The sequence below is a fragment of the Bradyrhizobium sp. Leo114 genome (assembly GCF_055229415.2).
In genome coordinates this window covers 1-57671 of the sequence record NZ_JBUYEN020000013.1, presented here as the reverse complement: position 1 = coordinate 57671, position 57671 = coordinate 1, and the positions used below count along the sequence as shown (strand labels likewise).

50 protein-coding genes and 1 pseudogene (1 of these 51 running past the window's edge) are annotated in these 57671 nt (G+C 62.5%); 22 read left to right on the top strand and 29 right to left on the bottom strand.

The window, feature by feature from the left end:
- The 3 genes from ACZIRK_RS17685 to ACZIRK_RS17675 all read left to right on the top strand — a co-directional run.
- Positions 1-1529, top strand: partial view of a TonB-dependent siderophore receptor gene (locus tag ACZIRK_RS17685; RefSeq protein ID WP_463327875.1) — the 3' portion only. 781 nt of this gene lie to the left of the window's left edge; 1529 of the gene's 2310 nt are visible here — the last part of the coding sequence; its start codon lies beyond the left edge, outside the window; the stop codon is at positions 1527-1529.
- A 2-nt stretch (positions 1530-1531) separates the two neighbouring features.
- Positions 1532-2560, top strand: coding sequence for an extracellular solute-binding protein (locus ACZIRK_RS17680; RefSeq protein WP_463327827.1), 1029 nt, complete (start codon positions 1532-1534; stop codon positions 2558-2560).
- 280 nt (positions 2561-2840) lie between these two features.
- Positions 2841-4010 (top strand): PepSY-associated TM helix domain-containing protein, encoded by a 1170-nt coding sequence (locus ACZIRK_RS17675; protein ID WP_463327826.1) that lies wholly within the window; start codon positions 2841-2843, stop codon positions 4008-4010.
- Between the two features lie 16 nt (positions 4011-4026).
- Here the strand turns inward: ACZIRK_RS17675 and ACZIRK_RS17670 are convergent, their stop codons facing one another.
- The 9 genes from ACZIRK_RS17670 to ACZIRK_RS17630 form a co-directional block, all read right to left on the bottom strand.
- Positions 4027-4518 (bottom strand): RidA family protein, encoded by a 492-nt coding sequence (locus ACZIRK_RS17670; protein ID WP_463327825.1) that lies wholly within the window; start codon positions 4516-4518, stop codon positions 4027-4029.
- A 23-nt stretch (positions 4519-4541) separates the two neighbouring features.
- Positions 4542-4967, bottom strand: coding sequence for a c-type cytochrome (locus tag ACZIRK_RS17665; RefSeq protein ID WP_463327824.1), 426 nt, complete (start codon positions 4965-4967; stop codon positions 4542-4544).
- Positions 4964-6559, bottom strand: a complete 1596-nt coding sequence (locus tag ACZIRK_RS17660; RefSeq protein ID WP_463327823.1) for a flavin monoamine oxidase family protein — start codon at positions 6557-6559, stop codon at positions 4964-4966. The genes ACZIRK_RS17665 and ACZIRK_RS17660 overlap by 4 nt, the downstream gene beginning before the upstream one ends.
- 325 nt (positions 6560-6884) lie before the next feature.
- Positions 6885-7640, bottom strand: coding sequence for a 2-amino-5-chloromuconate deaminase CnbZ (gene cnbZ / locus ACZIRK_RS17655; RefSeq protein ID WP_463327822.1), 756 nt, complete (start codon positions 7638-7640; stop codon positions 6885-6887).
- Between the two features lie 45 nt (positions 7641-7685).
- Positions 7686-8426 carry an ABC transporter ATP-binding protein gene (locus ACZIRK_RS17650; protein ID WP_463327821.1) on the bottom strand — a complete coding sequence of 247 codons (741 nt, stop codon included), beginning with the start codon at positions 8424-8426 and terminating at the stop codon, positions 7686-7688.
- A complete protein-coding gene (locus ACZIRK_RS17645) occupies positions 8410-9159 on the bottom strand; it encodes an ABC transporter ATP-binding protein (protein ID WP_463327820.1) in 750 nt (249 codons plus the stop codon). The genes ACZIRK_RS17650 and ACZIRK_RS17645 overlap by 17 nt, the downstream gene beginning before the upstream one ends.
- A complete protein-coding gene (locus tag ACZIRK_RS17640) occupies positions 9152-10087 on the bottom strand; it encodes a branched-chain amino acid ABC transporter permease (RefSeq protein WP_028165279.1) in 936 nt (311 codons plus the stop codon). The genes ACZIRK_RS17645 and ACZIRK_RS17640 overlap by 8 nt, the downstream gene beginning before the upstream one ends.
- On the bottom strand, positions 10084-10950 hold the full coding sequence (locus ACZIRK_RS17635) for a branched-chain amino acid ABC transporter permease (protein ID WP_463327819.1): 867 nt from the start codon (positions 10948-10950) through the stop codon (positions 10084-10086). Before ACZIRK_RS17635 ends, ACZIRK_RS17640 begins: the two co-directional genes overlap by 4 nt.
- A gap of 35 nt (positions 10951-10985) precedes the next feature.
- On the bottom strand, positions 10986-12206 hold the full coding sequence (locus tag ACZIRK_RS17630) for an amino acid ABC transporter substrate-binding protein (protein WP_463327818.1): 1221 nt from the start codon (positions 12204-12206) through the stop codon (positions 10986-10988).
- A gap of 158 nt (positions 12207-12364) precedes the next feature.
- On the opposite strand from ACZIRK_RS17630, the gene ACZIRK_RS17625 reads away from it, so the two are divergent.
- On the top strand, positions 12365-13267 hold the full coding sequence (locus ACZIRK_RS17625; RefSeq protein ID WP_130229945.1) for a LysR family transcriptional regulator: 903 nt from the start codon (positions 12365-12367) through the stop codon (positions 13265-13267).
- 11 nt (positions 13268-13278) lie between these two features.
- Here the strand turns inward: ACZIRK_RS17625 and ACZIRK_RS17620 are convergent, their stop codons facing one another.
- The 3 genes from ACZIRK_RS17620 to ACZIRK_RS17610 all read right to left on the bottom strand — a co-directional run bounded on the left by ACZIRK_RS17620 (position 13279) and on the right by ACZIRK_RS17610 (position 16367).
- Positions 13279-14922 (bottom strand): benzoate-CoA ligase family protein, encoded by a 1644-nt coding sequence (locus tag ACZIRK_RS17620; RefSeq protein ID WP_130229947.1) that lies wholly within the window; start codon positions 14920-14922, stop codon positions 13279-13281.
- Between the two features lie 132 nt (positions 14923-15054).
- Positions 15055-15876, bottom strand: coding sequence for an alpha/beta hydrolase (locus ACZIRK_RS17615; protein WP_463327817.1), 822 nt, complete (start codon positions 15874-15876; stop codon positions 15055-15057).
- Positions 15873-16367 carry a MarR family winged helix-turn-helix transcriptional regulator gene (locus ACZIRK_RS17610; protein ID WP_028165273.1) on the bottom strand — a complete coding sequence of 165 codons (495 nt, stop codon included), beginning with the start codon at positions 16365-16367 and terminating at the stop codon, positions 15873-15875. The genes ACZIRK_RS17615 and ACZIRK_RS17610 overlap by 4 nt, the downstream gene beginning before the upstream one ends.
- 267 nt (positions 16368-16634) lie before the next feature.
- On the opposite strand from ACZIRK_RS17610, the gene ACZIRK_RS17605 reads away from it, so the two are divergent.
- Positions 16635-17801, top strand: a complete 1167-nt coding sequence (locus ACZIRK_RS17605; protein WP_463327816.1) for an ABC transporter substrate-binding protein — start codon at positions 16635-16637, stop codon at positions 17799-17801.
- A 16-nt stretch (positions 17802-17817) separates the two neighbouring features.
- Positions 17818-18270: a cupin domain-containing protein gene (locus ACZIRK_RS17600; RefSeq protein ID WP_463327815.1), complete on the top strand. Its 453-nt coding sequence runs from the start codon at positions 17818-17820 to the stop codon at positions 18268-18270.
- A 180-nt stretch (positions 18271-18450) separates the two neighbouring features.
- Here ACZIRK_RS17600 and ACZIRK_RS17595 read toward each other — a convergent pair whose 3' ends face one another.
- The 9 genes from ACZIRK_RS17595 to ACZIRK_RS17555 all read right to left on the bottom strand — a co-directional run bounded on the left by ACZIRK_RS17595 (position 18451) and on the right by ACZIRK_RS17555 (position 29179).
- Positions 18451-19692: a flavin-dependent oxidoreductase gene (locus ACZIRK_RS17595; RefSeq protein WP_463327814.1), complete on the bottom strand. Its 1242-nt coding sequence runs from the start codon at positions 19690-19692 to the stop codon at positions 18451-18453.
- A 205-nt stretch (positions 19693-19897) separates the two neighbouring features.
- A complete protein-coding gene (locus ACZIRK_RS17590) occupies positions 19898-20293 on the bottom strand; it encodes a RidA family protein (protein WP_463327813.1) in 396 nt (131 codons plus the stop codon).
- A gap of 21 nt (positions 20294-20314) precedes the next feature.
- Complete coding sequence (locus tag ACZIRK_RS17585; protein WP_463327812.1) at positions 20315-21154, bottom strand: enoyl-CoA hydratase family protein; 840 nt, start codon at positions 21152-21154, stop codon at positions 20315-20317.
- Positions 21155-21177: 23 nt separating this feature from the next.
- A complete protein-coding gene (locus tag ACZIRK_RS17580; protein WP_463327811.1) occupies positions 21178-21960 on the bottom strand; it encodes an SDR family NAD(P)-dependent oxidoreductase in 783 nt (260 codons plus the stop codon).
- Positions 21957-24272, bottom strand: a complete 2316-nt coding sequence (locus ACZIRK_RS17575; RefSeq protein WP_463327810.1) for a bifunctional salicylyl-CoA 5-hydroxylase/oxidoreductase — start codon at positions 24270-24272, stop codon at positions 21957-21959. Before ACZIRK_RS17575 ends, ACZIRK_RS17580 begins: the two co-directional genes overlap by 4 nt.
- 435 nt (positions 24273-24707) lie before the next feature.
- The gene (locus tag ACZIRK_RS17570; protein WP_463327809.1) at positions 24708-26027 is read right to left on the bottom strand and encodes a UDP-glucose dehydrogenase family protein; all 1320 of its coding nucleotides are present in this window, start codon (positions 26025-26027) and stop codon (positions 24708-24710) included.
- Positions 26028-26072: 45 nt separating this feature from the next.
- The gene (locus ACZIRK_RS17565) at positions 26073-26864 is read right to left on the bottom strand and encodes an FkbM family methyltransferase (protein ID WP_463327808.1); all 792 of its coding nucleotides are present in this window, start codon (positions 26862-26864) and stop codon (positions 26073-26075) included.
- Positions 26865-26943: 79 nt separating this feature from the next.
- Positions 26944-28377 carry a mannose-1-phosphate guanylyltransferase/mannose-6-phosphate isomerase gene (locus ACZIRK_RS17560; RefSeq protein ID WP_463327807.1) on the bottom strand — a complete coding sequence of 478 codons (1434 nt, stop codon included), beginning with the start codon at positions 28375-28377 and terminating at the stop codon, positions 26944-26946.
- Positions 28378-28417: 40 nt separating this feature from the next.
- Positions 28418-29179: a sugar transferase gene (locus tag ACZIRK_RS17555; protein ID WP_028165262.1), complete on the bottom strand. Its 762-nt coding sequence runs from the start codon at positions 29177-29179 to the stop codon at positions 28418-28420.
- 560 nt (positions 29180-29739) lie between these two features.
- Here ACZIRK_RS17555 and ACZIRK_RS17550 point away from each other — a divergent pair.
- The 10 genes from ACZIRK_RS17550 (at position 29740) to ACZIRK_RS17505 (ending at position 41528) form a co-directional block, all read left to right on the top strand.
- On the top strand, positions 29740-29877 hold the full coding sequence (locus tag ACZIRK_RS17550) for a hypothetical protein (protein ID WP_155255278.1): 138 nt from the start codon (positions 29740-29742) through the stop codon (positions 29875-29877).
- A gap of 89 nt (positions 29878-29966) precedes the next feature.
- The gene (locus tag ACZIRK_RS17545) at positions 29967-30701 is read left to right on the top strand and encodes a metallophosphoesterase family protein (protein ID WP_463327806.1); all 735 of its coding nucleotides are present in this window, start codon (positions 29967-29969) and stop codon (positions 30699-30701) included.
- A gap of 136 nt (positions 30702-30837) precedes the next feature.
- Positions 30838-31431 (top strand): polysaccharide biosynthesis/export family protein, encoded by a 594-nt coding sequence (locus ACZIRK_RS17540; RefSeq protein ID WP_051396847.1) that lies wholly within the window; start codon positions 30838-30840, stop codon positions 31429-31431.
- A gap of 457 nt (positions 31432-31888) precedes the next feature.
- Positions 31889-33160 carry an outer membrane beta-barrel protein gene (locus tag ACZIRK_RS17535; protein ID WP_463327804.1) on the top strand — a complete coding sequence of 424 codons (1272 nt, stop codon included), beginning with the start codon at positions 31889-31891 and terminating at the stop codon, positions 33158-33160.
- The gene (locus ACZIRK_RS17530; RefSeq protein ID WP_130227816.1) at positions 33141-35459 is read left to right on the top strand and encodes a polysaccharide biosynthesis tyrosine autokinase; all 2319 of its coding nucleotides are present in this window, start codon (positions 33141-33143) and stop codon (positions 35457-35459) included. Before ACZIRK_RS17535 ends, ACZIRK_RS17530 begins: the two co-directional genes overlap by 20 nt.
- Positions 35460-35539: 80 nt before the next feature.
- Positions 35540-36832, top strand: coding sequence for a VpsF family polysaccharide biosynthesis protein (locus ACZIRK_RS17525; RefSeq protein ID WP_463327803.1), 1293 nt, complete (start codon positions 35540-35542; stop codon positions 36830-36832).
- Positions 36833-36852: 20 nt separating this feature from the next.
- Entirely contained in the window at positions 36853-37926 is a 1074-nt protein-coding gene (locus tag ACZIRK_RS17520; protein ID WP_456645328.1) for a glycosyltransferase, read from the top strand.
- 4 nt (positions 37927-37930) lie between these two features.
- Positions 37931-39040: an acyltransferase family protein gene (locus tag ACZIRK_RS17515; protein WP_463327802.1), complete on the top strand. Its 1110-nt coding sequence runs from the start codon at positions 37931-37933 to the stop codon at positions 39038-39040.
- The gene (locus tag ACZIRK_RS17510) at positions 39040-40089 is read left to right on the top strand and encodes an acyltransferase family protein (protein ID WP_463327801.1); all 1050 of its coding nucleotides are present in this window, start codon (positions 39040-39042) and stop codon (positions 40087-40089) included. The genes ACZIRK_RS17515 and ACZIRK_RS17510 overlap by 1 nt, the downstream gene beginning before the upstream one ends.
- A gap of 2 nt (positions 40090-40091) precedes the next feature.
- Positions 40092-41528: a lipopolysaccharide biosynthesis protein gene (locus ACZIRK_RS17505; protein WP_463327800.1), complete on the top strand. Its 1437-nt coding sequence runs from the start codon at positions 40092-40094 to the stop codon at positions 41526-41528.
- Between the two features lie 8 nt (positions 41529-41536).
- Here the strand turns inward: ACZIRK_RS17505 and ACZIRK_RS17500 are convergent, their stop codons facing one another.
- Entirely contained in the window at positions 41537-42640 is a 1104-nt protein-coding gene (locus ACZIRK_RS17500) for an endo-1,4-beta-xylanase (protein ID WP_028165255.1), read from the bottom strand.
- A 206-nt stretch (positions 42641-42846) separates the two neighbouring features.
- Here ACZIRK_RS17500 and ACZIRK_RS17495 point away from each other — a divergent pair, with 206 nt between their 5' ends.
- Genes ACZIRK_RS17495 through ACZIRK_RS17480 form a run of 4 tightly spaced genes read left to right on the top strand, consistent with a single transcriptional unit; the run spans position 42847 to position 46510 of the window.
- Positions 42847-43644: a WecB/TagA/CpsF family glycosyltransferase gene (locus tag ACZIRK_RS17495; RefSeq protein WP_028165254.1), complete on the top strand. Its 798-nt coding sequence runs from the start codon at positions 42847-42849 to the stop codon at positions 43642-43644.
- Complete coding sequence (locus ACZIRK_RS17490) at positions 43641-44915, top strand: glycosyltransferase (protein WP_463327799.1); 1275 nt, start codon at positions 43641-43643, stop codon at positions 44913-44915. The genes ACZIRK_RS17495 and ACZIRK_RS17490 overlap by 4 nt, the downstream gene beginning before the upstream one ends.
- 9 nt (positions 44916-44924) lie before the next feature.
- Positions 44925-46100 (top strand): glycosyltransferase family 4 protein, encoded by a 1176-nt coding sequence (locus ACZIRK_RS17485; RefSeq protein WP_463327798.1) that lies wholly within the window; start codon positions 44925-44927, stop codon positions 46098-46100.
- Positions 46097-46510, top strand: a complete 414-nt coding sequence (locus ACZIRK_RS17480; protein ID WP_207231077.1) for a hypothetical protein — start codon at positions 46097-46099, stop codon at positions 46508-46510. The genes ACZIRK_RS17485 and ACZIRK_RS17480 overlap by 4 nt, the downstream gene beginning before the upstream one ends.
- Positions 46511-46514: 4 nt before the next feature.
- Here the strand turns inward: ACZIRK_RS17480 and ACZIRK_RS17475 are convergent, their stop codons facing one another.
- Together ACZIRK_RS17475 and ACZIRK_RS17470 are read right to left on the bottom strand one after the other, a co-directional pair.
- Complete coding sequence (locus tag ACZIRK_RS17475; RefSeq protein ID WP_463327797.1) at positions 46515-47336, bottom strand: class I SAM-dependent methyltransferase; 822 nt, start codon at positions 47334-47336, stop codon at positions 46515-46517.
- A 504-nt stretch (positions 47337-47840) separates the two neighbouring features.
- Complete coding sequence (locus ACZIRK_RS17470) at positions 47841-48269, bottom strand: DUF983 domain-containing protein (RefSeq protein ID WP_463327796.1); 429 nt, start codon at positions 48267-48269, stop codon at positions 47841-47843.
- A gap of 46 nt (positions 48270-48315) precedes the next feature.
- On the opposite strand from ACZIRK_RS17470, the gene ACZIRK_RS17465 reads away from it, so the two are divergent.
- On the top strand, positions 48316-49725 hold the full coding sequence (locus ACZIRK_RS17465; protein WP_463327795.1) for an aminotransferase-like domain-containing protein: 1410 nt from the start codon (positions 48316-48318) through the stop codon (positions 49723-49725).
- A 12-nt stretch (positions 49726-49737) separates the two neighbouring features.
- On the opposite strand, the gene ACZIRK_RS17460 is transcribed toward ACZIRK_RS17465, so the two are convergent.
- The 4 genes from ACZIRK_RS17460 to ACZIRK_RS17445 form a co-directional block, all read right to left on the bottom strand.
- Entirely contained in the window at positions 49738-49932 is a 195-nt protein-coding gene (locus ACZIRK_RS17460; RefSeq protein WP_028165250.1) for a hypothetical protein, read from the bottom strand.
- A complete protein-coding gene (locus ACZIRK_RS17455) occupies positions 49932-51095 on the bottom strand; it encodes a PepSY-associated TM helix domain-containing protein (RefSeq protein ID WP_463327794.1) in 1164 nt (387 codons plus the stop codon). The genes ACZIRK_RS17460 and ACZIRK_RS17455 overlap by 1 nt, the downstream gene beginning before the upstream one ends.
- A 9-nt stretch (positions 51096-51104) precedes the next feature.
- Positions 51105-53441 (bottom strand): TonB-dependent siderophore receptor, encoded by a 2337-nt coding sequence (locus tag ACZIRK_RS17450; RefSeq protein ID WP_463327793.1) that lies wholly within the window; start codon positions 53439-53441, stop codon positions 51105-51107.
- Between the two features lie 205 nt (positions 53442-53646).
- The gene (locus ACZIRK_RS17445) at positions 53647-54567 is read right to left on the bottom strand and encodes a helix-turn-helix domain-containing protein (RefSeq protein ID WP_463327792.1); all 921 of its coding nucleotides are present in this window, start codon (positions 54565-54567) and stop codon (positions 53647-53649) included.
- A 1123-nt stretch (positions 54568-55690) separates the two neighbouring features.
- On the opposite strand from ACZIRK_RS17445, the gene ACZIRK_RS17440 reads away from it, so the two are divergent.
- Positions 55691-57427 (top strand): ABC transporter permease, encoded by a 1737-nt coding sequence (locus ACZIRK_RS17440; protein WP_463327791.1) that lies wholly within the window; start codon positions 55691-55693, stop codon positions 57425-57427.
- A gap of 136 nt (positions 57428-57563) precedes the next feature.
- Here ACZIRK_RS17440 and ACZIRK_RS17435 read toward each other — a convergent pair.
- A pseudogene (locus tag ACZIRK_RS17435) lies at positions 57564-57671 on the bottom strand (IS110 family transposase); the annotation flags it as partial.

Sequence of the window (57671 nt, the reverse complement as noted above, 5' to 3'; positions counted from 1 at the left end):
TCGCCTATCGCTTCATCGGCTATGGCGTCAATGAGGACTATTGGCGCAATTTCGGGCGGCACCGCGAAACGCTGCTTGCGCCGTCACTGGCGTGGTACGGCGACACGACCACGGTCCAGCTCAATTACGAGCATCGCGATTTCATCTACCCGTTCGACCGCGGCACGGCATTCGATCCGATCACCAAGGCGCCATTGGCCATTCCCGCGACGCGCCGGCTCGATGAGCCCTTCAACAACATGTGGGGAACATCCGACCTGATGCAGGCCTCGGTCGAGCAACGGCTGAACGAGGACTGGAAGCTCTACGCGGCCTACAGCTACAACACCGAGACATTCAGCGCCAACCAGCTCCGCATCACCGGCGTCAATGCCAGAACCGGCATCGAGACGCGCAGCAATGACGGCACGCAGGGTTCGCTCAGCAATGTGAGCTACGGAACGTCCTACCTGCAGGGCGGCTTCTGGATCGGCGGCATGCGCAACGATGTGCTGTTCGGCGGCGACGGCCAGTATCGCACGATCTACCGCAAGAACCTGATCCGGCAGGCGACCCCCTCGTTCAATTTCTACGATCCCGCCTATGGGCTGGTCTTCCCGGGCACGACGGTCTCCCCCAGCGATAGCGACCAGACCGACAAGGTTGGCCAATACTCCCTGTTCTTCCAGGACACGTTGCATGTCACGGATCGGGTCGCAGTGGTCGCCGGCGTGCGCTACATGGATTTCGACCAGTTGGCGGGGCGCGGACGCCCGTTCAAAGCCAATACCGATCTGTCCGGAGACAAGGTGCTCCCGCTCGGCGGTGCCATCCTCAAGCTCACCGACGAGCTGTCCCTTTACGCAAGCTATACGCAATCGCTGAAGCCGACCTCGACCATCGCGCCGCTCACCGGCGGCGTGGTGATTGGCTCCAATATCGCGCCCGAAGAGGGCGTCTCGTGGGAAACCGGCGCCAAGTTCGACATCAACAAGCGGCTCTCGGGAACGGTGGCGTTCTACGATATCGACAAGAAGAACGTGCTGGTATCGCAGCTCAACAGCGCCACGGGAATCGTCGAATTTCGTACCGCCGGAAAGGTCCGCTCACGCGGCATCGAGATCGACGTCACCGGAAGGCTGACCGACAATTGGAGCATGATCGGGAGCTATGGCTACACCGACGCGCGGGTGATCGAAGATCCCACGCTGGCCGGCATGGCGCTGCAGAACGTCGCCCTGAACACGGCCTCGCTTTACCTGGTCTACGATTTCGGCACCGCGTTGCCGGGCCGGCTCCGGCTGGGCGGCGGAGCGCATTATGTCGGCGACCGGCCTGGCGATGCAGCGAACACGTTCGTGCTGCCGTCCTATGTGGTCGCGGACGTGTTTGCGAGCTATGAGACCAAATACGACAACCTGCCGGTGATCTACCAACTGAACGTCAAGAACCTGTTCGACACCGTTTACTATCCCTCGGCCGTGAGCAATCTGGCCGTCGCTCTCGGCGACGCGCGCCGTGTCTCGCTCTCGGCGACGGTGAAGTTCTAGCCATGAGCATGCCGCGGGTAGCCACCGGATTGCTGGTCGCGCTGGCCTCCGCCTTCGTTGCTGGCATGGCGGCAGGCCGCGCCGATGAGATCACGCTTTACTCGACCAGAGAGATAAATCTGATCGAGCCGGTGATATCAGCTTTCACGGAAACCAGCGGCATCAAGGTCAATCCTGTCTTTGTTGAAGACAGCCTGTTCAAGCGCCTGACGTTGGAAGGTGATGCGTCGCCGGCGGACGTACTGATCACGATCGGACTGGACAAGACCACCCAGCTCTCAAACCAGGGGTTGACGCAGACTTTTGCATCGCCGCTGCTCGAGCGAGCCGCGCCGCCGAACCTGCGTGGCGGGTCCTCGCAATGGATCGGCCTCTCCATCCGGCCCCGCGTCGTAATGGTGCACGGGGACAGCCCGCTCGCCGCAATCGCCTATGAAGACCTCGCCGATCCGAAATGGCGCGGCAAACTATGCATGCGCTCGCCGCTGCATCAGAACAACATCGCACTGATCGCGGCCTTCCTCGTTCATCACGGAGAAGGACCGACAGAGGCCTGGCTCAAGGGCCTGAAGAATAATTTGGTCCACAAGCCGGCTGGCAAGGACAATGACGTGATCCGAGAGATCGCACAAGGAACGTGCGAGATCGGCATCGCCAATACCGTGGCACTGGCGCAATTGCGGGACGGGCGGGAAGGCGACGACTGGCGCGGGTGGGCCCGAACCGTCAAGGCCGTCCCGACGACGTTCAAGGGCGGCGACAGCCATGTCAATCTGACGGGCGCAGCCATTGCGAAGCATGCGCCCCACATGGCCGCCGCGCTGAAATTTATCGAGTTCCTTGTGACGCCGGCGGCACAAGGAATCTATGCGGCGGCCGAACTGGAATATCCCGTGCTCGCCTCGGCGGACCGCGATCCGATCCTCGAGGAAATCGGATCGTTCAGCCCCGATGCGGTGCCGATCGATCGCATTGCTGCGCATCAGCAGGCTGCGGTTGCTCTGGTCAAGAAAGTCGGCTTCGACGAGTGAGCGCCCTGGCCGAAAACGCCGCGACCGCCGGATCGGAAGGTGAAAACAAAATTGTCATATAGCGCGCGAACACGACATTATTCTTCGCGGCAAACATTGTCGTGCGTGCTCAATCGCGCGTCGGCACACAACATAGAACTATTACAAACTGTGTAAGCCTTGCTTGGGTGGCGGGATGAATATCTTTTCGGTATCGTTACGCTAACGCTGTTGAGTGGGCGGTGATCACCAGGCCTTCGCCGATTTCGACGCTCATCCCGCCACCAGTTCCTTCCAATTTATGAGCAAGTACTCGATCAAGACCGCCCTGTTGCAGGTCCACTCCGTCATTGGCCTTGCGCTTTCGCTGGTGCTGGCCATGGTCGGGATGTCAGGCGCGATCATGAGCTTCGAGGATGAAATCCAGGCCAGCCTGAATACGGCGATCACGCGGGTCGAGGCTCGCGCGGTCCCGACGCTGACGCCGGACCAGTTGATCGCGCGACTGCAGGCCAATCCCGACTCTGGCAAAGTTGCGTCCGTGACGATGGCCAGTGACCCGTCCGCGGCGGTGCGGATCCGGTTTGCCCGCAGCGCGGATGGCTCGCGGCCCTCCTCGATCTATGTCGATCCCTATGATGGGCGTGTGCTCGGCTCGCCGCGCGGAGAGGAGTTTTTCGTCACCGTCCGCAAGCTGCATCGCTGGCTGCTGTTGCCCGGCGATGCCAAGGGCTATGGCCGGCCGATCACGGGCGTGGCTGCCATCGGCCTGATCGCGATGCTGATCTCCGGGATCGTGCTGCGATGGCCCCATCGCGCCCGCAGCGTGAAGATGTGGCTGAAGCCGAATCTGGCGTTGCGCGGTCGCGGCTTCCACAGGTCGCTCCATGCCGTCGCTGGAACCTGGGTGCTGCCGATCTACCTCGTGATGGTGCTCACCGGCCTGTGGTATTCGTTCGACTGGTACAAGAGCGGCGCCACCTGGCTGCTGTCGCGTCCTTCGACTGCTGCCGCACCGATGAAGCCCAAGCCGGCGCGAGATGTCAGCGCAGCAGAGACCAAACCGGTTGCGCTCGATCGCGTATGGTCGACATTTCTGCACGAACAGGGCGGCCGCTTCGCGACGGCGCTACTCGCGCCGCCTGATGCAGGCACGGTCGTGCGGGTGCGGTCCTGGGCGCGCGATGCGTCGCATCCGGGCGCGCGCGACGAATTCCGCATCGACGCCATCACTGGCCGGCTAATGTCATCGGAGATCTACGCGGACAAGCCCGTCGGCGAGCGGATGCTTTCGAGCGTCTTGGATATTCATCGCGGCAGCATCTTTGGCTGGCCGGGCAAGCTGCTATTCATGCTCGCCGCCGCGCTGATGCCGCTGTTCGTGGTCACCGGCTTTTTGCTGTATCTTTCGCGGCGAAGGCACCGGCGTCTCTCGCGGCCGCCGCTCGGGAGCCTGGTTCCGGGCGAGTGAATCGCCCAGCCGTGAATTACTTAGTGTCCTTCGCCGCAACCACCTCGATCTCGACCAGGAAGCCAGGATTGGCAAGCGAGGCAACGCCGACCACCGAGCGCGCCGGCAGGTTCGGCTGGCTGCCGCCGAAGAACTGGGTATAGCCTTCCATGAAGGCCTTGAAGTCCATCGGCGCGTTCGGGCTGTGCACCAGGAACACCTGCATCTTGATGACATCGCCCATGCCGAGGCCGAGCCCGTCAAGGATGCCCTTGATCCGGTTGAGCACGCCGACGGTCTGGGTCTTGGTGTCGCCATAGGCGTCCCGGCTCGAAGGATCGGCGTCCTTGTTGATCACCGGCGGCACCTGGCCACTGATATAATAGATCGTGGCGTTGCCGGTGACCTGCACCGATTGCGCGATCGGAAAATTCGAGTTGGGAATTGGATGCCGGACGATCTCGGCCTCCGCGGGCGCGGAAGCCATCGCCGAGAGCAAGGCTATTAGCGGCATCGTGCGAAATTTCATCTGATCCCCCGTTTAACAGCGCTTCAGCGGCGCGCTTCTGCGACTTCCCTGGCCGTCACCGTATCCGTATAGCTGTTGCCGAAATGCGTCCTGAGATAATTCACAACCGCGGCGACTTGACCATCGGTCATCATGTCGCCGAAGGCCGGCATGCCGCGCCGGCCGTTGACGACGAGATGGACGGCATAGCTGGAGGTCGCAAGATTCCGGTTGGCGATCAGCGAGGGATAGGCCCCGGCGCCGGCGGCGCCAGAGGCATCGCGCATGTGGCAGCCCTGGCAGACATTGGCGAACAGTTCCTCGCCGGTCATTTCGACGAAGCGGTAGCCCGAGCTGAAGGTCGGGCGCGTGGCGGGGTTGTCCTGCGCGAAGTCCGCGGCCGCAGGGAGGAACGCGAGCAGTACGGCGCCTGCCCCTGGCGCAACGAAATGGGCTTTCGTCGGCCTCATGTTTTCACCACCCGCTCGTGCAATCGCGCAATGGCGTCGAGCGAAGACAGGATCGCCCCCTCCTGCCAGGCCGGTAAATCGGATGCATGCTCGCCGGCCAGCACGATCCGACCGTCGATCTGGCACAGGTCCTTGTAGTGCTTCACCCTGCCCTCGTCGGTCCATTCGCCGCTGCAGCCGAGAGTGAAGGGCACGCGGTGCCAGGCGACCGCAACGCCGTTCTCGAACTCCTGTTTGTATTGCGGATGGATCATGGAACCGAACTCGACGGCGCTTGCGATCCGTTCTGCCGGCGTCATCGCGGTGAACTCATAGGCATTCGCACCCTCGAACAGATAGGCGCCGAGCAGCACGCCGCGTCCGGCGCGATTGAAGCCTTCATTGGGATAGGCGATCTGCCGGATCGGCAGGTCGGTATAGGTGATGCCGCCATAGATCGCCTCGTCTTCCTCCCAGAAGCGGCGCTTGAACTGCAGGCCGATCTTGACCGCGCCGGCATAGGAAACGGCGTCGATCGCGGCCTCCATGCGGCTGCCGACGTCGATCGGGATCTGGCTCAGGATCGACAACGGGATCGTGCAGATGCACCAGTCCGCTTTTGCGTGCAGCACCGTCGACGGATTTGTCGTGTCGACATAGCTCACCGTGACGCCGCGGTCGTTCTGCTGGATCTGCGTCACCTTGGCGTTATAGCGGATGAGGTCGCCGACCTCTTTTGCAAAGGCCTTGCCGATCATGTCCATGCCGCCGACCGGCTGGAACATCGTGGTCTGGAAATTGTAGCGCGCAAAACTCTGCAAGTAGCGCCAGACGCGTGATCGCAAGAGATCCGACAAGGTGACGGGATCGCTCGGCAGCGGCGCGGAACTCAAGCCCCCGCCGGGCTCGCGCGCATAGCCGCGAAACTCGGCCGAGAGGAGATTGGCATTGTACCTGTAGTCGGAATCGAGTGCGCCCCAGGAGCGCAGCGCCTGCAGCAGGATCTCCTGATCTTCCTTGGACACCGCTTCGTCGAGCTTGCCCTGCTGGGTCACTTTCGCGAGCAGTTCGGAAACCTGGCCCTGGAAATCCGCCTTGATCGCGCGGATTTTTTGCGGCTCGCCGCCAAACGCTCGCGAGGCGTGGAGATAAGCATTGTGGTTCAACTGAATGAAGGGTTCGAGCGCAACCCCGAGCCGCCTGCAATAATCGAGCAATGCACGGTGGTGGTAGGGAATCCGCCACGGGCCCGGATTGACATAGAGACCGTGATCGAATTCGCAGGTCTGCTTGTAGCCGCCGAGTTCGACGAACGTGTCGCCGCCGCGCAACGTCCAGTTGCGGCCGCCCGCCCTGTTGTTGAATTCGAGGATCTGGACCTTGTAGCCCGCCTTGCGCAACTCCAGCGCCGCGCTCATGCCGGCAAGTCCCGCGCCGAGGATCAGGACGGATGCGCCCTTCGGGTCGCCTTCGAGCCTCATCGGCCCCTTGTAAGTCGACTCGGAGGCAAAGCCCAGGCTGGTCATCGCGTGATACATCGCCGCGCTGCCGGCCATCGCGCCGATCAACGAGAAAAGATCACGCCGCCTGATGACTGCCGCTTCGCTTTGCATTGACGTCCCAGCCGGGCCAGATCGAGAGTAGCAAAGAAACGGTTTGGCTCCTGACCTGTCAAGGAAGCGGCTCGGTTGAACGCGCGCCAACACGCGCTTTTGATGCGAGTTGGCGCGGTGATGCGAGATCGGGCGGGGAGCTCCGCTGTACCTCGCCCCGCGTGCGGGGAGAGGTCGAAATTCAAGCGAAGCTTGAATTTCGGGTGAGGGGGAGCTTCCGCGAGTCCGTCTGTCACTACATTTGCGGAGAGAGCCCCTCACCCCAACCCTCTCCCCGTAAGAACGGGGAGAGGGAGAAGAACCTCAATCGGTTCGACCTAAGCCATCACACCGCGATCACCTTTTCGATGTGAACGCAGCGGCAATCCATCTCGTAGTCGAGACCGACCACCGGCGGGCGGTTGAAATGCCAGGTCAGGCCGTTCCTGAACACGCCACGGCGGCCGAGCTCGCTTTCCAGGATCGAATAGACGTCCTCCACGGTGTAAAGCTGCACGCCGGTGGTCTGTTTCCAGGTGCCGCCGAACGCGCTCATGCGGCGTTCCATCTCATCCAGCACCCATTTTGCCTTGGCAAGCATGCCCGCCGGGCTGACGTCGCCGGGGCTGATGATGTGATCGCGATAGTTCGCCTTGCCTTCAGCCGACTCGCCGCTGCCGGCGACCACGAAGGACGACGCGGCCTGCGGCAACGGCACCGTGTAGGAAAAGGCGTGGAAGCAGGGCTCGGACGGCGGATCGATCTTCGGGCAGACATTGCTGCGCGCCACCGGATTGATGCCGTCCTTCATGACGCCCCATTCGATCAGGGTCTTGATGTAGATCTCGTTGAAGGCGCGAAAGCCCCCTTCGGTGAACGGTGCGGGCGAGCGCAATTCGCAGGCGCCGAACGCCGTGAGAGGACGGCCGGCATTCTTGAGGATTTCGGCGATCCGCACAAAGCCCGCCTTCAGCGGCACCGGATCGGCAAAACGGACGCGCTCGATGGTGAAACCGGGTAGCGCGCCGATGCCGCAGGAATACTGGCTGACGCCTGGCATGAAGCGATAACCGCCGTCTTGAACCTCGATGGTCGTAATCATGACACCTCTTTGCAACGTAAAGGGGCTAGAAAAGCCCGGGTTCGGTCATTCGTGGAGAACGCCGAGATAGGCATCGCGAACGATCGGATCGGCAAGCAGGTCGCTTCCCGAACCGCTTCGCACGATACGGCCCATGTCCATGACAAAGGCGCGGTGGCAGAGATCGAGCGCGATGGTGACGTCCTGCTCCACCAGCAGGATCGACGTGCCGCCAGCGTTGAGCTCGCGCAGCGCCGCCACGAGTTGCTCGGCCAGCAAGGGCGAAAGCCCGAGCGAAAGCTCGTCGATCATCAACAGCAGCGGCGCGCTCATCAGGCCGCGGCCGATCGCGCACATCTGCTGCTCGCCGCCGGACAAGGTCGCCGCCGCCTGCCGCCGCCGCTCGCGCAGCTTCGGGAACGTGGCATAGACCTGATCGAGGTCGCGATTGATCTCGGCGCGGCCGGCGTCGCGCAAATAGGCGCCCATCAGCAGGTTCTCCTCGACACTCATCGCGCCGAACAGCCGCCTCCCCTCCGGCACATGCACGATGCCGTGAGCAAGGATCCCGGCGGCGGTGTCGCCGGTGAGATCGCGGCCTTCCGAGAAATAACTGCCCGCCGTCGTCGGGATCAGGCCCGACAATGCCCGCATCAGCGTGGTCTTGCCGGCGCCGTTGGAGCCGATCAATGCGGTGATCTCGCCGCGGCGAACGTCGAGATCGATGCCCCACAGCACCTGGATCTCGCCATAGCCGGCGCACAGCCCTTTCAGTTCGAGGATCAGGGAGCTAGCCACGGGCGGCATTCCGTTTGGCATATTGCTGGCCGAGATAGGCCTCGACGACAGCGGGATTCTCGATTACCTCGCGCGGCGCGCCATCGGCGATCAGCGCACCGTTGTGCAGCACCGCGATGCGCGTGCAGACATTGAGCACCACCTTCATCAGGTGCTCGATCATCACGATGGTGATGCCGCTGGCGGCAAGCTCATGGATCAGCTTGGTCGCGCGCTCGACCTCGGCGCTGTTGAGACCGGCATTGACCTCGTCGAGGAACAGCAGTTTCGGATTCATCGCGAGCGCTTTCGCAAGCTCCAGCCGCTTGCGCATGGCGAGCGTCAGCGTCGCAGCAGGGTGATTGGCCTGCAACTCGAGGCCGACATAGACCAGATGGGCCATTGCCTGCTCGCGCGCCACCTTCAGGCTTTGACCCGGCTGCGAGAACAGCGCGGCGGCGGCGACATTATCGAGCGCGGTGAATTCGGCAAATGGCTGCACGATCTGGAAGGTGCGCGACAGGCCGAGCCGCGCCGCCTGATAGGTCTTGATGCGCGTAATGTCATTGCCGTCGAAAGCGATCTTCCCCGAATTGGCCGGCGTGACGCCGCAGATGGTGTTGACCAGCGTGGTCTTGCCGGCGCCGTTTGGTCCGATCAGGCCGAGCACCTCGCCTTTGTTGACGGTGAGCGTGACGTCGCGCAGCGCCTGCAGGCCGCTGAAATGCCTTGATACGTTTTCGAGGCGAAGGATCTCAGACATGCTTGACCCGTCGCCAAAGGTTGGATGGCCGCAATGAGATCAGGCCATGCGGCAGGAACAGCAGCAAGAGGACGATGATCAGCCCGAGCACGCCGGTGTGGATTTGGATGTAGTTGCGCCAGACCACCTCCTCTAATCCGAGATAGAGGAATGCGCCGCAGGCAACGCCGAGCGGCGAGCCGAGGCCGCCCATCAGCGCCATTACAATCGGCTTCACGGAATAGAGGATGTCGAAGACATCGGACGGATCGATATAGTGCACCCAGGCGGCATAGACTCCGCCGGCCGCGCTGACGAAGCAGGCCGACAGGCCGAAGGCGATACTCTTGTAGAGCGTGGTGTTGAGGCCGACCATGCTGGAAGCGGTCTCGTTCTGGCGGATGCAGGCGAGCCCGAAGCCGAGCTTCGAGCCAGCGACGGCCATCACCATCAGCGCGGTGAGCAGCAGCAGGATCCACATAGCGTAAAAGAAGAACATCGCCTCCGCGAGCACGCCGGAGCCAGACACCAGGGGGATGTTGAGGCCCATGCCGCCGCCGGTGAGATCGGTGGCATTATTGACGAGCTCGCGCAGCACCTCGACCAGCGAGAGGCTTGCGATCGCAAAGTAATGTCCGCGCAGGCGCAGCAGAGCCGCGCCAAGTGCCGCCGTGATCAACAAGGCGGCGACCGCGGAGATGACGACGCCAAGCCAGAGCGGCAATCCTTTGCCCAGCAGCACGCCCGTGGTGTAGGCGCCGAAGCCGAAGAAGGCGGCGGTCGCAAAGGAGGGATAGCCGGCAAAGCCGCCGACCACGTTCCAGGACAGCGCGAGGATCGCATACATGCAGGCGATGGTGCCGAGCCGCAGCGCATAGGCGCCGCCAAACAGCGGCAGCGATGCGACGACCGCGAGCAGGACAAGCAGAGCGATATTCGACTTCGTCATTCAAAACCCTTCCGGCCAAGGAGCCCCTGCGGGCGCAGGATCAGGAAGACGATGAGCAGGATGAAGGACAGCGTAGTCGCGTGAGCTGGGCCGAAGAACGTCGAGCCGATCCCTTCGACCAGCGCCAGCAGCAGCCCGCCCGCGAGCGCGCCCGAGACGCTGCCGAGGCCGCCGAGCACGCAGACCACGAAGGCTTTTCCGAGATAGCCCGACGAGGTCAACGGCGAGATCGGAAAGATCAGCGCCATCAGCACGCCGGCGCAGCCGGCGAGTGCTGCGCCGAGGCCGAACGCAACCGCGTAGATCGACTTGACGTCGACGCCCATCAACACCGCCGCGTCGCGGTCGAGCCGCACCGCGACAATGGCGCGCCCGACGCGCGAGCGTCGCAGCAGGAGATAGAGCAATCCGGTCAGCGCCAGCGCGGAGACCGTCGCGATCAGACGATCGACCGGAACCACCACATCGAAGATCGACACCGAGCCGAGCGACGGCGTCAGCGTCAGCTTGCGGTAATCAGCCTTGAAGAAATAGATCATCGCGTTGTTCAGGATCAGGTCGAGCCCGAACGTCATCGTCAGCGTCACCAGCACGGGGGCGGTGATCACGCGGTTGAGCAACAGCCGCTGCAGGAGGTAGCCGAGCACGAAGAACAGCGGCGCAGCGACCGCGACCGAGTACCAGGGCGAGATGTGCAGCGCGTTGTAGAGCCCGTAGGCGAGATAAGCGCCGAGCACGATGAAGGAGCCGTGGATCAGGTTGATGACGTTGAGCACGCCCCAGACCAGCGAGAAGCCGATCGCGATGCAGGCATAAAGGCAGCCGAGAACGACGGCGTTCACCAGGATCTGGGCTGCGTGCATGAGGGATGCCTAATCGAGCTAAATGACGGTGGTCATCAATTGACGCCGACCTTGAAGTCGCCCTGCTTGATGGCTTCCGGGAACAGCACCACGGGCTTGGCGCCCTGGATCTGGAAGACCGGCGGGTCGAGCGAGTTGATCTGGCCGTTGGCACCAAACCTGACGGGGCCGAAGAAAGTCACCACGTCGAGCTTGGCGAGTTCGTCGCGTACCTTGTCGCGATCGAGCGAGCCGGCCTTTTCGATCGCCATCTGGAACAGCGCGCCGCACAACGCCGCCGACGCCTGGCCATAGTCCGGCTCGCTCTTGTACTTGGTCTTGAACAGCTTCACGAAATTCTCGGTTGAGCCGAAGATGTCCTTGCCCTCATATCGCGCGGCCGGATGCCACCAGGAGGCGCTGGTGATGTTCTCGGCGGTCTTGCCACCGGACTCGATGAATTCCTGGTAGGCGGGACCGGCGATCATGGTGACGACCGGCGCCTTCATCTCCTGGTCGACCATCTGTTTGCGCACCAGGAGCAGGTCGTTGATGTAACCGGTGACGAAGATCCATTGCGGCGCCAGCGACTTGATCTGCGACAGCGCCGCCGAGTGATCGAGCGTGCCGATCGCATATTTCTCGAAATAGACGAGGTCGAAGCCGTTCGCCTTGGCCGATTTCTCCATTTCCTGCGCGATCGCGAGCGGGAACAGGTCGTTGCGTGCGAGGATGGCGACCTTCTTCACCTCGGGCACCTTGGCCTTGATGATCTGGGTCAGCGGTGTCGTCAGCGTGTCGTTCGGCGTGAAGGTGCCGAACAGATATTTGTAGCCCTGGTCGTAGACCTGGACCGAGGATGCAGTCGCCGCCAGCGTCGGCACCTTGTACTTCTCGGATACGGTGCTGGCCGCCTTGGCCGCGCCGGAGCCGAAGGCGCCGAACATGAAGTTCACATTGCCCTGGGTGATCATCTGCTCGGTCGCCTGCACCGCGCGCGGCGTGTTCGACTGATAGTCGGCGTAGACGATCTCCACCTTGTATTTCTTGCCGCCGACGGAAATGCCGCCGGCTTTGTTCGCTTCCTCGGCCCAGAGATCATAGCCCTGCTGCTGCTTGATCGCCTCCGGCGCGAGCGGGCCGGTGATCGGCAGCGGGGCCCCGAAACGGATGACGTCCTCGGCCGACGCGTTAGAAGCCAGCGCGCCGGAGAGAACCGCTGCCGCCCATATTGGGGCTGCAAGACGCGCGCAACGAGTGACCCAAGACTTATTCATAGAATATTTCTCCATGGCGGCCAGACCGAATGGAAAAATCATGGCAAATCCCGCATTCGAATAAAAGCATTGAAATTAGAGGTCTGAGGTCGAATAATTCGATCCCTGGTCAGCGCCTGCCATCTTGTTGGGCAGACCGACAGGAGGACGAACGCCGCATGATCGAGTCAGCCGCCATCCGATATTTCCGAGAGGTCACTCAATGCGGCTCGATCAAGCAAGCGGCTGCTACGCTGCGGATCGCGCCGAGCGCGATCAGCCGGCAGATGCAGGCGATCGAGGAGGAGCTATCGGCAAAGCTGTTCGAGCGCGGCCCGCGCGGGATGCAGCTCACCGGCGCCGGCCATTTGCTGTACCGCTACGCGGTCGAGAACCGCAATCAGCTCGACGGCATTCGCGTCAAGGTGCAGGAATTCGACAGCTCGCGGCGTGGACAGGTCAGGATCGCCACCGTCGAGGGCATGCTGATGAGCTTCCTGTCGAATTTCGCCGTTGACCTTGCCGGCGACTATCCGGGCATCTCGATCTCGATGACAATGGTGGGCTCGCGCGACGTGGCCGAGAAGGTTGGCCATAACGATGCTGACCTCGGCTTCGTGTTCGGCCGCGCGCCGCGCAGCGACCTGATCGAGCTCGGGCGAATGCGGCAGTCGCTGTGCCTGATCGTCTCGCCACGCCATCCGTTGGCGAACAAGGCGAGCTGCACGGTGAAGGAACTCGCAGGGCTACGCGTCGTGGTTCCCGATCCGTCCTTCGGCATTCGTCAGGAGGTCGATCGCGCCTGCGCGCAGGCCAAGGTCAGGCTCGAGGTGTGCACCGAGACCAACTCGCTCGCCTTCGCACAAAGGCTTGCCGCGCGCACCGATCTCGCCACCTTCTTGCCGCGTGTGGCCGCGGTGCAGGCGCTGGAGGCGGGCCTGCTCGTTGCCGTGCCGCTACGCGACAAGCGGCTGGAGGCGACGCAGGTCACCATGGTCCGGCTGGCGAGCCGAAACCTGTCGCCGTCCTGCCGGCTGGTGGCCGACCTCCTGATCGGCCGAATGCGTGAAGAGCAGGACTGAATTGTCCGAGCTCAGCTCGCTTTGCGCAGTTTGAAGCGCTGGATCTTGCCGGTCTGCGTTTTCGGCAGCGCATCGACGAAGCTGATGGCGCGGGGATATTTGTACGGCGCGATCCTGGCCTTGACGTGATCCTGCAGGAGCTTGACCTGCAACTCATCGCAGCGGCAGCCCTGCTTCAGCACGACATAGGCCGAGACGATCTGCCCGCGCTCTTCATCGACCTGCCCGACCACCGCACATTCCGCGACATCTGGATGTGTCAGCAGCGCGGCCTCGACCTCGGGACCTGCGATGTTGTAGCCGGAAGAAATGATCATGTCGTCGGCGCGGGCGACGAAGGAGAGCCTGCCATTCTCGTCGCGCACGAACGCGTCGCCGGTCAGGTTCCAGCCATCGCGCACATATTTGGTTTGGCGCGCGTCCGCGAGATAGCGACACCCGGTCGGGCCGCGCACCGCGAGTTTACCGACCTTGCCGGGCGGCAACTCGTTCATGTCGTCGTCGACGATTTTTGCCTCATAGCCGGAAACCGGATGTCCGGTCGTGCCCGCCACGGCATCGCCGATCCGGTTGGTGATGAAGATGTGCAGGATCTCCGTGCTGCCGATGCCGTCGAGAATCGGCTTACCGGTCTTCCTGGTCCAGCTTTCGAACACCGGCGCCGGCAACGTCTCGCCGGCGGAAACAGCGATGCGCAGCGATGACAGATCGGCGCCGTTGTCCATCGCGGCCATCATCGCACGGTAGGCGGTCGGCGCGGTGAAGCAGATCGTGGCCTTGTAGGTCTCGATGATCTCGACCATCTGGTTCGGCGCGGCGTTTTCCAGCAGCGTCGCGGTGGCGCCGAACCGCAAAGGAAAGATCGCAAGCCCGCCGAGGCCAAACGTGAAGGCCAGCGGCGGCGAGCCGACAAAGACGTCGTTCTCGGTGACCCCAAGCACTTCCTTCGCATAGCCGTCCGCGACGATCAGGAGATCGCGGTGGAAATGCATCGTCGCCTTCGGCTCGCCGGTCGTGCCCGATGTGAATCCTAATAGCGCCACGTCATCGCGGCCGGTCTTGACCGCGTCGAACCGCACCGGCTTGCTCAATGCGACGCGGTCGAGCTCGGCGTCGTGATTCTGCGTGCCGTCGAAATTGACGACCTGCTTGAGGAATTTGCTGGTCTTGGCACAGGCGACAAGTTCGTCGGCGATACGGCTATCAGTTAGCGCCAGCGAGATTTCGGCCTTATCGACGATCTTCGCCAGTTCGCCGGCGCGGAGCATCGGCATGGTGTTGACGACCACGGCGCCGGCCTTGGTCGCGGCGAGCCAGGCGGCGACGAAGGCCGGATTGTTGCCGGAGCGGATCAGCACGCGGTTGCCGGGCTTGACCCCGTAGTTCTCGACCAGCGCATGCGCAAGGCGGTTGGACCAGTCGGTCAATTCCTTGTAGGTGCGCTGGCGGCCGTTGCCGATCAGCGCAGTGTGGTCGCCAAAGCCTTTCTCGACCATGCGGTCGGTCAGTTCGACCGCGGCATTGAGATATTCTGGATATTGAAATTCAGGCCGGTCGAGCAGCAGGTCCGGCCATTGATGGAATGGCGGAAGATTGTCGCGCGTGAACGTGTCGACATGGGCGGAAGGGCCCAGCTTCGGTGCAAGAACTGCCATATCCATCGCCCCTCGCTTTCCAGCAAGAATGCTCACGATCACACATCGAGGACGCCCGGCAGCGTATCCGGCAACAATTTTATACTTAAAACAATTTCACGCAAGAGCCGATTTTGCGCTTCGCCGGAATGTTCAGGCCTTCGCCAATTCGCGCAGCCGCGCGACCATCGCCGAGTCCTGGTCGGCGAGCGGCGCGATCGCGGTGAAATGATTGGCAGCGGCGACGACGCCGAAGCGGGTGGCAACGCCGGCCGCGCCCCATTGTTCGACGATGGTGCGGCTTTGCCGATGATATTCGGCGCTTTCGGTTTCGCCGACCACCGCATCCAGCGCTGTTCCGGCCGGCGGCCGCCAGAACAGCGGACTTGCAGTCTCGGCCGCCGCGGCATCCAGACGCAATGCCTTGTTGATCGAGGTTTCGACCAGCGGCGCGAGCTCGAACAGGCCCGAGATCGAATAGGCGGATATGACCGGCCGCTTCGGCAGCGACGCATCGAGCGCCGGCCAATCGGTCGCGAGCATGCAGGCGGCGAGATGCCCGCCCGCGGAATGGCCGCTCACCACCAGCGGTCGGCCAAGCCGAGCCAATACGCGCGAGGCATCTCGCATCTGGCCGATGATGTCGGCAATGGTGACAGTGGGACAGAGATCGTAGCTTGGCACGGCAACCGTGACTCCGTGGGCATTGAGCCCGCGCGCGCAATGGCTGAAGAAGGAGCCGTCGAGCGCCTGCCAATAGCCGCCGTGGATGAAGACGACGATCGGCCCCTCGCCGCTTTCAAACAAATCAATGGTGTGGCGATTGCCCGGGCCGTAGGCGATGCGGCGCGGCGCATGCTGCGCGCGATAGGCGGCCGCGTCCCTGGCCCAGCCTTCGATCAGCGCGGGATGTTCCGGTACCCGCGCGCGGTTGTTGTATTCGACCTCGTAGTCGACCCCAGCCACGCCGCTCATGGCGTCCGCGCTTTGGCCGATCGCTGCGCCGACGCCTTTGTCTTGGCGAGCAGCCGCATCAATTCGCTGATATCCTTGCGCGAGAGGTCGGCGAAGACATCGGCGATCCAGGTCTCGTGCTCGGCGGCCATCTTGCGGAACTCGGCGCGGCCGAGCTTTGTCAGCCGGATGAACTGCACGCGCCGATCGGTCTCCGAGGTGCGGCGGTCGAGATGACCGGATTCCACCAGCCGTTCGACCAGACCGGTCACATTGCCGTTCGACACCATCATCCGCTTGGAGAGGTCGGACAGCGTCATGCCATCAGGCACCTTGTCGAGCTGGGCCATCAGGTCGAAGCGCGGCAACGTAACGTCGAAGCGCTCGCGAAGACGGCTGCGCACCTCGCCCTCGATCAGTGTGGTGCAGGTCAGGAGCCGAAGCCAGAGCCGAAGCTCGGTGCCGTGATCCTCCGGCAGTTCGACCGCTTTTGTCTCGGAATCAAGCATCATGGGTAGTCACGCCTTTCGCGGCGCCAATCGCAGCCGATCGTTTTGACCTTCAAGCAATTCGCGGCATATCGCAAGCTGAATGAGCGATGCTCCATGATATCGCGGGATCTCTTTAAGCTTCAAGCAATTTGGCGCGGCGCTTGCATGCGGGCTTGCATACGATCCGCTGGCGGTCGAGACGCGGCGAGGCATTCGCTTGCGGCGCTTGCCGTCGTCAGAATAAGCTGTGGCGCGGGATTTTGATCTTTGTTGGCGCGGGGACAGACCATGAAACGGGCATTGAAGTTGGCAGGACTGGCGGCGCTGTTCGCCCTTGCTGCCGGACCTGCGCTGGCGCAGGAGAAGATCAAGATCGGCGTCATCGTGACGACGTCGGGGCCCGCCGCGGTGCTCGGCCAACAGGCGCGCGACGGCTTTGCGCTGGCGATCAAGGATCTCGGCGGCAAGATGGCGGGCCGCGAGGTCGAGGTCGTCAATGTCGACGACGAGCTCAAGCCGGATGGCGCGGTGAGCAAGGTGCGCGGGCTCCTGGAGCGCGACAAGGTCGATTTTGTGGTCGGGCCGATCTTCTCCAACATCCTGCAGGCGATCCACCGCCCCGTAACCGAGAACAAGACGTTCCTGATCTCGCCCAATGCCGGGCCCTCGAGCTACGCCGGCAAGGAATGCAACCCGTTCTTCTACGTCACCTCCTATCAGAACGACCAGGTGCATGAGATCCTCGGCAAAGTCGCACAGGATCGCGGCTACAAGCGGGTCTATCTCCTGGTGCCGAACTACCAGGCCGGACGCGACTCGGTGGCCGGCTTCAAGCTCGACTACAAGGGCGAGATCGTCGACGAATCCTATACGCCACTTAACACGCTCGACTTTCAGCCCGAATTGACAAAAATCTCCTCGCTGAAGCCGGATGCGCTGTTCACCTTCATGCCGGGTGGCATGGGCGTCAATCTGGTGAAGCAGTACAGGCAGGCCGGCGCCACCGTGCCCGTGCTATCGGCCTTCACGGTCGATGAATCCACGCTGCCGGCGCAGCAGGATGCGGCGGTCGGCATGTTCGGCGGCGCCAACTGGGCGCCCAACCTCGACAATCCCCAGAACAAGAAGTTCGTGGCGGCCTATGAAGCCGCCTACAAGAGCGTGCCCGGCACCTACGCCATGCAAGCCTATGATGCGGCGCTCTTGATCGACAGCGCGGTGAAAGCGGTGAACGGCAACCTCTCCAACAAGGAGGCGGTCGCGGCGGCGCTGAAGAAGGCCGATTTCGTTTCGCTTCGCGGCGGCTTCAAGTTCAACGCCAACGGCTATCCGATCCAGGACTTCTATCTGACCCAGGTCGCCAAACGTCCTGATGGAAAGTTCCAGACCGAGATCGTACAAAAGGTGTTCGAGAATTACGGCGACCGTTACGCCAAGGATTGCTCAGGCAAGTAAACGAGGGAGTGGAACAATGAAGGACGAGATCGCGGGCATCACCCGCGCCAACGAGGGCATGCAGGGCATCACCTGGAACATCCTCGGCCAGACCTATGTGCCGAAGAACCGCACCGAGCATTCGTTCTCCTGGCACGCGACGTTTCCGCCCGGCACCTTCGTGCCGCCGCACATCCATCCCGACCAGGACGAATATCTCTACATCCTCGAAGGCAAGCTCGACTTCATGCTCGACGGCGCCGATGAATCGGCGACGCCAGGCGATCTCGTGCGCCTGCCGATGGGCAAGCCGCACGGCATCTTCAACAAGTCACAGCAGGCGGCGAAGACGCTGTTCTGGGTGTCGCCGACGCGCCGGCTCTATGACCTGTTCTGGGCGATCCACAACATGCGGGAGCAGAATCCGGATGACGTGGTGAAACTCGCCGCCGAGTACAACATCCACTTCCTGCCGCCGCCTCCGGCGTAACGCAGGATGATATTTGCTCGAATCGACGCGAGCGTGGCTTTTCACCTCTCCCGAAGGGAGAGGTCGGCGCGAAGCGCCGGGTGAGAGGTTTCGCTCCCTCATGGACACCGCCCCCCTCACCCGGATCGCATCTGACGATGCGATCCGACCGCTCCCCGCTGGGGAGAGGTGGGCACCGAGCTACTGCCGCGCCACCACGCGGGCGGCGAAGCCGGCCTTGGCGGCGTAGCCGCGCACGATTGCTTCGCGGGCCTCGTAGCTGAGGATGGTATCGATATCCGTAAACCCCTGCGGGGCGATCTGCTCGACCGCATCGATCACGCCCTCCGGCCCGCCGCGGCGGTTGGAGGCGACGATGTCGGCAGTCATCGGCAGGCGCTGGCGTTCATAGGCGGCCAGCGCCTGACGTGGATGCTCCGACCGCGCCAGCGCATCCGCGAGACACCGCGCATCGAGGATGGCCTGCGAGGCGCCGTTGGAGCCGACCGGATACATCGGATGCGCGGCATCGCCGAGCAAGGTGACGCGCCCGCTCGTCCAATAGGGCAAGGGATCGCGGTCGCAGCACGGATACTCCCAGAATTCCGGCGTGGCGCCGACCAGCGCTGCAAAGTCCACCTGCGGGATCGAGAAGCCTGTGACATGCGGCATCAGCTCTTCCCGCCTGCCGAGATTCGACCAGCCCTCGCGGCGCGGCGGCGGTGACGCGCCATCGCCGATCCGCACCATCACCGCCCAATTGGTGAGACGGCTGGCCGGGCTCGAGCCTTCCGCGATCGGATAGATCACGGCCTTGGCGTTCAGGCCCCCGGCGATGATCATCGAGCGGCCGGTCAGGAACGCGGGCCAGTCGGCGGCACCGCGCCACAGCATCAGGCCGTTCCAGCACGGCGGGCCTTCGTTCGGAAACAGCGTCTCGCGCACTTTCGAGTGGATGCCGTCGGCGCCGATCAGGATATCAGCGCGAGCGGTGTGCATATGTGCCCCCGCACGATCGAAGAAATAGGCCGTGACGCCGCCTTCATCCTGCGTGAACGCGCCGAGCCGGCAGCCGGTGTGGATCGCCTCGCCGCCAAGCCGCTCGACCACAGCCTGATGGATGACGCCCTGCAGACGGCCGCGATGGATGGAGAATTGCGGCACGTCGTGGCCGGCGTCCAGCCCGCGCTTCTCATGCCAGACCTGCTGGCCATGGCGCGTCAGGTAGAACAGTTCATGGGTCCGGATCGCGACCTTGTCGAGCGCGTCAAGCAGGCCAAGCCCGGCGAGTTCGCGGATTGCATGCGGCAAAGTGTTGATGCCGACCCCGAGCTCGCGGATCGTCTCCGCCTGCTCGAACAATTCGCAAGTAATGCCACGGGCCCGCAGCATCAGCGCCGTGGTGAGCCCGCCAATCCCGCCGCCGACGATAATCGCCTTCATCGCCCTACTCCACTCGCGACGTCATGCCCGGCCTTGCGCCGGGCATCCACGTCCGTCCTCGCTGAACCAAGGACGTGGATGGCCGGGACGAGCCCGGCCATGACGAAAGCATTCGCTCGACGCACCAGCGTCGCATGGTCCAAACCGGCGTCGCAAGCGGGTTTGTTGGAGGTGGAGCGCGCTTAAGGTTAACGCTCTCACCACCTCAATCCGGAACCACCGCGATCGCCTGGATCTCGACCTTGGCGCGATCCTCGATCAGGCCGGAGACCTGGACCGCCGTCATCGCCGGGAAGCGGCGGCCCATGATGTCGCGGTAGACGGCGCCGATCTCCTCTAACCGGGAGGAATATTGGCGGCGGTCGAGCAGGAACCAGGTCATCGACACGATATGCTCCGGCTTTGCGCCGCCGCTGGCGGCGACCGCGACGACGTTGCGCAGGGTCTGCCCGATCTGCTCCACGAGGTCGTCGGTCTCGAACACGCATTGCGCGTTCCAGCCGATCTGGCCGGCGACAAGGATCATCTTGCCGCGCGCGGCAACGCCATTGGCATAGCCGACCGGCTGGGCCCAGCCTTCGGGCTGCAGGAGTTCGATCATGTGCTTATTCCCGTCAAAGGCTCAATTCCCCTCGAAGACCGGTTTCTTCTTGGCGGCGAACGCCTCGAAGGCGCGGCGGAAATCGCCGGTCGCCATGCAGATCGCCTGCGCCTGCGCTTCCGACTCCACTATCTCGTCGATGCCCATCGCCCATTCCTGGTTGAACATCGTCTTGGTCATGCCATGCGCGAACCACGGACCGTCGGCGAGCGAGCGGGCGAGATCGTAGGCCGCGGCAGGTAGCTCCGCCGTCGGCACCAGTCGGTTGTGAAAGCCCCAGGCAAATCCCTCTTCCGCGCTCATAGCCCGGCCGGTGTAAAGCAACTCAGCGGCGCGGCCCTGACCGATCACCCGCGGCAACAATCCGCACGCGCCCATGTCGGCGCCGGCGAGGCCCACGCGCGTGAACAGGAAGGCGGTCTTGGCCTGCGGCGTCGCCAGCCGCAGATCGGAGGCGAGCGCCAACATCGCGCCGGCGCCGGCACAGATGCCGTCGATTGCGGCGACGATCTGCTGCGGGCATTTGCGCATCGCCTTCACGACATCGCCGGTCATGCGCGTGAACGCGATCAGGTCCGGCATCGCCATCCGCGTCAGCGGCTCGATGATCTCGAACACGTCGCCGCCGGAGCAGAAATTGCCGCCGTCCCCGGTCAGCACGATGGCGCGGACATCTGAGGCGTAGGCGAGATCGCGGAAGAGATCGCGCAGTTCCTCGTAGGACTGGAACGTCAGCGGATTCTTCTTGTCCGGCCGATTCAGCGTGATCGTGGCGACGCGGGCATCGTCATCGGTTGCCCATTTGAAATGGCGCGCCTGATAGTCCTTGAACGGCAGGAGCTTTGCTTTCATCTCAGACATGATTTTTTCCTTGGGCGTTTCTTTTATCCCGTGAAGACCTCGCCGCCTGCGACGGCAATGGCCTGTCCATTGATGGACGATGAGCTAGAGGAAGCGAGCCAAAGAATGGTGTCCGCGACTTCCTCAGGCGTCACCAGCCGCTGCATCGGATTGACTTTCGCCAGGGCTGCGCGTGCTTCGGCTTCGCTGCGGCCGGTCTTGGCGACGATGTTGGCGGCCGCCTCCGCCACTAACGGAGTATCCGTATAGCCCGGACAGATCGCATTCACGGTGACGCCGCGGCGCGCATATTCGAGCGCGAGCGCGCGCGTCAGCCCGACCACGCCGTGCTTGGCGGCGACATAGGCCGAGACGTAAGCGTAGCCGGTCAGGCCCGCCGTGGACGATACGTTGATGACGCGCCCGCGGCCACGTTGCGCCATGCCGGGCAGCACCGCATGAGTCACCAGGAACACGCTGGAGAGATTGCTCGCCAGCATGTCCGACCACAGAGCGGCATCCGTCTTCTCGAACGGCGCGCTCAATGCCCTGCCTGCATTGTTGACGAGAATGTCGATCGGGCCGGCCTCGGCCTCAATCCGCTTGATGCCCTCGGCGACCGCGACTTCATCGGTCACATCGACAGGCAGAACCGCGCCGGCACGCGCCCCAATGGACGCCGCAGTCTCGGCAAGCGCATCCGGCCTCCTGCCTGCAACGCTCACGCGTACGCCGGCTTCGGCCAGCGCTCGTGCCGTGGCCGCGCCGATGCCGGAGCCGCCACCGGTGACTAGCGCATGCGCGTCGGGCCAGAAATTCCGGGTCATGCTTTCGCTCCCGCTGCCGCGCGCTCCAGATTGGCCTCATATTGCGGCTTGCCGGAGAGATACTGCTTCGGCCAGGCAATCGACTTCACGCCGATCTTAGCGGCCTCGTGCAGCGTCCAGGCCGCATCCGCAAGATGCGGGCGCGCGATAGCGCAGAGATCGGCGCGGCCGGCGGCGATGATGGAATTGGCGTGATCGGCCTCGGAAATCGCGCCGACCGCAATGGTCGCAATGCCGACCTCGTTGCGGATCTTGTCGGCAAACGGCGTCTGATAGAGCCGGCCATAGACCGGATGGTCGTCAGCCCAGACCTGGCCCGAGGAGCAATCGATCAGGTCGGCGCCGGCTTGCTTGAACAGCCTTGCGAACTGAAGCGCATCATCCGGCGTGTTGCCGCCCTCGGCCCAGTCATGGCATGACAGGCGCACCGAGATCGGCTTGTCCTGCGGCCACACGTCACGTATCGCCCGAAATACCTCCAGCGGATAGCGCGCGCGGTTCTCGATGCTGCCGCCATATTCGTCCGTCCGGCGGTTGGTGAGCGGCGAGAGGAAGCTCGACAGCAGGTAACCGTGGGCGCAATGCAGTTCGAGGATGTCGAAGCCGGCCCGCACCGCACGCCGCGCCGCGGCGACGAACTGCTCGCGCACCTCAACCAGTTCGGCGCGCGTCATCGGCTCCGGCGTCTGACCGTCGGGCAGATAGGGAACGGCTGAGGCCGACACCAGCGGCCAGTTTCCTTCGGCAAGCGGCTCGTCCATTCCCTCCCAGGCCACGCGGGTCGAACCCTTGCGTCCGGAGTGGCCAAGCTGAATGCCAATCCTGGCCGCGCTATTGGCGTGGACGAAATCGACGATGCGCTTGTAGGCCTTCGCCTGCTCGTCGTTCCACAATCCGCAGCAGCCCGGCGTGATCCGCGCCTCCGGCGATACGCAGGTCATCTCGGTGAAGATCAGCCCGGCGCCGCCGAGCGCGCGGGCGCCGAAATGCACCAGATGGAAATCGTTCGGCACGCCCTCTTCTGCCGAATACATTGCCATCGGCGAGCAGATGATGCGGTTGGGCAATGATAAGCCGCGGATGCGGAACGGCGTCAACATCGGCGGCGCCACGCGATCATTGGAATCCGGCAGCCCGGCGCGTTCGGCGAACCAGCGCTCATAGCCTTCGAGCCATGTCTTGTCGCGAAGCCGCAGATTCTCGTGGCTGATGCGCTGCGAGCGCGTCAGCAGCGAATACATGAACTGCTCGGGCTCCAGCGTGTCGGCGTAGCGCGCACCGACCACCTCGAACCACTCCATGGCATTGCGCGCGGCATTCTGGATCCGCGCGACATCGACACGGCGAAGCTCCTCGTAGGCCGCGAGCACCGATGGGATCTTGTCCAGCGTCGCGCCGAGCTGCTTGAACTGGTTGGTCAGTTCGATCGCATCCTCGAGCGCAAGCTTGGTCCCCGATCCGATCGCAAAGTGCGCGGTATGCGCGGCATCGCCCATCACCACGACTTGGCTGTTGCCGTTGAACGCGGTCCACTTGCCGCAGATCAATCGCGGGAAGGAAAGCCAGGCCGAGCCACGCAGATGCCGCGAATTGGAGACCAGCGGATGGCCATCGAGAATTTCGGCGAAGATCTTCTCACAGAACGCGATGGAGTCGTCCTGATCGAGCTTGTCGAGACCATGCGCAAGGAACGCCTCCTCCGTGGTCTCAACGATGAAAGTCGCCGCGCCCTCCTCGAACTTGTAGATATGCGCCTGGAACCAGCCGTGCTCGGTCTTGCGGAAGTCGAAGGTGAAGGCATCAAAGCGCTTGTTGGTGCCGAGCCAGATATAGCGGTTCGGCCGCATCAGGATGTCGGGCTGGAAGCTTTCGGCATAGCGCGTGCGGATCTTCGAGTTCACGCCGTCGGCGGCAACGATCAGGTCGGCATCCGGAAATTCGAGATCGGACTCGACCTCGCGCTCAAAGACCAGTTCGACGCCGAGTTCCTCGGCGCGCGCCTGCAATATGTTGAGCAGGCGCTTGCGGCCGATGCCGACAAAGCCGTGGCCGGTGGTGCGCATCCGGCGACCCTTGATCAGGACCTCGATATCGTCCCAGTGGTTGAAAGCCTGCTCGATCGCATCCGCCGTGACCGGATCCCATTTGCGCATGTTGTCCATGGTCGCATCCGAAAACACGACGCCGAAACCGAAAGTGTCGTAGGGGCGGTTGCGCTCGACCACCGAAATCCGGTGCGCCGGATCGAGCATCTTCATCAGGATGCCGAAATAGAGCCCGGACGGCCCGCCCCCGATGCAGACGATGCGCATGGCTGTCTCCTCACCATCGGCCGTCGGAGGATCTGAGCGTTCCCAGGAGCCGAAGTCAGGAGATATTTTATGCTTAAAATAGTTTTGTCAAGCGAGAGTGAGACACCACCAGCCCGGCAAACGGGTGATCGTGCCGTTCTTTTTGCCCAGGAACGGCGATTTTGGCGCGACTTGGGGCTGGAGATGAAGACCGAGGAGTGACTTGGGAGTCAGGCCTGCAGCCGAAAGCAAAACGCCGGCCTCCACGGATTGGAGGCCGGCGCTGAATCTTCACCTCTCCCGCTTGCGGGAGAGGTCGGCGCGTAGCGCCGGGTGAGGGCTCTCTCCACTCGGGGAGCCCCAATGCGGAGGCACCCCCACCCCAGCCCTCCCCCGCAAGCCGGAGAGGGAGCGCAGCTTCGCCGGGGCGACCTTTCAACCTGATCGGCGATTGCGCTAATACGCCAGCGGCTTCGGCCGGCCGACGCCGCAGTAATGAAAACCGTTCCGCGTCACATCCTCGGGCGAATAGATGTTGCGGAGATCGACGATCACGGGTGTTGCCATGATCGTTGCCATCTTCTTCAGGTCGAGCGCGCGGAACTGCTCCCATTCCGTCACGATCACGATCGCATGGCTTCCGCGCGCGCAATCATAAGCGTCGCGGCAGAAGGTGACGTTCTCGAACACCTTCTTGGCCTGCTCCATCCCGACCGGATCGAAGGCACGGATCGTCGCGCCCATATCCTGCAGCGCCGTGATCAGCGGGATCGACGGCGCATCGCGCATGTCGTCGGTGTTCGGCTTGAAAGTGACGCCGAGCACGGCGATGGTCTTGCCGCGGATGTTGCCGCCGAAGGCATTCGCCACCTTGCGCGCCATGGCGCGCTTGCGCTGGTCGTTCACCGACACCACCGTCTCGACGATCCGCAGCGGGGCCTCGTGGTCCTGGCCGGTCTTGATCAGCGCCAGCGTATCCTTGGGAAAGCAGGAGCCGCCGAAGCCCGGACCGGCATGCAGGAATTTCGAGCCGATACGGTTGTCGAGCCCGATGCCGCGGGCGACCTCCTGGACATTGGCGCCGACCTTCTCGGCAAGATCGGCGATCTCGTTGATGAAGGTGATCTTGGTCGCAAGGAATGAGTTGGCGGCATATTTCGTCAGCTCCGCGGTGCGGCGGCTGGTGTAGAGGATCGGCGAGGTGTTGAGATGCAGCGGACGATAGACTTCCGCCATCACCTCCCTCGCAAAGGCATCCTCCGTGCCGATGACGATGCGGTCAGGGTGCTTGAGGTCCTGGATCGCGGCCCCTTCCCGCAGGAATTCGGGATTGGAGACGACGGCGAATTTTGCGTCCTTTTTCTCCTCGCGGATGATGCGCTCGACCTCGTCTCCGGTGCCGACCGGGACGGTCGACTTCGTCACCACGACTGCCGACTCCGGCAAGGCCGCGGCGATTTCGCGCGTCGCGGCGTAGACATGGGAAAGATCGGCGTGGCCGTCGCCGCGGCGGGACGGGGTGCCGACCGCGATGAAGATGACTTCGGAACGGCTGACCGCTCCCTTCAAGTCGGTCACGAAGGCCAGCCGGCCCTGCGCGATGTTTCTCGCCACCAGCTCCGAAAGACCGGGCTCGTGGATCGGTATCTCGCCCTTGTTCAGCGCTGCGATCTTCTTTTCATCCTTGTCGACGCAAACGACGTAGTGCCCGAAGTCGGCGAAACACGCCCCCGACACCAGTCCGACATAACCGGCGCCGACCATCGTGATATGCATGACTTATCCTGTCTGACCAAATGATCGCAGCGGCCGCACGGGTCATCATTTGACCAGCATCGACTCGCCATCGAGATGCTGCGGGAAGAAGAAGAAATTGTTGATGTAGAACCGCCCTTCCTTGCGGCCACCATCCGCCTCGAGCGCCGCCGCATCCTGCAGCTCCTCGACATCGAACTTTTCGACGTCGATCACATCGCCTTCCTTCAGGAAGAAACCACGATAGAACCGTTGCCGAAAGAAATCGAACACCGATTCCGTCGCGGCCGGCCGGTGACGATCCTCTGCTTCCACCAGGAACACCGGCTGGCAGCGCTCCAGGAGCTCGACGGCGCCGTTGAGGACGTTGAGCTCATGCCCTTCCACGTCGATCTTCACGAAGGCGACCTCTTGATGCATCACCGAATCCAGTCGCGCCATCGGCACATGGGCGGCGACGATCGGATCGGCCGACGCCATCACACGCCGCTCAAGAGAGGCAAGGCCGTGGACCAAACCCGTGTCGCCGCGCGGAATGAAGAGTTCCGCGTCACCTTCGTGGTCCGACAGCGCGATCTCGTGCACGCTGACGTTTGAAGCAGATGTCCGCCGCAGCAGGCGCGCCATGTCGTGCGAGGGTTCGAAGGCGTGGACCTCGCGGGAAAGCCGCGCCAGCTTTCGCGTGTAGAGCCCGCAATTGGCGCCGATGTCGACCGTGACCGCATCGTCCGGGATAATCTTGTCGAGATAGGAAAGTTCCCGCTCCGCCGATTTCGGACGATGCATAAAGTGCCACTGCAGCCAGATCGATGGGAATGCATCCTTCAAGAGATCCTTGGCCTGCTGCTTGGCACCCATGTCCATTCCCTCCGTTATGTGTTGATGCGGATAGGATACTCCGGGACGCCGCCCACCGGATTGGCTTGCGGCCGCCACGTCACACCCGGTGGTAGATATCCTGCACCCGGACGATGTCGTCCTCCCCAAGATACGTGCCCGACTGCACCTCGATCAGGTTGAGCGGAACCTTGCCCGGATTTTCCAGGCGATGCATGCAGCCGAGCGGAACGAAGATCGATTCGTTCTCGCGGAGCAGCACCTCCTCGTCGTCCCGCGTGACGATCGCGGTGCCGTTCACCACCACCCAATGCTCGGCGCGGTGAAAATGTTTCTGCAGCGACAGCTTGGCGCCCGGGTTGACAGTGATGCGCTTGACCTGGAAGCGGTCGCCGGCATGGATCGACGTGTAGTAACCCCACGGACGGTGCACGCTGTGGGTCTGCGTCGCGGCGCGATGGCCGTTGGCCTTCAACCGCTCCACCAGCTTGCCGACATCCTGGGCGCGCTCGCGTTTGGTCACCAGCACCACGTCGGGCGAAGCGGTGATGACGAGATCCTCGACGCCGAGGGCGGCAACCAGCGGGCCGTCTCCCCGCACGTAGCAGCCGGAGCTGTCCTCGGCCACCGCATCGCCGATCACGACATTGCCGGATGCGTCCTTCTCGCCCATGGTCCACAGTGCCGACCAGCTTCCGACGTCGCTCCAGTCAAAACTGGCGGGCACCACCATGGCCTTGTCGGTCTTTTCCATCACCGCGTAGTCGACGGAGATGGACGGGCAGGACTCGAATGCCTTTTCTTCCAATCGCAGGAAATCGAGATCGCGCGTCGCGCCGGCCAGCGCCGCGCGGCAGGCATCCAGAATCGCGGGCTCGCACCGCGCCAGTTCATCGATGAAGGCGCGTGCGGGCAGCAGGAAGATTCCGCTGTTCCACAGATAATCATTGCCGGCCAGCAAGCGCTCCGCGGTCACGGCGTCGGGCTTCTCGACGAAGCCCGCGACTTTGCGGATTTCGGGAAGATCGGCGATCCCGCCGCCCATGCGGATGTAGCCATATCCGGTCGCAGGCCCGGTCGGCTTGAGGCCGAACAGAACAAACTGTCCACGGCGCGCCGCCGGTAGCCCGCTCGCGATCGCGGCGCGGAACGCCGCGTGATCGCGCACCCAGTGGTCGACCGGCGTCACCAGGATCACCGCGCCGGGATCAACCTCGCTGGCGAGAAGCGCCGCGATCGCGACCGCCGGCGCCGTATTTCGTCCGAACGGCTCCAGCACCATGGTCGGATTGGCGATGCCGGCCGCGCGCAGCTGCTCGCCAATGGCAAAGCGATGCTCGGCATTGGCGATCACCATCGGATCGGCAAACAGCGACGGCTCCGTCACACGGTTCGCCGTCTGCTGCAGCAAGGTCTTCTCGCCGAGCAGCGCGAGCAGTTGCTTCGGCTGGTTCTCGCGCGACAGCGGCCAGAGCCGTGAGCCGGTTCCGCCCGACAAAAGAACTGGGACTATGCGGCCGCGTGGCTGCAGCATTCTGTCGCTCCCCTTGTTGTGATGCTTGGATGTCGGCGGGCTAGAAGCCGCTGCCGGACAGGAATTCGCGGCGGACGGTGCGCACGATGATCATGACGTCCATGCGCAAGGACCAGCGCTCGATGTAGTCGAGGTCGTAATCGATCCGCGAGATCGCGCGGCCGGCCTCAACCGTGCTTCCGCGGCAGCCGCTCACCTGCGCAAGGCCGGTGATCCCGGGCCGAGCGCTGTGGCGCTGGAAGTAATACGGCACGAGGTCCTCATAAGGCAGCTCAGCGGCCAGCATGCCCGGGACATGCGGGCGCGGGCCGACCAGCGACATGTCGCCCTTGATGACATTGATCAATTGCGGGATTTCATCGAGGCTCGTCTTGCGCAGGATCCTGCCGATCGGGGTGACGCGGGAATCGCCCTGCACGGTCTGCTTGACGCCGCGCACGTCGCCGGCGTCGGTCCGCATCGAGCGGAACTTGTAGATCTTGAAGCGCCGGTTTCGATAGCCGTACCGGTATTGGTGAAACAACACCGGTCCTCGCGACGTCAGCTTGATGCCGATGGCGATCGCGATCAAGAGCGGCGCGAAGAACAACAGCGCTGCGCTTGCAACCACGATATCGAAGATGCGCTTTGAGATGGAAGAACCCGGCTCAGTCCGCACCGCGCCGCGCGGGCGCTTTGCCCGATAGGGGCTATATGAATTGCTGCCGGCATATTCGACCGGCCGCATCGAGATGGTGCTCCGCTTGTTGCGGAGCGACCTGATACTGTCCTGGTCGAAGTTGGCTGTGACGATGGCGGCCATTTGCTCTCGCTCTCTCTGTTGAACCCAAAGAGGTCACAAGCGCGACGACGCAGACCGTCACTGCCCGTCTCGCGGGCACCTTCGCAATTGCGAATTTTCCTGCGTAGCAGAGACGCGTCTCGATCGCGCGGCGGTATAACTCTACGAACTCTTTGAGCGAAATGGGGCAGCAAAACGAAAATGTTGCGCGCGGTTTTGCATCGCGGCATCGTGAGCTTTGTGCGATGCAAAGAATCCGTTTTGTTCGGAAGCGCTTAGGTTGAAGTGCACGCGAAATGCGCTGCGTGTGTTTCGATGCAGCCATGCATTAACGCAAACCTGGAACCACGCGCGAATCGGATTCGATTCAGAAATGGCCACGCAACGGCTATATCAAGCACTTAATCTGTGCGATCATTTTTGAAGGATTTCTTTCACTGCATACTAAAGCGCCACTCGTACTCTCCCCGACGCGATCATTTCAATTGATGGTCTTCTCGATGATTGCGGGACGTCAACACCCGAAAACGGCCTTAACGAAGAAGCCGCTTGTCTCGGAAAGATTTTCCAGGGAGGCGCCAATGATCGCGGCGCGTTTGGATCGCCCTGAACCAAAACGACTCGATCCTGCGGGGCGTAAATTGAGGAACCGCATCATCCTGACGAACATGCTTGCCTGGATCGTGATCATTCTGCTCATCCGAATGATCTTCTTCTAGACTTTATACAGGCAAGGGAAACGGGAACAGGTGCCGCGGCGGCGGCGCCGCCGATTGACCTCATGGCGGTTCCATGATCGAAGCAGTCGATGATGCGGCCGCCAGTTGCATATCCCGAGTTCGTTGCACCTTCGGCTCCCGCAGACACGCGCATCTACGCGGTCGGCGACATTCACGGACGCGCCGACCTGCTCGCCGAGACCATTGCGCGTATCGACGACGACATAACCCGGCGGCCGATCCGCTACGCGCTCGAGATCTATCTCGGCGACTATATCGACCGCGGCCCCGATTCCAAGACCGTGCTCGATCTGTTGGCAGTTCGCCTTGTCAGGAATCACGCGGTTTGCCTGCGTGGCAATCATGAAGAGCTGTTGCAACACTTTCTTGACGATCCGGCGGCGTTCGCGCAGTGGCGGCGGCTCGGCGGCATGCAGACGCTCGCCTCCTATGGCGTGTTTCCGCGCGACGTGCCCGTCTCCGAAGTCAACCTGCAGCGCCGTTTTCTCAACGTCTTCCCGCGCACGCATGTCCTGTTCCTGCAATGCCTGCGCGACAGCTTTATCTGCGGTGACTTCTTCTTTGCCCATGCCGGGGTGCGCCCCGGCGTTCCGGTCGAGCAGCAGCATCCGGAGGATCTACTTTGGATCCGCCAGGAGTTTCTCAGTTCGGATGAAGATCACGGCAAATATGTCGTGCACGGCCACACCCCGGTTCCCCATCCCGACATCAGGCATAACCGCATCAATATCGACACCGGCGCGTGGAGAAGCGGGACCCTGACCTGCATCGCCATCGAAGGAACAGCGATTCTGGTCCTGTGACAGACGATGGCGCCATTAACGCTGCGCGATCATGGAACCGCATGGAGCTGTCGCGGAACCACTACCCACATTTTTTCGCCTTGTTTGCTCACTTATGCTCCGCGCCGTTACTACGGACTTTCGTGGGGATGCAGTCATGCAGCAACAATCAATCCGTGTCGCCCGCGCGGCGCCACGTAATATTCTATTTGCGTTTGTTTTGGCGAGTATCGCGGGTTTTGCAACTTGCGCGTCGGCTCAAACGCAAACCGGCTCGCATGCGTTCTCGACAGGGACCTACGTGCTCGGTCCGAACGACAGAGTGCGTGTGAAGGTCTATGGGGAGCCCGACATCACGGGAGAGTATGAAATCGACGCGAGCGGTCAGGTCTCGATTCCACTTGCAGGACGCATGAGGGCGTCCGGCATGACGACCAAGCAGTTGGAACGCGCGATCACATCCGCGCTATCGAAGGACATCGTGCGTGATCCGAAGGTGAACGTCGAGATCGTCGCGTACAGACCTTATTACATCCTCGGCGAGGTCAAAAAGGCCGGCGAGTATCCGTACCGCCTTGGTCTGACGGTGATGGATGCGGTCGCCAGTGCCGGCGGATTCACCTATCGCGCCAACGAGGGCAAGGTCTATCTGCGCCGATCGGGCAGTCCAGCGGAGGAGATCTACGCGCTCGATGCACCGATCCTGGTGTTTCCTGGCGACAACATCCGGGTTCCCGAGCGCTACTTCTGAGTGGCTCGTTCGACGGAGCAATCTCGTTCGCAAATCACGCGCGTAAACATTTACGTCATGCGCGCTGCCATAGTGTCGTCGATTTGCGATGAGTATTATTTTGCAATGCAGAAAACTTTTTCCCGCGACGCACGTTAATGCGCGGGAAGATGTTCTCTGATCAAACCAGCAATGCTCCGTAGTGCGCGCGTAACAAGTGCAAAGGGCTGCCATGTCAATGCGCAGTCGGCGGTGAATTTGTGAGCACGGGCAGCCGGGCTTCAGAACTTCACCGCTCCAGAGTTCCCGCAAGGGATGGATTATGGGACGCACGACTGCATTTGGCTGGTTGAACGCGATTGGAACGAGTGGGTGGCGAGCCCGTTCGGTCGTCGCGTTCGGTCGCCGCGGACTGACGATCGTACCCGCGCCGGTGACTGCGATTATGCTTGGACTCGGATCACCGGCGGAAGCACAGGTGCTCCCCTGGCCGAATGAGGAGGTGGCGCCGCCATGGAATGCGCAACAAATCTTCGAGCCATCCCCGCTACCCAAGCTGACCGATCCTGACACCCGTGAGGACATACCGCCGGAGGACACGCCCGTGAAAGGCCGCCTGCAGCCTGGCTATGAGCCAGTGGGCATTCGTTCGGGCTCGTGGATGTTCAATCCGTCGCTGATCACCGGCGGGTTCTTCGACAGCAACGTGTTCGCGTCGAATACCGACATCCGCAGTGACGTTGCGGCGGTAGTCGAGCCGCAGTTGCGCGCCCATAGCCTATGGGAGCGGCACGGTCTCGACCTTAAGCTCGATGTCCAGGAGACGGTCTACAAGCAGAACTCCAGCCTCAACCAGACCAATGCCAGCCTGAAGGGCAATGGCTGGCTCGACATTGCCCATGACATGGTGCTTCTGGGCAGCTTCCAGGTCGCGCATCTCAATGAGGGCGTTGGTTCGCTGAGTTCGCCCGCCAACGCCATCGCGCCGACACCTTATAATCTGTACTCAGGCGATGTGACGCTGCGCAAGGAATTCAACCGGCTGACCACCTCCGTCGGATTCAGCACCGATTCCTACGACTACGGCTCGACCGTCTCGCAGGACGGCAGGACCATCAACCAGGATGCCCGCGACGGACAGATCTACTCGCTCCATAGCCGGATCGATTATGCGTTTTCCGAGACCCTTGGCTGGTTCGGCAGCGCCGAGGGCAACGTGCGCGACCTCCGCGGCCAGCCTCTCCAGCCGCTGAGCTCCCAGGGCTATCGTGCGCTCACCGGCGTCACCCTCGGACTGGCGCGCCTGATCACCGGCGAAATCGGCTTCGGCTATGTGCAGCAACAGTTCGTCGATCCGACTATCGGCACGATCGCAGGCCCGACCTATCACGCCAGGCTGACCTGGAGCCCGACGCGGATGATCGACGTTCACTTCAACGCCGAGCAGATCGTCACGGAGACTTCCGTCACGAGTGCGAGCGGCGTGCTCGCCAACGCCGTGCAGTTCGGGCTGGACTATGAGTTCCGTCGCAACGTCATCGTTTCGTTCTACGGCGCCTATGAGATCGACCGCTTCTTCGGGCAGCCGCGCAAGGATCAGGTCACCACGTCCGACGCCCGCGTCAAATATCTGCTGAATCGTTTCGCCGCGATCGCGGTCTACTACCGCTTCACGTCGCGCGAAAGCAACATTCCGACTTTCAGCTACGACAAACACCTGGTGGGATTGAATGTTACAACGCAGTTCTGAGCACCTGCCTCGCCCTCCGGAAGAGAGGACGGAACCTGCCGCAAGTCGCTGGCAGGCTCCGACCGTCGATCTGCGCGAGATGGCGCGTATCCTGCGCCGCCGCTACAAGCTTGCCATCCTGCCCGCTGTCGTGCTGGTCGCACTCGGGCTGACCTACTGCCTGCTGGCCACGACTTTATATACGGCAACCGCGACCGTGCTGGTCGATCCACGCCGAGCCGCCGCTGTCGAGACCAACAGCCAGACCGCGCTTTCGAACTATGGCACCGATGATGCAACCATCGAAAGCCAGTCATTGCTGATCCAGTCGATCGCGATCCTGGACCGTGTGGTCCGCAGGCTGAAGCTGACGCAAGATCCGGAATTCATCCCGACACCAGGCCTCCTCGATCCGATCAAGCGGCTGTTCGCCTCGGCTGCGCCCGAAGGCGCGGCGGATCCGCAAGACGCGGCGCGCGCGCGTTCGATCGAAATCCTGCAGAAGCGCATGAAGGTGACTCGGCAAGGCACGACCTTCCTGGTCGATATCAATGTCAGCTCGGAATCGCCGTCGAAGGCCGCTATTATCGCCAACGCGGTCGCGGACGCCTATTTCGAGGATCAGGTCCGCGCCAAGAATGACGCGACCCGCATCGCGGCTAACTGGCTCGGCGGCCAGATCAACGATCTCAAGTCGAGGGTCGTCGCCTCCGAGAAGGCGGTTGAGGATTTCCGATCCGCCAACAATCTGACGGTGTCGCAGGGCGTGACCGTCAACGACCAGCAGATCACCGACCTCAACAACAAGCTGATCGCCGCGCGGGTGCAGACCGCGGAGGCGCGCGCCAAATACGACCAGGTGCAGCAGATCGCCAAATCCGGTGGCGACCCCGGCGGAATCAATGCGGCGATTTCGTCGGATATGATCACGAAGTTGCGCACGCAATATGCCGACATTGCCAAGAACGAGGCCGATCTCTCCAGCAAATACGGCGCGCGGCATCCGCTCGTCACCAATGTGCGCGCGCAGCTCAAGGACACCCAGCGGCTGATCAACGAGGAAATCAAGCGGATCCTCGAGAGCACCAAGCACGATTACGACGTGGCGCTCTCCCGCGAAAACTCGCTGAGCCAGAGCCTGGAGCAGTTGCAGAACGTATCCAATACTTCGAGCCAGGCCCAGGTACGGCTGCATGAGTTGCAGCGCGAGGCCGAAGCCAACCGCACGCTCTATGAATCCTATCTGGCGCGCTCGAAGGAAGCGACGTCGCAGGAAAGCCTGGAATTGCCCGATTCGCGGGTGGTGACCAAAGCCAGCGTTCCGATCCGTCCCTCCTCGCCGAAGACCATGCTAATCCTGGGCCTTGCCGGGATGCTCGGCCTCGGCTTGGGAACCGTGCTCGCCTTCGGGGCCGACTATCTCGACGGCCGCATCAAGACGCTGGAGCAGGCGGAGTCGATATCGGGCGTGCCGGCGCTCGCCGCGGTGCCGTTGATCGGCACAAGGGAGCTTGCAGGATTGGCGCGGCGGCGCGGACGGGGCGAACTCGAAAATCACGATCCGAGAACGGTCAAGCTGTTGCCGGCCGCCTTGCAACCGCCTTTGATGCGCTATGCGATCGACGAGCCCGCCACATTCTTCGCGGAAGCGATTCGCTCGGTTCGCCTGGCGCTGCAACGGACGATGCGGCTGCAGCCGGTCAGGGTCGTGCTCGTCACCTCGGCCCTGGACAGCGAAGGCAAGACCACGCTTGCCGGCAATCTGGCGCAGTCGCTGGCGACGTTGGGTATCCGAACGCTTCTGATCGACGGCGATCTCCGCAACCCGCAACTCACCCGCTCGCTCTGCCCCCGCGCCGACATCGGATTGTTGGACGTGGCCCTGGGACGCGCGGCTATTGACCAGGCGATCCTGACCGACGAAAGCACCGGACTGTCCGTGCTGCCGTCGACCGCGGTCAAGCAGGCCGAGATCATCACCGAACTGATGTTCTCCGACCGCATCGTCGATGTGCTCGATCACTTACGTCATCGCTACGAATTGATCATCGTCGACTCGCCGCCGCTGGTGCCGCTGGTTGACGGCCGGGCGCTGGCCGAGCTTGCGGACCGCATCATCCTGGCGCTGGCCTGGGATCAGACCCCGCGTGAGGTCCTGGCCCACACCATCGACCTGCTCTCGCCGGTCTCCGATCGCATTCTCGGCACCGTTCTCACGCGCGTCGACCTCAGTCGCCTGCAGTTCTACGACTACTACCGCAGTTCCGCCTATCTCAAACCATACGGAACCGCAAGCCTCAGCCCCGGAGCGGCGCGGTGAACACGCGCGGCTTTGCCAGCCAATCTCTAAGCCTGCCCGGCGCGGCGTCGCACACGCCGTCCGGAGCACGGACGCGTGCGATGACATTCGACACTTTTGTCGAGTGGCTGGCGACGGGCTTTCTTGTGCTCGCAGTCGTCGCGATGTTCATGCTCTCGGCGGGCATGCTCACCAACGTGAAGATCCACTATCTGACGGCGGGCGGCAATTTTTACGAGAAGCTGCATCCGACGACGTACTTCACCTTCCTCGCCTTTTTCCTGCTGCTGATGCGCAGCCGCGGGCCGATCGGCGAGATCGACCGGATGTTCTCGCAGTCGAAGCTCCTCTTGTTCTATCTGCTCTGCTGGCTGTTCCTGCTGGTGCAGATGTTCGTGCTGGAACGGCCGTTCACGGTGATCTTCGATACGTTCTTGACGCCGGTCGTGTTGTGTCTTGCGATCTGGCAGCTCTCGCCGTCGCAACGACGGCCGCTCGCCTGGGCGATCCATGTCACGATTCTCGTGAATATCGTGGTCGGCTATTATGAGTATTTCTCAGGTCACCGCCTGATTCCGCTGACAATGGGCGACATCGTGGTCCTCGGCGAATGGCGCTCCTCGGCGTTTCTCGGCCATCCCCTTACAGCATCGGGCGTGGTCGCCGGCTATGTGCTGGCGCTGCTGCTGCGGCCAGCGCTCTGCCCTCCGATTCTGATACGAGTGCCGCTGATCGCCTTCAGCCTGGCCTCGCTGATGGCGTTCGGCGGCCGGACCGCGCTGGTGACCGTGCTGATCGTGATGGGACTGCTTGTCGGGATCGAGATGCTCCACATGCTGCGGGGCAAGCGCATCCCGCTCTCGGCCGCGATCCTCGCCATTTGCCTGCTGTTCGCAGCGGGCGCAGTCGGATTTGCCGCGCTCGATCTCGGCATCTTCGACAAGATGCTGCTGCGCTTCTCCTCCGACAAGGGCAGCACGCTGGCACGCTATGCCACCTTTCACCTGCTGTCGTATTTCGACTGGCAAGAATTGCTGCTCGGCCCCAATCCGGTCCGGGTGACTTCACTGCAGAGCCAGCTCGGCCTCGACTATGGTATCGAGAATTTCTGGATCTCCTGCATCGCGCAGTTCGGCGTCATCCACACCGTTGCGCTGACGATTGGGCTCACTTGCCTCTTCACCGAGATCATCCGACGCGCCGACCGCGGCGTCTGGGCGATGCTGCTGCTGATGTTGACGATCGCTGCGAGCTCGGTGAGCTTCTCGTCCAAGAATATCCAGCTTGCACAGTTCATCGTCCTGATCACCGTGCTGCTGCCGCGCGACGAATATCGGCGGACAGCCCCTCCGCCTCCCGTCGCTCAGCGCCGTTACCGGCCTGTTCCCGCGTAAATCCGGCGTCAGGACATCGTATGGACATCTACGTCGACAACACCCATCTCGGACGTCACGTCACCGGACTCGAGCGCATTACGCTGGAACTGTTTTCCGCGTCCGCGCTCGCTCCGCTCAATGTGGTGCCGGTCACCGCGCGCGGCACGCGCCAGATGGTGACGACCCAGACCTTTGGCTTGCCGATGCGGCTTGCGACCTCGTCGGCGATACTGCTGTGCCCCGGTTTTCCGCCGAGCCCGCTATTGCTGCCGTTCGCCTCGCGCGTGCTGCCCTACATCCACGATGATTTCCTGGTGACCAGGCCCGCCGAACTGAACGCACGTGCCCGGCTCTATATGGCGCGTCCCTTCAAGCTGGCGCTGCGGCACTATCCGCGATTCCTTGCCAACTCCAACGATACAAGGCGCCGGATCGCCGCCTATACCCGACCCGATGCCGAGATTACGCTGTACCGTCCCTCCGTGCGCAACGTGTTCGGATTACAGTCGGAGCAACGCGCCGGCCGCGCGACTGCGCCGCCACCGCTGCGGCTGGTCGCCCTCGGCACCGTCGAGCCGCGGAAGAATTTCAAGGCGGCGGCCGCGCTCGTCGGGGCGCTGCGCGGAAGAGGTTTTGCCGACGCCACGCTGGATATCGTCGGCCGGCGGGGCTGGGGCGACGACTGGCAAGCGCTGGAAGCCATGCCGGGCGTTACGCTGCACGATTATCAACCGACCGAGCGCGTCAGGGAATTGCTTGATACGGCCGACCTGTTCGTCTGCACCTCGCATGACGAAGGGCTCGGCCTGCCCTTGCTCGAAGCGCAATATGCCGGGCTGCCGATTGCAGCACCCGATGCGCCGATCTTCCGTGAGGTGCTCGACGCCTCCGGCATCTTCATCAATCCCGCCGAGCCCACCGCCGCCGCGGCGCAGATTGCAGCTGCGCTGTCGATCCAGAATTGGCGCACGCGCTATGTCGCGCTCGCCGAGCAGAATCTTGCTCGCTGGAACGCGCTTGCCCATGGCGACCGCGAGGCGGTGATCGACCTGATCTCGCGCCTTGCTGCCCACCCCCTCTCCTCTGGCCAGTTCAACCCGAAGCGGATCTAAACTTTTGCACAAGACCACCAACGCGATGCGGCACCTCGACAGCCTGCGGATCATCGCCGCTTGCGCTGTGGTGATTTTGCACTATTCCGATTATTTCAAGGAGCTGCCGACCGGGCGCATCATCATCGCCCATGTCTGGCATTTCAACCTGTTCGTCGACCTGTTTTTCGTGGTTTCCGGCTTCGTCATCGCGCGTCAATATCATGACGACGTCGGCGACGGCCCCGCCATCGGACGCTTCCTCTGGCGGCGTATCGCCCGCATCTATCCACTGCATCTCGCCACGCTGACATTCTATATTGGCATTGCTTTCGCGCTTTCGTTTGGCATCGCGCACACGGACAATCCCGGGCGCTATTCGTTCTCCGATCTGCCGGCGCAATTCCTGTTGCTGCATGCTTTCGTCGGTGAACGGTTGACATTCAACTTCCCGAGTTGGTCATTGTCGGCGGAAATGTTCTGCTATCTGCTGTTTCCGCTGATCGTTGCGCTCACATTGCAGCGCAAAGTACTGATCATCGCGCTCATAGCGTTGTCTGCGCTTGCTAACAGCATTTGGGCAGCGACCATGGATACCCTGCCATGGTCCGAGTGGATCAACTTGGGCGGAGCCTTCCGCGCGGTTCCCGCGTTCAGCCTCGGCATTGTCTGTTCCCTCTACCGCCACCAGATCGCGCGCTGGCCCGCAACGCGCGGCGCCCTGATTTCGACGCTTGTTGCATTCATCTTGTTCGGATCGTGGCTGACGCCAATGGCTGCGCTGGTTGCGGTCTACGTGATCGCCGTACTCGCGATCCAACTCGACTGCAGCGGCCGCGATACGTTGCTATCGATGCTCAAGCTCGATCGCTTCGCGCCACTGACTTATTCCAGCTATATGCTGCACATGCCTATCGCAACCGTCATCATCACCTTGGATTCGCGTCTGATGCTTTTCGCCTCTCCCGATGCCAAGCTGATCCTGGCGCCCGTGTCGATCATCATCCTTGGCATCGTGAGTGTGCTGTCCTACCGATGCTTCGAGACGCCGTCACGACGCTACCTGACCGACCTCTACGACCGCCGCTTCGTCAAGCCGGTGGCGGCACCGATCTCCCATCGGGAGATCGCGTGATGACGCTCGCGGCGTCGGCACAGGCAGACATCGTTCACGCCCGCACGGATGCGCGGGCGACGAGCCGCGACGCCGTGATCGATACCATGCGGGGCGTTGCCATCCTGATGGTGATCGGGATCCATTCCCTGCCGCAGCCGCTCGATCTTGCATGGACCAAGGCGATCGATGCCGCGCTGCGGCCTTGCGTACCCATCTTCCTGTTCGCGTCCGGTTACCTGACCGCGCGCGCCGGACGTGTGCCATTGTTCAAGCGGCTGAAGGCGGCGGTGATCCCCTATACGATCGCCTTCATCGCCGCCTATCTCTACATGGCCCTGCACAATCCCGCGATGGATCATCGCGTAACCACGACGTTGGCGCGGTTCGCACCCGCTTATGTCTTCGTGTACTACTACGTGTTCGTCTATGTCGGCTGCACCGTCGTGCTGTGGCTGATCTATGCTGCCGCCGGAACGGACCGGCAGAACACGGAGCAGCGGATGACAATCCTGCTCGCCCTTGCGATCGGTTTCGGGCTTGTCGCCGGAAGCTACCTCGATCCCCTGCTGTTCCATCTCGGCTTTGCCGAATCGTTCGTCGATGAAGCCCGGATGCGCGATATCCCCTTCTGGTTTTCGTTCATGGCTGTCGGCGCGCTGACGGCAACGTTCGCCGGCTTGGCCGCGCGGAGCATGCGCGCGATCGTTGTCGGTGCCATGCTGTTCGCCTATTTGCTGTATCTGGCCGTGCGCCTGTCCGGAATCGGCGATGCGGCAGTTTACGACTCGACGGCGTTCTTCCTGTACGCGGCGCTGTTCAGCCTTGCGCTGCTGGTGTTGCAGCCGAGCGCAGCCTGGCTCGCGAGCCTCGGCTCGGGCAGCTATTTCATCTATCTCTGGCACATCTTCATCGTGATGTTGCTGCGTGACCACGCCGGATTGCGCCAGTTCGGCCCCGCCGTCAGCTTTGCGATCACTTTCGGACTGACAGCACTGGTCAGCATCGCTGCGCTAGGCGCGGTCAGGCAGTTCTCCTCCGCGCGCGTTGCCCGCTGGCTGGGAGCGTGACGATGTTGCTGCGCCACACACTGCTCTACCTCCCTGCGCAGTTCGTCGGGCCGCTGTTCCAGTTGATTGCGATGATCGTATGGACCCATGTGGTCAACGATCACACGCTCGGCATCATCACGCTGGTCACCGCCACACACGAATTCCTGCAGATCGCGTTCCTTGCCTGGTGGTCGCAATACGCACTGCGCTTCTCCGGCCGCTACAAGGATGGCGACGCGCCGCGCTTCTACCGCACCGAAAATGCGGTGCTGCTGGCGTCGGTCCTTCTGCAGAGCATTGTCATCGTCGTCGTGCTGCGCCTCGTCATTTCGCCCGACGCGCATTTCGGCATGCTGCTTGCGGCCATCGCCTACGTGGTGACCCGTTCGCTGAACCTCTATATCGGCGAGCGCGCCCGCGCCCATCAGCAGATCTGGGTCTACACGATCCAGCAGGTGGTCGGCCCCGCATTCGGCTTTGCCGTGGGCCTCGTGATGATCAAGCTGTTCGGCCAATCCGCCGAATGGCCGCTGGCCGGATACGCCGTCGCGCAACTCGCGGCTGCGCTGCTGGTGCTGCCGAAGATCGCCTACGGTCGCCGCCTGTGGCCGATCGATCGCGAGATCGTGGTGCACGCATTGCATTACGGCGTTCCGCTGATCATCGGTGGCGGGCTCGGCTGGGTCGGCCTCAATGCCTCGCGCTTCATCATCAACGAGATGCAGGGTGTGGCCGCCGCCGGCCTGTTCGCCGTCGGTTACGGACTGGGACAACGCGCCGCCGCGGTCGCCGCCATGCTGGTGACGGCCGCCGCCTTTCCGCTCGCAGTCAAGAGCATGGAGCAAAGCGGCAGCAAGGCGGCAATGCGGCAGCTTGCCGATAACACCGCGCTGCTCGTTGCGATTCTCGCGCCAAGCCTGACCGGCATCTTCATGCTGCGGCTCGAGATCGTGCACCTTCTGATCGCGGTGCCGTTCCAGCAGGCAACGCTGAGCGTGCTGCCGCTCGCGACACTCGCCGGCGCGATCCGCAACCTTCGCGCCCATTTCGGCGACCAGGTCTTCCTGCTGCATAACCGCACGCGCTGGATGATGGCGATCTCCGCCATCGACGCCACGATGACGGTGATCCTCAGCGTGGTGTGCCTGCGCTACTGGGGACTTGCCGGCGCGGCAGGCGCCACGGTTCTCGCTGCGACTGCGGCAGCCGCCGCGAGCTTCAGCATCGGCTTCTCGCTGTTCGGGTTGACGCTGCCGTTTGCGCACCTGGCGCGCATTGCCGTTGCGACCGTCGCGATGGCGGCGCTGCTCCGCGAGTTCCCGGAAGCGCGAAACGCGATCATGCTCGCGGCACATATCGCAGCCGGGGCGGCGGTCTATCTGACAATGCTGGCGCTGCTGTACGCACCGTCACTCCTGAAGATGCTGCGGGCACGCCCGCAACATTCCGGAGCATGACGATTCTGTCACGCTTTCTTCGCATTCTCGAACGCGCGCGCGATCGCAAACCACAGCGGCTTTCGCTGCATCGATGAATCATAAGGTAGTGGCCGCGGCAGGCGTTGCGCCAGCGGATCCTTCTTCTTGGCAGCATCCGTGTAGAAGGAATAATTGTCCGCCAACTCCCAGGCGATCACCATCTTGACCGCCGGCACCCGCAACGCGTTGTTGAGGAATTTCTCCGCAGTCTCGGCGATCATCGCGTCGCGGGTGGCGATATCGTCTGGGAACGTGTCGTCGCGCACATCGAATTCGGTGATGTAGATGTCCACGCCGCGTGATGCGAGTTCATGCAGGAACTCGACGAACCGTCCCGGATCATGCGGATAGCGCGGCTGGAGGTGACCCTGCAAGCCGACGGCCGCGAGCGGCACGCCAGCCTGCTTCAATTCATCGACAAGACGCAGCAATCCGCTGCGCACGATGTGCCCCACCTCGTCATCGCGCTCGGTCTGCGCCTCGTTAAGAACAAATTTGGTTTTCTTGTCGACCATGGCCGCGCGTTCGTAAGCACGGCGGATGTAGCCGGTTCCGCCGAAAGCGTCATACCATGGCCCTAATCTGTAGCCGCCGGGCGCTTTGTGGCCGGGCCAGAACGGCTCGTTGACGACATCCCATGAATGCAACTTGCCGACGTAGCGGCTGACCACTTCTTCTATATAGGAGTCGAAGAACGCCTGACGCTCCGCGTTGCTCATGCTCTTGATCCACTGCGGAACCCAATCATTCCAGATCAGGCAATGACCGCGCATCGGAATGCGATTGCTCGCACAAAATTGCAGCAGACGATCCGCGCTCTCGAAACGTTTGGGGCCAGGTTGTGGCGCGATCGTGCCCATTTTCATCGCAACGTCAGTTGTGATGATGCGCGTTTGCGTTGTGTAAAGCTCGCGATACGCAAGATCCTTGTCGATCACGGGGCCAGCGGCAGCGCCAAAGGCAAATCCATGTTGTGCAGCGATTGCACCGAGACTCTGTCCTTGCGCCGGCGCCGCAGTTGAAATTCCTGCACGCGCGGCGACGCCTGAGGCTGCGAGAATGGCGAGTGCACTTCGTCGCGACATCTGCATGGCTGCTCTCCATCAAGTGAATGCATTCGTTGCGCTGAATCATTTTTGCACAGCGGCATCGCCATCGTTGCGACGCAATAGTTCTATTTCGTGACGCCGCTCGTCGAGGAAGAGTCTTCGAGATGCGAGTTCCCATCGCACAAGCATTGAGCATGCCGACGACTTCCATCAGCGCACCTCGGCTTCTCTCGCACCTGGAGATCGACATGCCGGAAATACAGACGCAGCCTGCGACATCCAATCTCAATGTTGATGGCATCTCCATCAACATTGGTTCACTTCCCGAAGCGGTGAACTCGATCGTATCGGCTGCGCAGCAAGGCGAAAACTTCAGCGTATGCACGTTGAATCTCGATCATGTCGTTCAACTGCAACAGCGGCCTGACTTCCGTGCTGCCTATCGTCGTGCAAAATTTGTGACGGCGGACGGGTTCCCGATCGTCGTGCTGTCGCGTTTGCTTGGCACGCATATCGAGCGGACCACCGGCGCCGATCTCGTGGAACCGCTCTGCGAGGAAGCGCGAAAGAAGGGCCTTCCTGTATTCCTGCTTGGGTCGAATGACGCGACATTGAAGATGACCGCGCAACGTCTGTCGGAACGGTTCCAGGGCCTGCAAGTTGTGGGATGGTATGCGCCCGGCCCCAACTTCGATCCTTATTCCGCCGAGGCCGATCATGCGATCGAACTGATCCGCGAGTCCGGTGCAAGACTCTGTTTCGTTGCGCTCGGCGCGCCCCGCCAGGAAGTATTTGCCGCGCGCTGCCTCGACGAGCTCGATGGCACTGGTGTGTTGTGCATCGGCGCGGCGCTCGATTTCATCGCCGGCACGCAGAAGCGCGCGCCGTCGGTTACCCAGAAGGCCGGACTCGAATGGGCCTGGCGCATGCTGAACAACCCAAGCCGGCTCGGACCGCGCTATGCTCGCTGCATGGCCGCCGTTCCGGGACTCGTTGCGCGCACGCTGCCCCAGATCATCAACGCACGAATCCGGAAGACCGCATGACCTCGACCGTCACACTGGCGCTGCGCGCCCGCAATGCAAGCCGCGTTCGGCCGCGCTATCAGATCTGCCTGCTCCATCCGTTCGATCCGCGCGGCCAAAAGGTCGGCGGGCTCGAGACCTATATCCGCGACTTCATCACCTTCCATCCTGACAACACCGACATCCTGTTCGTCGGCGTGGATTCGATCGGTGACCTCACCCTCGGCGAAGTGCACCGGGTCACGTTCCGCGGCCGCACCTTCGATTTCCTTCCGATCCTTCGCTACAGCGATGCCCAGGCGCGTGAAGCCGCGCGCACCATTCGTTCTTCGTTGACAGGCCAGTTCTTCGTGGCACTGCTGCGTCATTTCGGCCAGATCGCACGGCTGGTACGGACACGGCGATGCTCGATCGATTTACGTCGGGTTGAGTTCTCCTGGCTGCCGGCGATCTTGCGTCTCCCCTTCGTGCAGATGCTACATGGCGAGGGCGCGCCGAAACTGCAGATGGATTCGCTGCTCCGGAAATATTCCTTCGTGCACAATACCGGCGAGCGGTTCGCCGTGACGATGAGCGAGAAGTTCCTCTGCGTTAATCCATTCATCACCGAGCGGATGCAGAAGACCTATCCGCGCAGCAAGGACAAGATCGATACGCTGTGGACCTGGGTCAATACCGACATCTTCCAGCCGCAGCCGTTCCCGGAAAGCATGTCGCCATTCCAGATCGTGTTCGCCGGCAGGCTCGACGAATTCAAGGACCCGCCGCTGATGTTCCGCACCATGGAGCGATTGCGACAGCGGCTGAACGGCCCGATCCGCTTTCACTATATCGGCACCAGCGACCCGCATCGCTTCAGCGAGTTTGCCGCGATCGAGGACATCACCATTCGCCACGGCTTCAAGGATGCCACGGGCATGGCGAAGACGCTGGCGGAGGCGCACGCGGGCATCCTCACCTCAGAATTCGAGGGCATGCCGCGCTGCGTTCTGGAAACGCTTGCGGTCGGCCGTCCCGTTGTCGCGATGCATCTGCCGCAGCTCGAATCCGTCATCCATGATGGCCAGAGCGGCTATCTGGTGACACGCGATGGCAGCCGCAACGATATGGTGGAGACTCTCGCACAGCGCTTCATCGATGTCCGCGACGCCATCGACGGCGGCAAGATGACGCCCGAGCAGGTCGCCGATGCGATCCAGGACTTCACGCCGGCCACGCAACTGGCGCGCGTGTACCGCTACCATCAGGAAATTCAGGACGCCCGCGGCTTCGCCGCCGCCACGGCCTCTTGAGGCTTCGACGTGGACATCCTGCTGCTGACCAGTGAGTTTGCTCCCGCCATGGGCGGGATCGGCACCTATGCAGGGGAAATCGCTGCCGCCGCGGCCCGGCTCGGCGCGCGCGTCACCGTGGTTGCGCCGGACTACCGACAGGACAATGCAGGCCGCGATCGCACGCTGCCGTTCGAAGTGGCCCGCTTTGCCGGTGGCCTGCATTCGATAAAGGAGCTGCCGGCGAAAATGCTGCTGGCACGCAACAAGGTTCGGGAGCATCCATACGATGTGATCCATGCGGCCGATTGGCCCTTCTTCATTCCCGTCGCATTGTCGCGCTGGCGGACGCGGGCACGCGTGCTGATGACCGTGCACGGCACCGAGATCAACGAAACCCAGACACCGTTGAAGCGATTTGCAATCCGCAGCGCCGGCGTGTTCGGCCCGCGGACGGAGATCGTGGCGAACAGCCGCTACACCAGGGATCTGTTCCAAGAACGGTTTGCCGTTGACGCAGGACAAATCAGCGCGATCAGTCTCGGCGTTTCCGACTTCTGGTTCGGCGAGCGACGCAATCGTGCGGACATCCGCGCCGGCCTTGGGCTGGCGCCGGAGCGGCTGGTCATAGTCACCGTCGCGCGGATCACCCACCGCAAAGGACATCATCTGACGCTCGCGGCACTGGCGCGCCTCCCCGAGCGGTTGCGTCAGCGTATCACCTGGCTCGTGATCGGCCCGAATGGCGAGGCCGACTATGTCAACGAACTCCAGCGCTTGATCGAAACCGTGAACTGCGATGTCCGCCTGCTCGGTCCGCTGCCGAATGAAGAGATCCGCGACATCTATGGCGCGGCTGATCTGTTCTGCCTGACGGGCCTTCCGGATTCCTCCGGCCGGGTCGAGGGATTCGGGCTGGTCTATCTCGAGGCCGGTGCCGGCGGCGTGCCGAGTGTTGCGACGGCTGTCGGCGGCGTTCCCGACGCCGTGCTGCCGGATCAAAGCGGCATTCTTGTTCCGCCTGATATCGACAGCATTTCCGCGGCGATCGCCAGGTTCGCCGAGAATGACGAACTGCGTGCGAGCCTTGCCGCAGGCGCGCTGGCCCATGCACGCGCGTTGTCCTGGGAACGTTGCGCTGCCGCGACCTACGGACTGGCTCGGAACGAGCGGCCTGCGCCGCAGGCCGAGGTGGTGACGGCATGAGGCGGATCGCCGCCGCCGCGATCCTGCTTGTGCTCGCCACCGGCACGGCACACGCCGGCGCCGACAACTGCCGCCGAAGCCGCGAATACTTGTTGGGTAGCCTCGGCGGCGATCTGAAGTTGCCGCCCCAATCCTACAATGATCTGTTCAAGATCTGTATGGCGGCGAGCAGCATGACGAATGTGAAGGACGCCTATGTCCTCAAGGACGGCGGTATCGCGGTCGTTCCCAAGCAGGACACCATTCCTGCCACGGCGTCGACATTGTCGCAATTCTGCGACGCCTATCCGAGTGCGACGCTGCGCTTCCTCACCAGCAAGGAAGTGCTGACGATGAAATCCGTCGTCGACATCGTGCAGCTTTCCTCGACCTCGGCGACACCTTGCAAGAAGATCAAAGGCCTCACCTGAAGCGTCACTTCTGCGCGTCGTAGTAGCGCGGCATGGCGTGCGGATCGAGCGGACGCTCCGCCTGGCGTCCGAGGAAGAAGAAGCCGCTCGCCGCATCCGATCCGGGGCGGCCGCGCGTCAACGGATCGAGCAGGCGGATCCAGAAGAACGGCAGCGCGACCAGGCGCGAGAGCTTGTCGCCGGCGCCGAGCGCACGGGCGAAATAGCGGATCGACCACACCAGCGCGACGCCTGCGCCGCCGACGCGGCCCGCGCGGATTTCCGCGAACTGCTTGAACAGCCAGCGATGGCCGCTCCGCGTGAAGCGCGAGAAATCATAGCCGCGCTCATGCACTTGTTGCATGAACGGCGTTTCGGCATAGACGAGGCCCCTGCGCCGCAGCACGCGGTGAATCTCGCTCACGACGGACGTGGGCTCGAGGACGTGTTCGAGCACGGCCTGGATCCAGACGCCGTCAAACACGCCATCCTCGAACGGCAGCCGGTGCGCGTCGGCCACCAGCAGCGTATAGGGCGACGCGTAAACATCTGTTCCGATCAACTCGATGGAGTCATCCATGTAGAGTTCGTCGGCGCCGTCGCCCACGGCACCTCCGCCGATCACGAGCACGACCGGCCGTTCGCTTTCCTGCTTCAGGAGCTCGATGAACCGTGCACAGTTCGATTGCGCCACCTGATTGCCGCCGAAGGTGAGCTGGTGGAGGCGCGAGCTGATCGAGCGGCGCGACACGTCGCGGCGAAAGACCGAACCATTGCCGCCGCGATACATCTCGCGCTCGAAGATGCTGGCGGCGAAATCGATCAGGACCGGCTGGTCCTCAACCACCGGGAACCCGCTTTCGCAGTATTCACAGTTCTTGCTGGAACAGAACGGTCGCGCGTCGATCTCTCGCAGCGGGGCCGCACAGCGGGGACAACGAACCGTGTGCCGCCAGTCAGTCTGCGCGCACATGTCCGATCGGTCAGTGACGGAAGAATCCACGAAGCCCCTTCGTTCAAGCGACGTACCTGGGTTCCATCCCAGGGACTAACTTATCTCGTTTTCTTGACGGCAATTGCGGCGCCTGTGCGACGCAACAAGCCAACGCGTGCGAGGCAAGAAGGTTCTCTTCGTTGGGCGAGTGGACGTGCGTCCAAAAGGGCACAGGGATTCCCCACGCCCATAGCAGAATCGATCTGAGCCGCAGTTCAGCGCAGTAGATGACTCCTCAACTTGTCATCACGATGGCTCCGCAGACCTTCGGCACAATTTTGATCGTGCTTGTCGCGGCTCCGTGAAGCGTCTGGTTCCTTGGAACCTTCTCTGCGCGAAAACTGATTCGAGCAGAGCTCAGGGAAGCGCGTGGTTCCGCAGCGATCTCCTGTTGGCGGAACCGGCCGACCTTCGATTCTTCGATTGCGCGAAATCATGCATTCCCGTTTGCCACTGCAGGCCAACGATCGCGCCTTTCGTCGGCTGAAGCAGCGCGAGCGATGCGAACAGCGTAAAGGGCAGCCATATCGCGAGTTGCAGCCACGCCGGCGGCGCGTAAGCCATCTCGACGGCGAGCAAAGCCGGCACGACCACATGTCCGACCACGACGATGACGAGATAGGCGGGAAAGTCATCGGCACGCTGCGGCGTGTAGTCCTCGCCGCAGACTTCGCAGTGATCCACGACCTTCAGGAACCGGCGGAAAAGGTGGCCCTTCCCGCAATTGGGGCATCGCATGGTGAAGCCGCGCAATGCGGCTTGGGCAAGCGAAACTGGCTGTGTCATCGCTGAATTCCTTGACCTGAGGCATGTCCATACAGTACGAGAATGTATGGATACAATCAAAGACAAACAGGCCTATTGTATGGATTGGGTCCCTACACTTTCCGAATGGCAAGGCCCCCTGTTCATGCGGATCGTCGATGCGCTGGCGTCAGACATCGAGAGCGGCCGGCTTGTTCGCGGACAAAGGCTGCCGACGCACCGCGCGCTCGCCACCGAGCTCGGCATCGATCTCACCACCGTCACCCGCGCCTACGGCGAAGCGCGCCGGCGCGGCCTGCTGGACGCCAGGGTCGGTCAGGGCACGTTCGTCTCGGAGACGACGGTGCGTTCGCCGTCGCACGTTCCCGCGCAAGTCACGATCGACCTTTCGATGAATCTTCCGCCTCAACCGGTGGAAGCCAATCTGGATCTTCGGATCGCGCAGGGGTTGGAGACGATACGCAGGGAGAGCGGCTTCGGCGCATTCCTGACCTATTCAAAACCAGGCGGCAGCGATCCCGAGCTGGAGACGGCGGCAAACTGGCTGCGCCATCGCTTGACGGATGCGGATGCCGAACGTCTCGTGATCTTTCCGGGATCGCAGGCCATCGTGTTCAATGCGCTTCTCGCCCTCACCTCGCCCGGCGACGTGGTTCTGACGGAGGCACTCACCTATCCCGGCCTGAAGACAGCCGCCGCCCGATTGGGCGTTCGCCTGATCGGCTTGCCGATGGACGAACAAGGCGCGCGGCCGGATGCGCTCAAGGATGCATGCCGCAAGTACAAGCCGAAGGCCGTCTATCTGGTGCCAACGCAGCAGAATCCGACGACCGCCACCGCAGGCCCGGCGCGCCGCAAGGCCATCGCCGAAATCATCCGCCATGCAGGGACCTTCCTGATCGAGGACGACGCCTATGGTCTGCTCGAGCCGTCAGCTTCGCCGATCGCAAACCTGATTCCCGAGCGGAGCTATTTCGCCGCCAGCACGTCGAAATGCATCGCGCCGGGACTGCGCGTCGCCTATCTGCTGGCACCCGATCCCACCGCCGCGCAGACCATGCGCAGCGGATTGCAGGCGACGATGCAGATGTCACCACCCCTGATGGTCGCGCTCCTCACCCACTGGATCCGAAACGGCATCGCCGATGAGATCATCGAGGCGGTGCGCAACGAAGCCAAGGGACGACAGCAACTGGCGGGACGTATCCTGAAGGGCATCGCTTTCGCATCCCGTCCCACCAGCCATCACCTTTGGCTGGAGCTACCGCCATCCTGGAATCGGATGGACCTGCTTTCGCATCTGCTGCGCCACGGGCTTGCCGTTGTCGGCGAAGATGCCTTCGCCGTCATTGACAAGCCGCCGCGCGGGATCCGTGTCTCCCTTGGCGCGGCGCGCAACCGCGCCGATGTCAGCCAGGCCATGCAGGTGCTCGCGGCGGCCATGAAATTGTCTGTCATGGCAACACAGATCGTCTGAGGCGCCGGCCGCTCAATTCGGCTTTCGCCACCAGATGAAGAGCGAATAGAGGACAACCGGGACGGCCAGGGTGACCCATGAGAGGGCATCCCACCAACCGTCTCCCACGAGCGCGCCGACGAGGCCAAGCGTGCTGACGATCGCGACCAGCAGGGGCGCGATAAAGATCTGTCGAAGCGTGCGATGCATGGGTTTGCGCGACGTCATCAGGACGACAATGCGGGACTTTCGAGGTTGGAGGAGCGCGCGATCACGCGATCGACGCTGACCCCTGCCCTTCGCCGCCGCACCCACAAATAGATGCCGGTGCCGAGGATGATGATCGTGAGCACGTCGAGCAGTGCCCAGAGGATCTTGAGCGGCATGCCGCCATAGTCGCCGAAATGCAGCGGCTGGGAAATGAACAGCGTCGAGACGTACCAGGGCATATCGCGGCTGTCGGTGAGCGTGCCGGTCTCGGCGTCGACCAGGGCCGGCTTCAAAAGGCGCGAGGTGAGCGGCGTGTTGCCGCGCAGGAACACCGCGTAGTGGCTCTTGCTGCTGAAGATCGAGCCGGGGAATGCGACGAAGCTTGGCGTCATCCCCGGCACCGCATGCGCCGCCACCTCGACCGCTGCATTGACCGACGTCAGCTTCGCGGGCACCGAGCGATCGCGATATTGCGCAGTCATCTCGGCAAGCTGCCCATACTGCCACATCTTCAGGACCAGGTCGGCCCATGTGTTGATGACGCCGGTGAAGCCGACCACCAGCGTCCACGCAACGAGAAGGATGCCGCCAAGGTTGTGGACGTCGAGCCAGCGCACCACGCGCGTCCGGCCGGCGCGATACGTGCCGAAGCTCAGCTTCCGCATCGAGGGCGCATAGACGACGATGCCGGAGATGATGGCGACGCAGAACAGGATGCCCATCAGGCCAAGGAAGAGCTTGCCCGGCAGACCTGCAAACATATCCGTGTGCAGCTTGAGCATAATGTAGGTGAAACGGCCGGTCACGTCAGGTGCATCCAGATAGGCGCCCGTATGCGCGTCCATCCGGATCAAGAGGTTCTTGCTCGGATCGGACGTGATCGAAGGCCCGACGCTGACGAACATCGCGTTCGGATCGTCCCGGTCCCAGATCAGGAAATGCGGGACCTGTCCCGCTGCATTGGCGATTGCGTTGGCGAGCAGATGGTCGAGATCGGCAAGCGGCGCATCCGCCGCCACCTCAGCCGGCTTCACCTGGCTGTGCAGGAGGTCGTCGATCTCCTCATGGAAAATCAGCGGCAGCCCCGTGATGCACAGGAGCAGCATGAACACCGTACAGATGAGGCTCGTCCATTTGTGGACGAAACCCCATCGCCGAAGAGACCTGGTTGCCGCCGTCACTTTGCCGTCCTAGTTCCAGCTATATTTCAACGTGCCGAGCACCGTACGTCCATTCCCCAAGCCACAATAGGGCAAGCCGGTCAAGCACGACGCCACGTAGAAGTGGTCGGTCAGGTTGGTCACGTTGACCTGCGCCTTCAATCCCTTCCAGTCCGGCCGCAGATAGCCGAAATCGTAGCTCACGGCGGCATCGAACAGCGTATAGGCCGGGATGACGAAAGTGTTGAAGCTGTCTCCATAGGTCTCGCCGACATAGCGCACGCCGAACCCGAGCCCGAGACCTGCAACCGGACCATCGTACCAGGTGTACTTGCCCCAGAGCGAGGCCTGGTCCTGGGCCGTGTTCATCATGTATTTGCCGGCATATCCGGCAATGCTTGAAGTGACCTTCGGATCGAGATGGCTGTAGCCGCCGACGATCTCCAGTTCGCGGGTGATGTTGCCTTTCGCTTCAAACTCGAAGCCGCGAACGCGAACGGCGTCGGTCTGCACGTTGAGCAGCGGATTGATCGGGCTTGCGGTGAGAATGTCCTGCTGTTTGATCTCGAACACGGCGGCCGTCAGCATCAGGTTCGATCCATTCGGCATGAATTTGACGCCGGCTTCAGTGCCTTCGCCGGTGGTCGGCCTGAACGAGTTGCCGGCGAGATCGGCGCCGAGGTTCGGCGTGAACGACGTCGCATAGCTCACATAGGGCGACAATCCGAAATCGACGAGATAGTTGAGGCCGACGCGTCCCGTCTGCGCGCGGTCGTCGCGGGAATAGCTGCCGGCGAGCGGAAAGACTGCGAAGCTCTTCGAATCCGTGCTCACCCAATCGTTGCGGCCGCTCACCGTCAGCGTCCAGCGGTCGAGCTTGATCTGGTCCTGCAGATAGAGACCGGCCTGGCTCAGCTTGTCGTTGCGCAGGATGAATGGCGCCAATGATGCGAAGGACGGAACAGCGGTATTATATACCGGAGCGTAGGCATCGATCGGAGCGATACCGGCGGATCGATAGTCGGTGTTGGACCAGAGATTGAAGTAGTCGAAGCCTAACAGCACCTTGTGGGCGAGCGGTCCGGTCAGGAAATCCGCCTGCAACTGGTTGTCGAGAGCGATGTTGGCGGCGCTTGCCTTCACATAATTATAGCTGCGGTTGACGAGACGGTCGGTCGCCATGCCTTCCGTGCGAACCGAAGAGAGATCGTTGGTGACATCGGTGTAACGCAGGTTCTGCCGGAACTGCAGGTTGTTGTCGAAGCGGTGCTCGAAGGCATAGCCGACCATGAACTGCTCGAGATTGTAGCCGTCAGCCCCGGGTACACCGAGATAGCGGCTGTATGGAACGTGCCCGTTCGGGTTGGGCAGGAACGACACCTGGCCCGTCACGTATTGCTGGTAGCCCCTGTTGTCGGCCTTCTGGTACTGCGAGAGCAGCGTGAAGCTGGTGTCCGTCGTCGGGGCCCAGGTGAAGCTCGGCGCAATGAACAGCTTGTTGTCCTGCACGAAGTCGGTCTGGGTATTGCTGTCACGTGCGAGCCCGACGATGCGGGAGAGGAACTCGCCATTCTTGTCGATCGGGCCGCCGAGGTCGAACGCGCCCTGGAAGCGATCGAATAAGCCGAACGTGCCCTCGATCGTGTATTGCGGCGTCGCCGTCGGCCGCCTGCTCACCATGTTGAGCAGACCGCCCGGCTCGGACTGGCCATAGACCACCGACGACGGCCCCTTCAGCACCTCGATCCGCTCGAGCCCATAGGTCTCGATCCGCGGCACGGCGAAGGTGGTGTTGTCCAGCGGCAGCCGCAGGCCATCCAGATATCTCGGCGCATCGAAGCCTCTGAGCTTGAAGTTGTCGAAGAACGCATTGGCCCCGAAGCTCTGCACCGTGACACCAGGCGTATAGCGCAACGCTTCGGCGACGTTCTGCGCGCCCTGCGCCTGGATCTGGTCCTGGGTGACGATCGAAATCGACTGCGGCGTCTCCAGGATCGGCGTGTCCGTCTTGGTCGCGGTCACGCTTTGCTTGGCGAGATAGCCGACCACCGGACCGGTACCCCTCTCGCCGCTTGAGCGTCCGGCCGCTCCGCCCGGCGCCGCGGCTTCCTGCGTCACCGGGGCCGGCGTCCGCCGCGCGACGTTGCGGCCGGATCGCGCAGCCCGCGTCGATCGCACCGGAGCCACACGGCTGCGCTGCTGGCGAGGTGCATCGACCGTGACCGGCGGCAATTCGGTGTTCGATCTCGGCTGCTCCGCGCCGGACGGACTCTGCGCCAGCGCCGGCGTGTCCGTGAATGCCATCGCAGCGAAGCCACAAATCGTCACAAGGGCGAGTCCCCACTCGCTCTTTCGCTTGAATTCCATCGCCAGATCCCCCGTCGCGGAACGCCCGCGGACTCAGGGGACTGAGTGCAAGAATTGCGAAGCTCACGCCTTTGCGATTGCGCAAAAACTCTTTGATCTATTGTCGACAAGCTCCAGATTGGCTGCCGGAACATCAGCATCAGCTTGCTACCTTAGTGGACACACGTCACGATCAGCCGCCCCACTGGGTAGAATTATTCTCATTCTAATTTGATGGACGGCAGCGACTGGGGGCGTATCCGAAATGCTTGCGAAACGCGGTCGCAAAATTGGCGGGGTTGCCGTAGCCCGCCAGATAGGCCGCCTCGTTGATCGATATACCCTGCTCGATGATCGCATCGCGTGCCGATTCGAGCCGGCGCGTCCGCAGATATTCGGAGGCGCTGACGCCAAACGCCCGTCGGAAATGGGTGTTGAAGGAGCGGCGGCTGATGCCTGCCTCGCGCGCCAATTGGGAGACTTTCCACGGGCGCCGCAGATCCGCGTCGATCGCGTCGCGGATCGCGCGCAGCCGGCGCTGCTTGTGATCACCGGCCATCTCCATGCTCGCGCGCTCGCCCGCGATCGATATGACCCGCGCGAGGATCTCCATGGCATGCGCGGACAGCAGCAGCTCTTCCGCGCGTCCATCGAGTGTCGGAGACAGCATTTCGGTTGCCATGGCAAGGATGCGTGGCGGCGCCTTCAGCGTGACCACGAATTCATCCGATTCCGCCGAGGAAAATAGCTCGAGGAACTCGCGCTGCAGGCCAAGCCGATCGATCGATGCCTTGGGAAAGGCGAGGCCCGCGGCAAACATACGCACTCCGCCGGAGGTCTCGCCGCTCCAGAGCTGCGGTTTCCGCAAAGCCATCACGACAATCGAATTTTCCGAGTAGCGGAACCGCGTGACATCGCGATGCGGACCTCCCTGGCCTGAGCCCTTCAACACGATGGTGACGAACAGGCCGGCCTTGATCATGCCTTCGCTGCGTATCATGCGATCAAGGATGAAATTGTTTCGCTGGAACAGGCAGCCGGGAGATTCGAGCCATTGCGCAGTCCCCTCGAAGTCGTCCTCCCTTGATACTCCCTCGGAGTCGAAGACGCGGAACTGATCGAAGATGCGATGATAGATGTGCGTCACGTCCTTTGCCTGGAGCCGGCCAGCGAATCATCAGTCTATCTGCCTCTCAACCGTTGCCGAGGCAATTAGAACGCTTTCGAAGTGCCGCACCATTCCGCGGGTTGGCAGGATGGGTAGAGCGCAGCGAAAGCCATCGCGATGGAGCAAGCGCGTGAATGATGGGTTTCGCTTCGCTCTACCCATCCTACGATTCCGCCAGAGGCCCGTAGGGTGGGCAAAGCGAAGCGTGCCCACCATCAAGCACCGCGCTCGGGATGGTGGGCACGCTTCGCTTTGCTTTGCCCACCCTACAAATCTACGATTCCGCCAGACCCTCATCCAGAGAGGGTGAGGGGATGGATTGAAGCGCGCCGCGCTATCCACGTCATTGCGAGCGTAGCGAAGCAATCCACGTCTCCACAAGTGGCGCGATGGATTGCTTCGCTGCGCTCGCAATGACGGGGTGAGGTCTGATTTGAATTTCAAACAGCGGAGAGGATGTGAGTGCGCGTTCTCGCGGCATGGATCGCCCGAGGTTTGCGTTCTTTCCACCCTCTTCGAAATCAGAGGGCGCAGGGAAAGCCGGGTGCTGGTTGCACCCGTGGGTCCCGTGCAACAAAAAGCACGGGGGTAGGACCACAGGTTCAACCGAAGCAGTCCGGCTTTCCCTGCGCGATGGTGTTACGGCTTACTTCGTGCTCTCCCCGGTGACCGGGCTCTTTTGCCACCGTCGTCTTGCGGATACTTGATCCACAGAACTTAGCGCCAGCGTCGGGGCGCCAGGACCACACGACTTCGCCGTCCGCTGATGTCACGCTCGTCAGTCGCAACACCTGCGTCCACCGCATCTCACCGCAACGTTCGTGACGATCGCGAGCCGCCCCTCATCCGCCGTGAGACGCGCCGAGTTAAATCACTGATTTGCCCGACGGGTTAAGCGGTTTATTTTTCGCGCCAAGGCTGGACCGGGCAAATCACCTTGAAATAATTCATGAAATTCGTCCCAACGTGACCCTGCTCGCGACGGGCAGCTCTCGACCGGCCTCGACTATCGGTTCGTCGTGAAGCCTGCCTATAACACCGATCGCGGTCCGGTCTCGATCCTCTCGGGCCGATCGCACCGAATTCCGACCAGAGGTGGCTCATGATGTTTCGGGATATTCGCGCTGCCGTTCTCGGGCCGGACTCGCTTCGGCCCAACATCTGGGATGTGGTGGCGCTGCTGCTCTTGATCGGCGTCCTGGTGCTGATCGTCTATGGCGGCAAGCAGACGATTGAGCCGCTGTCGGAGCTCGAGCGTACGCCGGTTACGCTCGATCCGCGCAATCTTCCGCTCTATGCGCTGCGGACCACGATGCGGATGCTGCTGGCGATCGTTTGCTCGACGGTCTTCACCTTCATCTATGCCACGCTCGCCGCCAAGAGCCGGCGCGCGGAGATCGTGCTGATCCCGCTGCTCGACATCCTGCAGTCGGTGCCGATCCTCGGCTTCCTGACCTTCACGGTCGTGTTCTTCATGAACCTGTTCCCGGGGCAGGTGCTGGGTGCCGAGCTCGCTTGCGTGTTCGCGATCTTCACCAGCCAGGCCTGGAACATGACCTTCAGCATGTATCAATCGCTGCGCAGCGTGCCGAAGGATCTGGAGGAAGCAACACAGAGCTTTCACCTCTCCGGCTGGCAGCGGTTCTGGCGACTGGATGTGCCCTTTGCGATGCCGGGCCTGATCTGGAACGCGATGATGTCGATGTCCGGCGGCTGGTTCTTCGTGGTGGCATCGGAGGCGATCACCGTGGGCAACACGACGGTCACCCTGCCCGGCGTCGGCTCCTATGTGGCGCTGGCCATTCAAGAGCAGAACCTGCCGGCGATCGTCTATGCGCTGATGACCATGCTGCTCGTCATCATCGCCTACGACCAGCTCTTGTTTCGCCCGATCGTGGCCTGGGCCGACAAATTCCGCTTCGAGCAGACTGCCTCCACCGAGCCACCGACGTCCTGGATGTTCGACCTCTTCAGGCGTACGCGCGCGCTGCGCGCGTTGACCTATCCACTTGGCGCTGCGAACAAGGTCATTTCGACCCTCCGCATCAGCGTGCCTGCGGTACTGCGGACGCAAGGCAAGAGCAGCCAGCCCTCCCGCCTCGTCGACGGCATATGGCTGGCAGTGGTCGCCGCCGTGACGAGCTACGCGACCTGGAAGATCTATCAGTATCTCTCCGCCACGCTCGGCTGGTCTGACGTGACCACTGCGGTTGGATATGGATTCGTCACGCTCGCGCGCGTGGTCGTGCTGATTGCGCTGGCAACGATCATATGGGTACCGATCGGCGTCTGGATCGGGCTGCGGCCGAAACTCGCCGAACGCATACAGCCGCTCGCGCAGTTCCTGGCGGCGTTCCCGGCCAACCTGGCCTTTCCCGTGTTTGTCGTGCTGATCGTGCATTTCGGATTGAATCCGAACATCTGGCTCAGCCCGCTGATGATCCTCGGCACCCAGTGGTACATCCTGTTCAACGTGATCGCCGGCGCCGCCGCCTTCCCGAGCGATTTGCGGGAAGCCGCCGGCAGCTTCCATCTGAAGGGATGGCGCTGGTGGGTGAAGGTGATCCTGCCCGGCATTTTCCCCTACTACGTCACCGGAGCAATCACCGCCTCGGGCGGATCGTGGAACGCTTCGATCGTCGCGGAAGTCGCAAGCTGGGGCGACACCCATCTGACCGCGATCGGCCTCGGCTCCTATATCGCGCGAGCGACCGAAGCCGGCGATTTTCCGAAGGTCGTGCTCGGCATCGCCGTCATGTGCGTGATGGTGACGCTGTTCAATCGCCTGCTGTGGCGGCAGCTCTATGCCTTTGGCGAGCGTCGTCTTCGTCTCGGCTGACATCCAGAGCCGTTCAGCCTCGAAGATCGGGGTTAGAGCATGATGTCATTTGGTTGAATCGGCGTGACCGCGGTTGTCCACCTCTCCCATAGGGAGAGGTGGGCGCGCAGCGCCGGGTGAGCGACTATCTGGGTTGTCAAGTTGCATTGGCGTAAGCGGCGCGCGCATCGCGTGCTTTGGCGTTGAGACGGACCAGGAGCTTACGGGCGAGTGCAATGCGAATGACCATTTTTTCCTTTCCGGC

What these genes read in the sequence shown, in the direction of transcription:
- ACZIRK_RS17680 (WP_463327827.1), top strand. Translation starts at nt 1,532, where the DNA reads ATGAGCATGCCGCGGGTAGCCACCGGATTGCTGGTCGCGCTGGCCTCC.
- ACZIRK_RS17675 (WP_463327826.1), top strand. Translation starts at nt 2,841, where the DNA reads ATGAGCAAGTACTCGATCAAGACCGCCCTGTTGCAGGTCCACTCCGTC.
- ACZIRK_RS17670 (WP_463327825.1), bottom strand. Translation starts at nt 4,518, where the DNA reads ATGAAATTTCGCACGATGCCGCTAATAGCCTTGCTCTCGGCGATGGCT.
- ACZIRK_RS17665 (WP_463327824.1), bottom strand. Translation starts at nt 4,967, where the DNA reads ATGAGGCCGACGAAAGCCCATTTCGTTGCGCCAGGGGCAGGCGCCGTA.
- ACZIRK_RS17660 (WP_463327823.1), bottom strand. Translation starts at nt 6,559, where the DNA reads ATGCAAAGCGAAGCGGCAGTCATCAGGCGGCGTGATCTTTTCTCGTTG.
- cnbZ (WP_463327822.1), bottom strand. Translation starts at nt 7,640, where the DNA reads ATGATTACGACCATCGAGGTTCAAGACGGCGGTTATCGCTTCATGCCA.
- ACZIRK_RS17650 (WP_463327821.1), bottom strand. Translation starts at nt 8,426, where the DNA reads ATGCCGCCCGTGGCTAGCTCCCTGATCCTCGAACTGAAAGGGCTGTGC.
- ACZIRK_RS17645 (WP_463327820.1), bottom strand. Translation starts at nt 9,159, where the DNA reads ATGTCTGAGATCCTTCGCCTCGAAAACGTATCAAGGCATTTCAGCGGC.
- ACZIRK_RS17640 (WP_028165279.1), bottom strand. Translation starts at nt 10,087, where the DNA reads ATGACGAAGTCGAATATCGCTCTGCTTGTCCTGCTCGCGGTCGTCGCA.
- ACZIRK_RS17635 (WP_463327819.1), bottom strand. Translation starts at nt 10,950, where the DNA reads ATGCACGCAGCCCAGATCCTGGTGAACGCCGTCGTTCTCGGCTGCCTT.
- ACZIRK_RS17630 (WP_463327818.1), bottom strand. Translation starts at nt 12,206, where the DNA reads ATGAATAAGTCTTGGGTCACTCGTTGCGCGCGTCTTGCAGCCCCAATA.
- ACZIRK_RS17625 (WP_130229945.1), top strand. Translation starts at nt 12,365, where the DNA reads ATGATCGAGTCAGCCGCCATCCGATATTTCCGAGAGGTCACTCAATGC.
- ACZIRK_RS17620 (WP_130229947.1), bottom strand. Translation starts at nt 14,922, where the DNA reads ATGGCAGTTCTTGCACCGAAGCTGGGCCCTTCCGCCCATGTCGACACG.
- ACZIRK_RS17615 (WP_463327817.1), bottom strand. Translation starts at nt 15,876, where the DNA reads ATGAGCGGCGTGGCTGGGGTCGACTACGAGGTCGAATACAACAACCGC.
- ACZIRK_RS17610 (WP_028165273.1), bottom strand. Translation starts at nt 16,367, where the DNA reads ATGATGCTTGATTCCGAGACAAAAGCGGTCGAACTGCCGGAGGATCAC.
- ACZIRK_RS17605 (WP_463327816.1), top strand. Translation starts at nt 16,635, where the DNA reads ATGAAACGGGCATTGAAGTTGGCAGGACTGGCGGCGCTGTTCGCCCTT.
- ACZIRK_RS17600 (WP_463327815.1), top strand. Translation starts at nt 17,818, where the DNA reads ATGAAGGACGAGATCGCGGGCATCACCCGCGCCAACGAGGGCATGCAG.
- ACZIRK_RS17595 (WP_463327814.1), bottom strand. Translation starts at nt 19,692, where the DNA reads ATGAAGGCGATTATCGTCGGCGGCGGGATTGGCGGGCTCACCACGGCG.
- ACZIRK_RS17590 (WP_463327813.1), bottom strand. Translation starts at nt 20,293, where the DNA reads ATGATCGAACTCCTGCAGCCCGAAGGCTGGGCCCAGCCGGTCGGCTAT.
- ACZIRK_RS17585 (WP_463327812.1), bottom strand. Translation starts at nt 21,154, where the DNA reads ATGTCTGAGATGAAAGCAAAGCTCCTGCCGTTCAAGGACTATCAGGCG.
- ACZIRK_RS17580 (WP_463327811.1), bottom strand. Translation starts at nt 21,960, where the DNA reads ATGACCCGGAATTTCTGGCCCGACGCGCATGCGCTAGTCACCGGTGGC.
- ACZIRK_RS17575 (WP_463327810.1), bottom strand. Translation starts at nt 24,272, where the DNA reads ATGCGCATCGTCTGCATCGGGGGCGGGCCGTCCGGGCTCTATTTCGGC.
- ACZIRK_RS17570 (WP_463327809.1), bottom strand. Translation starts at nt 26,027, where the DNA reads ATGCATATCACGATGGTCGGCGCCGGTTATGTCGGACTGGTGTCGGGG.
- ACZIRK_RS17565 (WP_463327808.1), bottom strand. Translation starts at nt 26,864, where the DNA reads ATGGGTGCCAAGCAGCAGGCCAAGGATCTCTTGAAGGATGCATTCCCA.
- ACZIRK_RS17560 (WP_463327807.1), bottom strand. Translation starts at nt 28,377, where the DNA reads ATGCTGCAGCCACGCGGCCGCATAGTCCCAGTTCTTTTGTCGGGCGGA.
- ACZIRK_RS17555 (WP_028165262.1), bottom strand. Translation starts at nt 29,179, where the DNA reads ATGGCCGCCATCGTCACAGCCAACTTCGACCAGGACAGTATCAGGTCG.
- ACZIRK_RS17550 (WP_155255278.1), top strand. Translation starts at nt 29,740, where the DNA reads ATGATCGCGGCGCGTTTGGATCGCCCTGAACCAAAACGACTCGATCCT.
- ACZIRK_RS17545 (WP_463327806.1), top strand. Translation starts at nt 29,967, where the DNA reads ATGATGCGGCCGCCAGTTGCATATCCCGAGTTCGTTGCACCTTCGGCT.
- ACZIRK_RS17540 (WP_051396847.1), top strand. Translation starts at nt 30,838, where the DNA reads ATGCAGCAACAATCAATCCGTGTCGCCCGCGCGGCGCCACGTAATATT.
- ACZIRK_RS17530 (WP_130227816.1), top strand. Translation starts at nt 33,141, where the DNA reads ATGTTACAACGCAGTTCTGAGCACCTGCCTCGCCCTCCGGAAGAGAGG.
- ACZIRK_RS17525 (WP_463327803.1), top strand. Translation starts at nt 35,540, where the DNA reads ATGACATTCGACACTTTTGTCGAGTGGCTGGCGACGGGCTTTCTTGTG.
- ACZIRK_RS17520 (WP_456645328.1), top strand. Translation starts at nt 36,853, where the DNA reads ATGGACATCTACGTCGACAACACCCATCTCGGACGTCACGTCACCGGA.
- ACZIRK_RS17510 (WP_463327801.1), top strand. Translation starts at nt 39,040, where the DNA reads ATGACGCTCGCGGCGTCGGCACAGGCAGACATCGTTCACGCCCGCACG.
- ACZIRK_RS17505 (WP_463327800.1), top strand. Translation starts at nt 40,092, where the DNA reads ATGTTGCTGCGCCACACACTGCTCTACCTCCCTGCGCAGTTCGTCGGG.
- ACZIRK_RS17500 (WP_028165255.1), bottom strand. Translation starts at nt 42,640, where the DNA reads ATGCAGATGTCGCGACGAAGTGCACTCGCCATTCTCGCAGCCTCAGGC.
- ACZIRK_RS17495 (WP_028165254.1), top strand. Translation starts at nt 42,847, where the DNA reads ATGCCGGAAATACAGACGCAGCCTGCGACATCCAATCTCAATGTTGAT.
- ACZIRK_RS17490 (WP_463327799.1), top strand. Translation starts at nt 43,641, where the DNA reads ATGACCTCGACCGTCACACTGGCGCTGCGCGCCCGCAATGCAAGCCGC.
- ACZIRK_RS17480 (WP_207231077.1), top strand. Translation starts at nt 46,097, where the DNA reads ATGAGGCGGATCGCCGCCGCCGCGATCCTGCTTGTGCTCGCCACCGGC.
- ACZIRK_RS17470 (WP_463327796.1), bottom strand. Translation starts at nt 48,269, where the DNA reads ATGACACAGCCAGTTTCGCTTGCCCAAGCCGCATTGCGCGGCTTCACC.
- ACZIRK_RS17465 (WP_463327795.1), top strand. Translation starts at nt 48,316, where the DNA reads ATGGATACAATCAAAGACAAACAGGCCTATTGTATGGATTGGGTCCCT.
- ACZIRK_RS17460 (WP_028165250.1), bottom strand. Translation starts at nt 49,932, where the DNA reads ATGACGTCGCGCAAACCCATGCATCGCACGCTTCGACAGATCTTTATC.
- ACZIRK_RS17450 (WP_463327793.1), bottom strand. Translation starts at nt 53,441, where the DNA reads ATGGAATTCAAGCGAAAGAGCGAGTGGGGACTCGCCCTTGTGACGATT.
- ACZIRK_RS17440 (WP_463327791.1), top strand. Translation starts at nt 55,691, where the DNA reads ATGATGTTTCGGGATATTCGCGCTGCCGTTCTCGGGCCGGACTCGCTT.